Consider the following 57,671-nt stretch of genomic DNA (forward strand, 5'->3'; position numbering starts at 1 on the left):
GAAAAATTATATGAAGAACGATATGCCATTGAGAGAACAAACGCATGGATGGATAGCTATCGATCTCTGCTCAACAGGTTCGATACTACCACAACAAGCTGGAAGGGATTTAATTATCTCGCTTTTATAGCTATTGCACTAAAAAAATTCTATAAACCTAAAAAGTTCAGATGACCTCTAAATTTAATCTGTAGTCATGACCGATTCGCGAATCAGAAATCTAAAGACCGATATACTGTCGGACAACTGGTACACCTTGGAAAAAGCGACTTTCGAATATCTTGGCAGCGATGGAAAATGGCAGCGGCAGCAAAGAGAAGTGTACGATCGCGGTAATGGTGCTGTGATATTACTTTTCAACAGGGAAAAACAGACTATCCTGCTGATTCGGCAATTCCGTATCCCCACCTATATGAATGGCAATTCCGATGGCATGCTTATCGAGGCGTGTGCCGGTCTGCTCGATGAAGACAAACCGGAAGCCTGTATCAAGAGGGAAGTCGAAGAGGAAACCGGATATAAAATAGATAAAGTATGCAAGGTTTTTGAAGCTTATATGTCACCAGGAGCCGTAACCGAAATCATCCATTTTTTCACCGGAGAATATACCGCCGATATGAAAGTCGGCAATGGTGGCGGGCTTGCCAGTGAACACGAAGACATCGAGGTCCTCGAAATTTCTTTTGACGAAGCCCTGCTTATGATTGCCGATGGAAGAATAAAGGATGCAAAAACCATAATGCTTCTCTTATATGCTCAAACACAAGATCTGCTTAATGACCAGGTACTATGAAGCTGAAAGAAATACATATATGCACGGATCAGCCCGAAGAAACCACGTTTTTTTACCGGGAAATACTTGGATTGCCCGTAAAAACGTATCGTGATTCCCTGCATATACAGGCAGGAGATACCTTGCTCGCATTTCACCTTACGAAAAACACGGAACCGGTCTACCATATCGCTTTTGATATCCCCAACAATAAGCTCGAAGAAGCACATTCCTTACTCAAAGGACAATTGGGCATCCTGTTTATCTCGGAGGAGAATACCGACACTATAGCCGATTTTTCACGTTGGAATGCCAGGTCTTTCTATTTTCGGGACAACAACGGAAATATCCTGGAATACATTACCCGTTATGACCGCGGGAAAACCTCGGAAGAAACGTTTGGTGGAAAATCTATTCTTAATATCAGCGAGATCGGTCTGGTAAGCGACGATGTTCCTCAACTGGCTGAAAAACTCCGGAGCACTTATGATGTCCCGATATACGAAAAACAACCACCCCATGAACACTTTACAGCCATGGGAGATGACGAAGGCCTTTTTATCCTGGCTGCTACAGGCCGGGACTGGTATCCGACAAAACAAAAATCCAATAATTTTCCTCTAAAGGTCGTATTCACCGTAGACGGCACCGAGCATACCATAAACAGGGGCAAAATACGATAGATCCACACCTAAAAAAAGAGGCTACCTAAACAGCCTCTTTTTTATTCGGGTAGGTATCCGAGAACAATCTCAAATACGCAAATCTCGGGGGGAGATGAAAAAACTTTTCAGACGCCCTCTCGGTTTTACGATCAGCGCTCCAAAAGCCGGGCCTTTGTATTTTTCATCCGTTACAGAAAATCATCTACGGTCTTATAGGCTTCGATAACAGCAAGTTCTCCTTCGCCGTTAGGCCGGGAGTTTCCGTGTTCCATACCCACTACACCCTGAAAGCCTTTATCGTAAATATATTTAAAGACATTTTTATAGTTGATTTCTCCTGTGGTAGGTTCATTCCTTCCGGGATTGTCCCCTACCTGGAAATAAGCAATCTCATCCCAGCTTGCTTCAATATTGGGTATAAGGTTGCCTTCTGTGATCTGTTGGTGGTAGATATCGTACAATATCTTACAGGACGGCGAATTTACAGCTTTACATATTTCAAAAGCCTGTGCGGACTTCTCGAGGAATAATCCCGGGTGATTCATATAATTCAGGGGTTCCAGCACCATGACAATACCATGAGGTTCCAGGATACCCGCAGCCTGCTTCAGAGATTCAACCACATGGGCGGTCTGATACCCGGGTTCCTTTCGAAAATCCTTATATCCCGGTACTACGGTCACCCATTTGGCATTGACCCGTTTAGCCACATCTACAGACTTCTTTATGTCTGCAAGGAACTCTTCTCTCTTACCCTGGTCACCACTGGTGAGGTTGGGTTCTGTCCAGTAGATTTTATGAGCTACGAAGACCCCCATTTCCATGCCGAGGTCTTGCATGGTTTTTGCAATGGCTTCCTGTACGTTTACAGGACGTCCGCTCATGCCGTTATCTTCGAAAGCAGTAAAGCCCTGATCGGCCATGTATTCCAGCTGCGATATAATATCTCCTCCGGCATTGTGTTTAAACATTCCGTCATGGGGGGCATACTTCAAATTGAATTTATGTTTCCCCGAATTCTTCTTTATCCTGTTCTCTTCGGTAAAACCAAGAGCTCCGGCAGTAGTTACCGAAGCCCCGAGTGTTGCCATTATAGAATTTTGTACAAATGTTCTGCGTTTCACGATAGGTTGGTTTAGTACGCTGTATGTATTTTCTTTTGAGAAATTCAAAAGGAAAACAAGAGCCTTTGATTTAACCGTTACAAAGACCAGAGTTTTCCACCGGTGGCTTCTTCCAGCGAGATACATCCCTGTTGTTTTCCGGGGATCGGATCGTAAGCGAGAACCTCTTCTCCGATGTATTCACTGATTTTGAATCCGTATATGGTTTTTCCGCGAACGTCTTTGACAAAACCAAAAACCAGGGCATCCTGGTTCTCCGGGGCGGCACCATCGTCCGAACCTTTATAGGCCCTCAATTTCCTGTCCAGGTCTCTGCGTTGATCTTCACCGAGACTCAGGGCATCAGCTATAATTTTTTCCACATCTTTATCTTTTACTCCGGGAAGGTCTTTAGGATCTTCCACACCGAGTTTGGCCGTAAAAGCACGCATCCCGTCTTTTGCCAGTTTCTGGTCTTCCGGGCTGTACACTTCCTTGATGTATTTATCGATAAACTGTGGGACATTGAGTTCGGCAGCACCCGGCAAATCATCCGTTTTCGGAAGAATAACATCCACCATTTTAGACAACACGCTACCTTCTTCCTGAGTAAAGAATTCCGGGGTCCAGGTTACTTTCGGATCACTGGTACAACTCTGGAGTATACTCATGAGCGTCGGAGTCGCCGCGACGAACCCAAGGGATAATCCTATATTTTTTATTACTTCTCTTCTTTGCATGGCATTGGTATTATATATTCATTTTTTTAAGCTCATTAACCGCATGTTCCGCTGCCCTGGCCGTAAGTGCCATATAGGTCAGAGACGGGTTAACACAACTCGCCGAAGTCATTGCGGCACCATCGGTAACATATACGTTAGGCACATCATGTATCTGGTTGTTTCCGTTAAGTACGGAAGTCTTCCGATCTCTTCCCATACGCGCGGTTCCCATTTCGTGGATCCCCAGCCCGGGAGCTCCCGGATTGTCATAAGAACTTATATTCTTAAAACCGGCAGACTCGAGCATTTCCATAGCCTGCTGTTTCATATCTTTACGCATGTTAAACTCATTCTCCCTGAATTTGGCATCGAAAGTTACCGTAGGAAGTCCCCATTTGTCTTTCTTGTCGTAATCCAGCGTCATTTTGTTATCGTGATGTGGCAGCATTTCACCGAAAGCCGTCATTCCTATACTCCATTCTCCCGGCTTCAGGATGGCTTCTTTCAGTTCTTTTCCGTAGGTAAGCTCTTTTACCGAAGACGCCCAGTCTCCTCTTCCGCCACCTCCCTGGTAACCGTATCCGCGAACGAAATCTTTTTTGTCGGTATCTCCTCCGAGATTACGGAACCGTGGAATATAAAATCCGTTTGGCCTTCTTCCTTTGAAATACTTGTCTTCGTATCCCTCTACCTTGGCAGATGCTCCTACCTGAAAATGGTGGTCCATCAGATTGTGCCCGAGTTCTCCGGAATCGTTACCCATACCTTCGGGGAAACGCTCCGACTTGGATTGCATCAGAATAGAAGTAGAACCTATAGCCGAAGCACAGACAAAGATAACCTTAGCTTTGTATTCGTATGTTTCATTACTCTCGGCATCAATAACACGTACTCCCGTAGCACGCTTCTTATCCTTATCATACATAATTTCATGTACAATAGAATATGGCCTCAATGTCATATTCCCGGTACGCTCCGCAGCAGGTAGTGTAGAAGAATTACTGCTGAAATACCCGCCAAACGGACATCCGCGCATACATCTGTTACGGAACTGGCAGTGGCTTCTTCCGTCAAACTGTCCGCCTGTAAGGTGCGCTACCCGGCCAATGGTTAATAACCTGCCATCTTTAAACTTGTTGGACATGGCTTTTTTAAGGTCCTCTTCCACACAGTAAAGTTCCATCGGCGGCAAAAACTGTCCGTCAGGCAATTGCGGAAGTCCGAGTTTTTCACCACTTACACCGATATGTTTTTCTACATAATCATACCAGGGTGCAATATCTTTATACCGTATAGGCCAGTCTACGGCTATACCTTCCTTTAAGTTTGCTTCAAAATCGATATCACTATGCCGATAGCTCTGTCTTCCCCACATGATAGAACGCCCGCCTACGTGATACCCACGCATCCAATCAAAACGCTCTACTTCATTATAAGGATGCTCCAGATCATTTACAAAGAAATGCTTACAGTCCTGCCTTACGGTATATCCGGTTCTGGCTTGCTTGGCCTGCTTACGGAGGTCTTCCTGTGTCGGGGCTCCCCCGTTTTCCATATCCCAGGGGTCCAGGTGCATTGTCGGATAGTCTTCGATGTGTCTGACCATTCGACCACGTTCCAGAACCAACGTCTTTAACCCCTTTTCACACAATTCTTTAGCAGCCCATCCGCCACTCACACCGGTGCCTATAACAATAGCATCGTACTCCTCCTGCGGAGGGTTGTAATACATAGTGCCCATTATTTTGTATTTATTTTTATATTAGAGTAAGCTTCAAATATATAAATTTTATATATTTTTCGATAATTTTTTTGTAAGATAAACACATATTACTTTTAAAACTTATTATTTTAGCAATTCTGAAATTTAATACCCTTTACGATGAACAGACGAAATTTTATCGGAAATTCCGGAAAAGCAGGCCTCGCTTTATCGCTGTTAGGACTATATGCCTGTAAGGATCCTAAAAAAGACAGAAATACATCGGCGACTTTACCGGAAGAAACCGTTGTGGAAACAGCAAGTCTCCCGTTTTTCAAATTATCTCTGGCCCAGTGGTCTATACACCGGATGATCATCGAACAAGGTTTTAACCCTTTGAATTTTGCAGAAAAAGCAAGTGCGTGGGGATTTGAAGGTCTTGAATATGTCAGCCAACTCTATACCGGTGAGCTGAAAAAAAACTCCTCTTCCGCCATGGCCATGGATAATCTGGTCCGTGAACTCCAACAACGCAGCGCTGATCACAACATGAAAAATCTTATTATTATGGTAGATGCAGAAGGCGATCTGGCCATTAAGAGCAATAAGGAACGAAATAAGGCTGTAGAGAATCATCACAAGTGGGTAGATGCCGCAGCCGCATTAGGATGCCATTCCATTCGCGTTAATCTGTTCGGGGAAAAACAACCGGATGCCTGGAAAAAATATGCTGCCGAGGGCCTTTCTGCCCTTTCCGAATACGCTGCAAAATCGAATATCAACATCCTGGTGGAAAATCACGGACACTTTTCTTCGGACGCCGTTTTGCTAACGGATGTCATGAAAGCAGTGAATATGAAAAATTGCGGAACACTCCCTGACTTCGGCAACTTCTGTCTGAAAAGGGAAGACGACAAACTCTGGGGTGCTCCCTGTGTGGAAGAGTACGACAAATATAAAGGAGTCAAAGAACTCATGCCGTATGCCAGGTCGGTAAGTGCCAAATCGTACGATTTTGATGAGGCGGGCAACGAGACTACCATAGACTATGTAAAAATGTTACAGATTGTCAAAAATGCCGGATACACCGGATATATCGGTGTGGAATACGAAGGAGACCGACTCAGTGAAGAAGAAGGTATCAAAGCCACAAAGGCCCTGTTGATAAATGCAGCGAAAAAAGTTTCATAACCCGAAAAAAACAAATATATTTCTCACCTGTCAATCCCTAAAAATCCAATAATTTCTTATGAATAAAAAAATCCAGTTCCAGCTCTCTCTGATGATGTTCCTCGAATTTTTCATCTGGGGAGGATGGTTTGTTTCCCTTGGTACTTTCCTCGGGCACAACCTTGATGCCTCTGCCGGGCAATCGGCCCAGGCCTTCTCCACACAGTCATGGGGAGCCATTATCGCTCCTTTTATTATAGGTCTTATCGCAGACCGGTATTTTAATGCCGAACGCATCCTGGGGATCCTTCATCTTGTAGGTGCGGTACTGATGTACCAAATGGCGGGCACAACAGATTTTACAGCTTTTTACCCGTATGTACTCGGCTATATGATCCTGTACATGCCTACCCTGGCCCTGGTAAACTCCGTAGCCTTTAACCAAATGAAAGACCCCGCCAAAGAGTTTTCCTTTGTCCGCGTTTTCGGCACCATAGGATGGATCATTGCCGGAGTACTCATAAGCCGTATCTTCCATTGGGATTCTCCGGAAGGCGTAGAAAACGGTATGCTTAAGAACACCTTTTTAATGACTGCAGTAGCTTCCGGAATACTGGGTATCTTCAGTTTTACACTACCAAAAACACCCCCTAAAGTGGCCAAGGGAGAAAAAGTAACCTTGTCTGATGTACTGGGACTCGAAGCGCTGAAATTACTGAAAGACAAAAATTTCCTGATGTTTTTCATCTCCTCGGTACTCATATGTATACCACTGGCATTCTACTACCAGAATACACACCCGTTCCTCACCGAAGTAGGGTTACAGAACCCTACGGAAAAGATGGCTTTCGGGCAGGCTTCCGAAGTTCTGTTTATGCTTTTACTGCCGTTCTTTTTTAAGAGATTCGGCTTTAAAAAGACTATCCTGGCCGGAATGCTGGCATGGACAGTACGTTACCTCCTGTTCGCTTATGGCGACTCCGGCGAAACTGCCTTTATGCTTATCATAGGTATAGCCTTGCATGGGCTTTGTTATGACTTTTTCTTCGTTTCGGGGCAGATCTATACCGATACCAAAGCCGGTGCCAAGTACAAAAGTGCGGCACAAGGGCTTATTACTCTGGCCACCTATGGAGTAGGAATGCTTATCGGCTTCTGGGTAGCAGGAGAAATAACAGACAAATACCTTCAGGCAGACGGTTCTCACAGCTGGGAGAACATATGGGTTTTCCCTGCAGTTTTCGCCCTGGGTGTAATGATATTCTTCATCATTCTCTTTAAGAATGAAAAAGTAGAATATAAAAACGCATAATGCCCTATAGGCAATAGCCCTGAAGATAAAGATATCTTCATCGGACGTGCAGTACTAACAAACGAAAATCCCGGGTTACCGGGGTTTTCGTTACGTTTTTAACCCTTTCAATTCAAAATCAGTATTACAACAAATAACACACTACTTAAAAATGAGCACTAAAATAAGATTAGGTATTCTCGGAGGCGGTGGCGATTCGTTAATCGGTGTATTACACCGCGTTGCTTCTTCCATGTATGATAGTTATCAATTGGTAGGCGGTGTATTCAACCCCGATCTGGAACAAAACACAGGTTTTGCCGAAAAAATAGGCATTCCTACCGACAGGGTGTACAAGGATTTCGATACGCTTATCGCGGAAGAACTCAAACTCCCGGAAACGGAAAGAATGCAGGTGGTATCCATACTTACGCCCAATTTTCTTCACTTCCCCATGGCCAAAAAACTGTTGGAAAACGGTTTTAACGTCATCTGCGAAAAACCGATGACTACTACGTATGAAGAAGCCGGGATCCTCCGGGATACCCTGGATAAATCAAAAACCATATTTGCTGTAACATATACGTACACGGGGTATCCCATGATACGCCAGATGAAAGAAATGATTGCCTCCGGAGCTATCGGAACCGTGCAAAAAATTGATGTACAGTATTACCAGGGATGGATTAACCCTATTATCCACGACAAGGCCAAACGGTCGACTACCTGGAGACTCGACCCGGAAAAATCGGGGATCAGCTGCTGTATAGGTGATATAGGTACCCACGCATTTGACATGATCGAATATGTAACCGGAATGGAAGTAAAAGAAATCCTGGCCGACCTCAACTATGTGTACAGCGATAACAAAATGGATGTCGACGGTACCGTATTACTGCGCTTTTCCGAATTTGTGAAAGGCCTGATCCGTACCAGCCAGATCGCTACCGGAGAAGAAAACAACTTCACTGTAAGTATATACGGCAATAAAGGAGGACTTAAATGGGAACAGGAAAACCCGAATTACCTGTACCATCTTACCGAAGATGAACCCCTCAAAGTATTGAAACCCGGACATGCCTATAACAGTGCTTTATCGCTCGACGGCAGTAAACTGCCTCCCGGACATCCCGAAGGAATATTCGACTCTATGGGCAATATATACAAAGGTGTAGCAAAGGCTATCCGCAAGGAAAAATACCATCCCGGAGAGTTCCCTACCATAAATGACGGCGTCCGGGGGATGAACTTTATCGAAAAAGTAGTAGAGTCTCATAAGCAGGGGAATACCTGGATAAAAGTGTAAATATTACAACGATCAAAGCTGTAAAGGGAAATAACAACATCCCCTTCCGGTCTCCGGCAGGAACCCGGAGGAGAAAACAAGCGTTAAAAGCCATGCGTTTTCCACATATATTTTGTACTTTTTAGGCATCCCGGAAAATTTTGGCGGGATACAAAAAGCGTAAAAAATATTGACTAACGAGTGGTTAACAATAAACAGTAAAAAATGAGAAAACTCAGAATGGGTATGGTTGGTGGCGGTACCGGGTCTTTTATGGGCGGTGTACATCGCAAAGCATCAGCTATGGACGGTATGATAGAACTGGTGTGCGGTGCTTTCAGCAGCACGCTCGAAAAATCCAGAGAAACCGGAAAATCGCTCTATCTCCCCGAAGACAGGTGTTATGGTAGTTTTGAAGAAATGATACGAAGTGAAAAACAATTACCCGAAGGGGAACGTATGGACTTTGTTACCATTGTAACGCCCAATCATCTGCATTTCGAACCTGCAAAGATAGCCCTGGAAAACGGTTTTCATGTCGTTTGCGACAAGCCTATGACACTGACTGTAGAAGAAGCCGAAACGCTTGAAAAACTGGTTAAAGAAACCGGGCTGTTATTTGCCCTTACACACAATTACACCGGGAATGCCATGGTAAAGCAAGCCCGGAAAATGGTGGAAAACGGTGAGCTTGGCGACATCCGGAAAATTCATGTACAGTATCTCCAGGGATGGATGGCCGCAGAGCTCAGCGAACAGGCTGCTATAAAACCCTGGAGAGCCGACCCTTCAAAATCGGGCGTAGGAGGTTCTCTTGCTGATATAGGCACGCATGCCGATAATCTGGTTTCCTATATCACGGGCACCCGCATCACCGAAATAGCTGCCGACCTTGGCAGAATAGGAGAAGGCAGGGTACTGGACAATGACGGGAACATCCTGTTTCGTATGCAGAACGGAGCCAAGGGTACCATGTCCATCTCCCAGATTGCCGTAGGAGAAGAGAACGACCTGTCCATACGGGTTTACGGCAGTAAAGGCAGTGTGCAATGGAATCAGGAAGACTCGACCCGGCTCTACGTAAAATGGGTGGATAAACCCGAGCAAACGCTCACTCCCGACGGCAATGCGATATATGACGATGTCAGGGCGGTTTCCCGTATTCCCAAGGGGCATCCCGAAGGATATCTCGAAGCCTTTGCCACGATCTATCGCAGTTTCGCAGAACACCTGATGAGTGTCCTGGATGGGCATCCTGTCCGTCAGCCCGACTACCCGTCTGTCCACGACGGCGTACAGGGTGTTCGCTTTATTCATGCCGCCGTGAAAAGCGATGCGGAAAATTCGGCATGGGTCAACCTGTAAAAACGGACTCAAAACTGTAAATCTTAAGTTTAACAAATAACGTCTTAATAATGAAAACGATCAAAGGCCCCGCCGTATTTCTGGCACAATTTGTAGACAATAAAGCGCCTTTCAACACCCTGGACGGCATGTGCAAATGGGCCGCCGGACTGGGATACAAAGGTATTCAGATACCCACACCGGAAACATTCCTTATCGACCTGGACAAAGCAGGAAGTGCAGACGAATCGGAAGGACAGGATTATTGTGACGAACTCAAAGCCAAAGTTGGTTCTTACGGACTCGAGATCACAGAACTCTCTACCCACCTCCAGGGACAATTGGTAGCCGTTCATCCCGCCTACGACGTCATGTTCGATAATTTTGCCCCCGATAAATACAAGAACAATCCCAAAGCCCGTACCGAATGGGCCGTAGACCAGGTGAAAAAAGCTGCGATTGCCAGTCGAAGGCTCGGGCTGAAGGCACATGCCACTTTCTCCGGGTCACTGCTTTGGCATACAGCCCACCCGTGGCCGCAACGTCCGCCCGGATTAGTGGAGATGGGATTTGAAGAACTCGCAAAACGCTGGAAACCCATTCTCGATGTTTACGATGAAAATGATGTGGATGTATGTTACGAGATCCACCCCGGGGAAGACCTTCATGACGGAGATACTTTCGAGAGGTTTCTCAAAGCGACAAACAACCATAAAAGGGTAAATATCCTGTACGACCCCAGTCACTTCGTTCTTCAGCAGCTCGATTATATCACTTACATCGATCACTATCATGAATTTATCAAAGCATTTCACGTCAAAGATTCCGAATTCAATCCTACCGGAAAAAAAGGAGCTTTCGGCGGATTCAACGACTGGAGAGATCGTGCCGGAAGATACCGGTCTCTCGGTGATGGCCAGGTAGACTTTAAAACCATTTTCTCCAAACTTACACAATACGGATGCGATGTCTGGGCTGTTATGGAATGGGAGTGCTGTATAAAATCGCCCGAACAGGGGGCCCGAGAAGGAGCTCCTTTTATACAGAGCCATATCATCGAGGCTACGGAAAAGGCTTTTGACGATTTTGCCGGAGCCGAAATAAACGATGACAAACTAAAAAAAATACTGGGATTGAAATAATAGTCTCCCGGATAAAAAAACTAATAAACACAAACAGATGAAAACAATAAGTTATTTTGCTCTTGCACTCACCCTTATGGCCGGATGCAAAGAGGCAGGCAAAAAAAACACACAGGACGCGGCTTCAAAGGAAGAGAAAACCGTAACAGCCAAAGACGAAAACACAAATAAAAGCGAATGGGTTTCTCTTTTCGACGGTAAGACCTTTGCCGGGTGGCACGGATACAATTCGGACAAGATATCCCCGGAATGGAGTGTTCAGGACGGGGCCATGGTGCTCACCCCGGACAACACCAATAAGACCGGAGGTAAAAACCTCGTCACCGATAAGGATTATACCGATTTTGAACTCTCCCTGGAATGGAAGATTTCCGAAGGCGGTAACAGTGGTGTTTTCTGGGGTGTCAAAGAAGATCCCGAACTCCATGAGCCCTACCAGACCGGACCGGAGATCCAGGTACTCGACAATGAAAGACATCCGGATGCCAAAGCCGGAAAAACACACCAGTCCGGAGCACTTTATGACATGGTCCCCCCTTCCGAGGACGTCGCCAAACCTGCCGGAGAATGGAATACCATGGTCCTGAAAATAGACCACCGTTCCAATGAGGGAAAAGTATGGCTCAACGGTGTGGAGATCGTAAAATTCCCCGTACAGGGAGAAGCCTGGAAAGAAATGGTGAAAAAATCCAAATTTGACGGATGGAAAGGTTTCGGTATTTATGAAACCGGAAAAATCGGGCTGCAGCATCACGGTAACCAGGTCTGGTTTCGCAACATCAAGATCAAAGAACTTTAATCCCTGATGCAGAAAAGATGAAAAAGACACATTTTTTTATGACCATTTGTCTCTTCAGCGCCCTGTACACACAGGCACAGGACAATCACAAAGGAGAAAAAGAACCAACAAAACCTGAGGAAACGGAATTTTATGAGCCCGTTCCGCCTACAGTTACCCCTGCCACAAAAGACAAGGCACCAAGTGATGCGACCGTCCTGTTTGATGGTAAAAATCTCGATGCGTGGGTAAGTACAAAAAGCGGATCCAAAGCTTCATGGACTTTAAACCGCGACGGGAGTATGTCTGTCAAGCCTGGTGCAGGAGACATCCAGACCAAAAAAAGTTTTGGCGACGTTCAGCTACATATAGAGTGGAGATCTCCCGAAAAAATAGAGGGAGACGGACAAAACCGGGGAAACAGCGGTATCTTCCTCCAGGATCGTTACGAGATCCAGGTACTGGACAACAACGATAACGACACCTATGTTAACGGACAGGTAGGGGCGGTATACAAGCAATTTGTTCCCCTGGCCAAAGCTTCCGTAAAAACCGGGGACTGGAATACCTATGATATCATTTATCATGCTCCGGAATTTGACGAAGCCGGTAATAAGACCAAACCTGCCACCGTTACCGTATTACACAATGGTATCCTTGTACAGGATCACGTCCTGATAAAAGGTACGACCGAATACATCGGATGGCCCAAAAACGATCCGCATGGCGAAGGCCCTATCCGCTTACAGGATCACGGTAGCGCCGTAAGTTACAGGAATATCTGGATACGGGAACTCTAAAAGCCACCATACCATACAAAAATACAATGGCCGGAAAAAAATCCCGGCCATTGTATTTTTAGTACTTACACTTCTTCAATGCTGATGTCCATCTTCCGACGGCGGCTCCATAATCAGGGTTAATGTTGTTTCAAAAGTCAGTCCCGTAGAGACGTTGGCCTGTACCCATATCTTATAACACCTTTGTTGCAGCACGTGATTATGAGCTACTTTTACCGCGCCGCTTTCCTTGTCGATACTTATAATCCCATTCTCATTTACGAAAACCTCCCCATCCTTTTCTACACTTAAAATTTCAAAATCATTTTTATATTTTTCAGGGTAAAACACAGGGGGATTACTTTCAAAAGTATTGTAAAGCGCTATGTATAACTGATCGCGTTTTACCGACAAATCATATTCGGAATAGTATGCCCCGTAAAAGAATTTCATAGCCGGTAAAAGAGCTACGCGGAATTGCCTCGATGCTACAGTAAACCCGTCTTTTTTTAACGAAGGTATCAGGAGTGAGACCCCGAAAGAGCACGCATACATAATTTGCGGTAATTTAAATTCATTTTTTTGTTTTACAGAAAGCATACTGTTGAAAACACTATAAACGCAACAAATATGCATTTATAATATTCAGAGCAGTTGTTCTATCTTCCTTGAAAAATTCCGTCCACCTCTGTACCTCAATATTGATCTATATTTCAAACATTTTTCTAAACTTTTTGATTTTACTTACCTTTGTGCAACTTTTCTTTAAACAAACCGGATGATAAAATCTATGACAGGTTTCGGAAAGTCTGTAATTCAGCTTTCCACCAAAAAAATAACCGTAGAGCTCAAATCGCTCAACAGCAAAAACCTGGATGTCAATGCCAGGATACCTTCCCTTTACCGGGAAAAAGAACTGCAAATGCGCAATACTATTGCCAATGAGCTGGTTCGCGGTAAGATAGACTTCAGCCTTTATGTAGAGATCACCGGCGAAGAAACCACCTCACAGGTTAATCCCGTTGTGGTTAAAGAATATATCAGACAACTCCGCAATATCGTTGACGGCGATGAAATCGAGCTGTTAAAAATGGCCGTCAGGATGCCTGATGCCCTCAAAACAGAGCGCAGCGATATCGACGAGACCGAATTTGAAGCCATAAACCAGGCTCTCCGCGAGGCCCTCGTGGAAATCGACACATTCCGTACGGAAGAGGGAAAAGCGCTGGAAAATGACTTTCTGTTACGTATCCGTAATATCTCCTCTCTTCTCGACCAGGTCAAAGAACTCGATCCGGAGCGGATGGAGCAGGTGCGGGAACGTCTCCAGAAAGCCGTGAGTGATGTCCGTGAAAACGTAGACGAAAACCGCTTTGAGCAGGAGCTCATCTATTATCTGGAGAAGTTCGATATCACCGAAGAGAAAGTCCGCCTTTCCAACCACCTGGAATACTTTATGACTACGTTACAATCTGACGATTCAAACGGGAGAAAATTAGGTTTTATAGGCCAGGAAATCGGACGCGAAATCAATACCATCGGCTCCAAAGCCAATTATGCTCCCATGCAAAAGCTCGTGGTACAGATGAAAGACGAACTCGAGAAAATCAAAGAACAGGTTCTTAACGTACTGTAAAGCTAAGCGTACTAAAACCGGATATAATATGGCAAACAACGACTCCATTAAAGGTAAACTCATTGTCTTTTCTGCTCCTTCCGGGAGTGGCAAAACCACTATAGTACGCCACCTGCTGGGGATTGAAAAACTAAATCTCGATTTTTCCATCTCTGCGACTTCCCGGGCTCCCAGGGGCAATGAAGTAGACGGAAAAGATTATTACTTCCTGAGTCTTCACGACTTTAAAAACCATATCAAAAACGGAGATTTCCTGGAATGGGAAGAAGTTTACCGCGACAATTTTTACGGTACCCTGAAGAGCGAGGTAGAGCGCATATGGGCCAAAGGCAAGCATGTCATCTTTGATATCGATGTTGCCGGCGGGCTTCGGATCAAGAAAAAATTCCCGGAGCAGACCCTTGCTGTTTTTGTAAAACCACCCAGTGTCGATGAGCTGAAAATAAGGTTGAAAAAACGAAAAACCGAACCGGAAGACAAGATCAATATGCGAATTGCCAAGGCTTCCGTAGAACTGGCTACCGCGCCACAGTTTGATAAAATCATTAAAAATTACGATCTTGATACTGCGCTGGAAGAAGCGGAAAAACTCGTAGACGAATTTGTGAACAAGCAGTAAGCACAATACGGATCATCACTTTGGAAATACACAAAAAAACCGGACTTTATTTCGGGACCTTCAACCCCGTTCATATCGGGCATATCATTATTGCCAATCATTTTGCCGAGCACAGCGATCTCGATGAAATATGGCTGGTGGTCACTCCACACAATCCGTTCAAGAAAAAAAACACGCTCCTCCCCGATCATCATCGCCTGGAGATGGTTTTCCGTGCTACGGAAGAACTCGAAAAAATAAAACCGTCCGATATTGAGTTCAAACTGCCACAGCCCAACTATACCGTCAATACACTTGCTCATTTACAGGAAAAGTATCCCGGACGAGAATTCTGTCTTATCATGGGAGAAGACAACCTTAAGGGCCTGCACAAATGGAAAAACTATGAAGTGATTCTACAACAGCATGCGGTCTATGTCTATCCGAGGATAAGCCCAACTCCTGATCCTTCCCCATTACAGGATCATCCTCGTGTTCATAAGGTTGAGGCCCCTGTAATCGAAATTTCTTCGACGGCCATACGCCAGGATATCAAAGTCGGGAAAAATGTCACCCCCCTGCTCCATCCCCGCGTGTGGGAATACATCGATCAGATGAACTTTTACCGGCAGGGATAAACCCGGTTATGATCTAATCGAGTTTCTCAGAAAGCTTCCTGAATACCTTTTTAGGGTCTTTAGCTTCATAAAGCACATTGTACACCGCATCCATAATCGGTGTCTTTATCTTTTTATCGTGTTTCTCATTGATGATATGGGCACTTTTTGCCGCATAATATCCTTCGGCTACCATACTCATCTCCATCATTGCCGATTTTACCGTATATCCTTTTCCGATCATGTTACCGAACATTCTGTTCCGGGAAAACACCGAGTATCCGGTAACCAGGAGATCGCCCAGGTAAGCCGAATTATTTATATTACGCTTCATCCGGTGTACACGTTTTATAAAACGCCGCATTTCGCGAATGGCATTGCTCATAAGCACACTCTGAAAATTATCTCCATATCCCAGGCCATGCGCAATCCCTGCTGCGATAGCATATATATTTTTTAAAACGGCCGCGTACTCCGTACCGATGATGTCGTCGGAAATCTTGGTTTTGATATAATCCCCGGCCAGGCTTTTGGCCAGTATTTTGGCTTTTTTGGGATCTGCACATGCAATCGTAAGATAGGACAACCGTTCGAGGGCCACTTCTTCGGCATGACAGGGCCCGGTAATAACCCCGATATTTTCGAGCGGCATCCCGTATTCTTTATGAAAATGCTCCCCTACGATAAGCCCGGTTTCCGGTACGATCCCCTTAATGGCCGAGAAGATGATCTTGTCTTTGAGAGAAACCGTCAGTTTTTCCAGTTCCGAATGCAAAAAAGCAGACGGCACGGCAAAAATTATGATATCTGCATATAGCACGGCTTCATTGATGTCATTGGTAAGGCGCAATTGTTCCGGTTTGAATTCTACCGCACTGAGATAATTAGGGTTATGGCCCTGGTGCAGGATATGCTCTTTCACAAAAGTATTACGCATATACCACCCGATTTCTTTCAGGTTCTCCGATAACATTTTCACAATAGCAGTAGCCCAGCTCCCTCCTCCGATAACAGCAATTTTCATAGCACTCATGAGATCAAATTTCTGTAAGTCTGACAAAATTTATATTCCGTAACCCCATTATTCCGATTATCCGCTTTCTATCCGAAGGCTCAGAACCGGAATTTCATTAACCAAAAGTAACCAAAAAACCCGGCAATTCATTATCTCTTCACTATCAAACAGTTAAATTTCTGGCATAAGAATTGGTAAAGTCTAAAGTAGCAACTTAAAAATGTACAGTATGAAAAAGATAAAATTACTTCTGGGTACGGCACTCGTTCTGTTATTAGCGAGCTCGTGTTCCGTACATGACCATGATGAAGACCAACCTGTCTCCCTCAGCGAACTGATCTCATCATACGAATTGTGGTATGTGGACATTCACAGTACCACAGGAAAAGGGAAGGTTCCTTTTCTCCAAAATGCATTTACCCTGTCCTTTCGCGGGGGAACCTTGTATGCAAACAATAATCTCGCTGGTATCGGCAGTACCGGAAACGGCTTTGGTATCGATGTAGGATATTACGATGCTTTCAACGAGGCCTTAACCATAGACCACGATGTGGACGGCACGTGGGGCTTTGAAGTCTATCAGACTGCTGATAACGAGATAGAACTATACAATCCCTACACCGACACATCCTATTTCCTGGCAGGCTACCAACGAAGCAATTTCGATTACGACAAGGTTTTCTATGACAATATCCATTACTTTCTTCAGGAATACGGTGCCTGGGCAAAAACATATACGGCTCCTCAAGGAGAACCCAACCTTTTTGACGAGGAAAATTTTCTCAGGTTTCTTCCGGACACCGGGGGAGAATTCCTATCCTCCCGAGATCGCCCCGGAACCGCTGTAAACAACATTATATGGGACTTCACAGGAGATTACGAAGTGTTTGATGTAGCCGGGGATCCTTACCTCAAAGTTTTAACATTACATTATGATTCACCGGACAATGAACGTTTTGAACTTAGCGTTATAGATGACAAAACCATCGAATGGTATCACATCGGTTCAGGGCGTATTTACCGCTTTAGCGGAAAGAATTTTATCCGATATCTGAAGGCCGAAAGCAATGCGGCACAAAAACCGGAAACGCCGGTGAGGGAACGAAAAAAGATTGAAAACAAAACAATACACATAGAAAGACAAAGCGAAAGCAGAAAAATAAAGGTTAGTTGATTTTTGGTTGGTTATTTAGTTTAGAAACCGCTCCTGGCTCATTCGGCAAGGAGCGGTTTCTTTTTTAACAGATAAGCCTGTATGTTTCGGGAAAAAAGAATAATTTCATCCTGTAAAATCCGATGTGCATTGTATCCCATATTTCGATTCATAAAGCGGCACCCTTTTAAAGTGACTATCCTTACCCTGATGTTGGTTGCCTACTCCTTCTGTTTGCCAGATCCACTCTTCAGTGATCCTTCATCCACGGTGATAGAGAGCAGGGACGGCGATTTGCTCGGTGCCAGAATAGCAAGGGACGGGCAGTGGCGATTTCCGGAAAACGACAATATCCCGGAAAAGTTCGAACAGTGTATTCTGCATTTCGAGGATGAGTTTTTTTATTACCATCCGGGTTTCAACCCGGTATCCATGGTCAAGGCTACTGTAAAAAACCTGAAAGCCGGAAGAGTCGTACGGGGAGGCAGCACACTTACCCAACAGGTTATACGCCTTTCCCGTAAAGGAAAAAAGAGAACGTATTCCGAAAAACTACTCGAGATTATTCTGGCGACCAGGCTGGAGTTGCGCCATTCCAAGAAAAAAATACTCAGCCTGTACGCTTCCCATGCACCTTACGGCAGCAATGTCGTAGGGCTCGATGTCGCCGCATGGCGTTACTTCGGGGTACAACCTCATCAGCTCTCCTGGGCCGAAAGTGCCACCCTCGCTGTTCTTCCCAATGCTCCCGCCCTTATATACCCGGGTAAAAACCAGGAAACTCTCCGAAAAAAAAGAGACCGGCTTTTACATAAGCTCTTCCGGGAAGATATTATCGACTCCACCACCTATGCTCTGGCCATAGCCGAAGCGCTGCCGCAAAAACCATTTCCGCTGCCACGGACAGCACCTCATCTTTTACAATATGCTTCCAGGCGAAACTCCGGGAAAAGAATCCGTACCACTATAGATCAGGGTATCCAGCATCGGGTAAATACTATCGTAAAACAGCATTACGAAGTACTAAAACAAAACGAAGTGTATAACGCCGCCATTCTGGTCATGGATGTGCATACCAGAGAAGTTCTCGCTTATACGGGCAACACGCCTACGGACCATCGCCATCAGAAGGACGTCGACATCATACACGCTCCGCGAAGCACGGGCAGCATCATGAAGCCCTTGCTCTATGCAGCTATGCTCGATGCCGGAGAAATGCTCCCCAAAACACTTATCCCGGATATTCCCACCCAGATTTCCGGATACAGTCCGGAAAATTTTGACCCCAGATACGACGGTGCGGTAGCAGCAGACCATGCCCTTTCCAGGTCACTTAATATTCCTTTTGTACGGATGTTACAGGAATATGGACTGGAACGTTTCAGGGATAAACTTTCCGGCTTTCACCTGAAAGACATTAACAAACCCGCAGACTATTACGGACTTACCCTTATTCTCGGAGGAGCAGAAAGTAATTTATGGGACCTATGCAAAACCTATGCCTCACTGGCATCTACCGTAAATCATTTCGGCCGGACATCCAGTGAATATTATGCAGGAGAATTTACCGAGCCTGTATGGATTGCGGGGAAAAAGGTGGATTTCGGAAAACGGTCGCGGGAAAAAAACCTCTTCGATGCCGGGAGTATTTACCTCACCTTCGAAGCCATGAAAGAATTAAATCGCCCCGAAGGTAACGAAGCCTGGCAATATTTCGATTCCTCCAGAAAAATTTCATGGAAAACAGGGACGAGTTTCGGCAACAGGGATGCCTGGGCCATCGGGGTGACGAAAGATTATGTAGTAGGGGTCTGGGCCGGAAATGCCGATGGGGAAGGAAGACCCGGGCTCACGGGAGTTACCTCGGCTGCTCCGATGCTCTTCGCCGTCTTCGACGCCTTACCCGCATCGGCTCCGTTTGCACCCCCTCTCGACGAACTGACCGAGGCCGAAGTGTGCACCCACAGCGGTCATCTTGCTACTCCGCTCTGCCCCAAAAAAACAATACGTATTCCTATGGCCGGACAACGAACCGCCCCATGCCCTTATCACCATACCGTTCACCTCGACCCGAAACGGCAATACAGGGTAAACACGTCCTGTGAAACGATAGACCATATCGTTACCGAATCCTGGTTTACACTCCCTCCTATCATGGAATATTACTATAAAAACAATCATACCTCATACAAGACACTCCCTCCTTTTCGGATAGATTGTTTTACGGAGGGGTCTCCTGTTATGGACTTTATTTATCCCGAAGCCGGGCGTACGGTAGTCTTACCCAAAAACTTCGGGGGTAACGTAAACCCGCTGGTCATAAAGATTGCCCATTCCAAACCCGGAGCTACCATCTTCTGGTATATGGACCGCAAATATCTCGGGCAAACGCGTAACTTTCACGAAATGGCAGTCACCCCGGAAGAAGGAGAGCACCTGATTACGGTAATGGATGAATTCGGGAATGAGGTTAAACGCAACATACGTATCCGAAGGTAAGCGCACAAAAAAGATCACAAATATTTAATTAACAGCGCTTAATTTTACATGCTGCACAAGGTTGTCCTGTGATTTTTATTAAATTCTCATAGCTTTTCTGGCTCCTCCCTACTACCTTTAACAATATGCTAACTCACAAATAATCAACATCATGCCTACAATCCATAACCGAAGAGAATGGCTCAGAAGAGGACTACTTTCCGCAGGGGCATTATCTTTTGCGCCTCAACTTATGTGGAGCGAAACCGTTACCCGTTCTTCAGAAGCAAAATGCAAATTTCTGTACAACAACAAGTCTTTTAACGAATATACACCTCCCCTGCTTCCCGATCCCGACAAACTGAAAGCCAGGCTCATGTGGAACGAAAACCCCTATGGTCCTTCCCCAAAGGCTGCGGAAGCCTTCAGCAAGGCAGCGATCAGGGGAAATCACTATTCCTGGAACAGCCTGAATGCCCTTATTGAAAAAATTGCGGACCGCGAAAAGGTACCACCGGAAAATGTTATGATGGGCCCCGGATCATCGGATCTGCTGGAAAAAACAGCCCTGGTCTGTTTCGGGCAGGGAGGCCATATAGTTACCGGAGATCCGTGTTATATGTCTCTTGTACATGTGGCAGAGGCTATGGGAGGAAAGTGGAAAGCTGTAAAACTTACCGAAGACAACCAGCACGATCTGGACGCTATGGAAGCGGCAATAGACGATGAGACCCGGATGGTATATATTACCAATCCCAATAATCCTACGGCCACCACCACCAATGCGAAAAAACTCATGGATTTCTGCAGACGTGTTTCCGAAAAAGTGCCGGTATTTATCGATGAGGCCTACCTGGAACTATCGGCAAATGGCATGAAAGACAGTATGGCACCATTAGTCGCCGAAGGTAAAAATGTTTTCGTCTCACGCACTTTCTCCAAAATTCACGGTATGGCAGGGCTGCGCATCGGATATATGCTCGGCCGTGAAGATATGTTAAAAGACATCAATAAGATCACCAGGGGAGGCATGGGTATTACAGGGCCTTCCGTATTGGCTGCCTCGGCAAGTATGGATGACGACGGATTTCTCTCGGAATGCCGTGAAAAAATCTCAATTGCACGACAGTTTACCTGTAAGGTACTGGATGAGAAAAATATCGTTTACCTTCCGTCACAGACCAATTTTGTCATTTTCCCGATCCCTATGGCGGGAGACGTCTTTCTCGAAAAGGTCTACGAAGACATGGTCGGGGTCAGGGCGTTTAAATTCTGGCAAAAAGACTGGTGCCGGGTAAGTATGGGAACTCCCGAAGAAATGGAATTTTTTGCAGAAACACTACATAAGATAATCCGCTAAAAAACACCGTCCGGCCCTATGGAAATCGCCCTACAGAAAACCATGGCCTTCATCCTGTTTATATGCATCGGGGTGCTGATGAAACAAAAGTTCCGGTCTCCCGACGAAATCAACGGACTGAAGAAAATTATCCTGAACCTGGCCCTGCCCTCCATGATCTTTGCCGCTCTGCTTCGGGTAGATATCGATCCGAAACTCCTGCTGTTGCCCGTGCTGGCCATCACATTCAATGGTATCATATTTTATATCGGCCCGATGCTCCTGAGGCTTTCGGGCCTGCGTAGCGACTCGCAAACAGGAAGGACTGCCAGAATACTGCTCCCCTCCCTTGCCCCGGGACTTTCCTGTTTTCCGTTCATCACGGAATTCCTGGGAGAGACCTTCCTGGCCAAAGCCGCCATGGCCGACCTGGGGAATAAAATATTCGTACTTGTTGTGCTATACATTACGGCTATGCAATGGTACTACCGGCAAAACCCGGGTAACATACGTAAAGGTACAGCCCGTATCAAAGAACTTTTATCCGTGCTTGTCAAAGAACCGGTAAATATGGTAATTCTGGTGGCCGTGTGCTGTATCGGGTTTGGCATATCTCTCCGGGAATTCCCTATGTCTATCCGGGAGGTCATCGAGAGAACCGGTACGATGATGACTCCGCTCGTCCTGCTTTTCATTGGGCTTGCCATAAAAATAAGAAAGGCCCAGTTCCGGATTATTCTTTCCCTGCTGTTTATCCGTGCAGGGGTAAGCCTGCTCCCTGTAGTGCTTGGCTGTATGTTGTTCCGGGTTTCTCCCGAAGACGTGCTGCTCGCCGTTGCCTTTGTACTCAGCTCATGCAGTTTCTGGCCATTCGTTCATATCTCCGGGATAAGTCAGGCAGAAATCCGCGATTCGGGTAGGGAAAAAACCTTTGACAGCGATTTTGCCCTGGCTATACTCGCTTTTTCACTCCCTATATCCACATTGCTGATACTGGGCATCTTATCGTGCGGTCCTTTTTTTTCTTCACCGGTTCACCTGACCGGACTGGCTGTGTTTCTGCTGATAACAGGATGGATTCCCTCGCTGTTCAGACACATTATGTTCCGATTCAAACTTCCTTCTCCCGTATTTCAAAAATTCACGGCACACAAACCGAACAACAATAAATAACTGTATTTCAAACAAATAAAAAAATCGTAATATTCACAGAGCCAGGAGAACCCCGTAAACGGTATTTAACAATAAATTAACTCCTTTTTAGTTCGGTATAAAACGAACTTACCTATATTTGCCCGAAATTTCAATATTGGGATACGTATGAAGTGCGAAGATTTAGAACATGAAAAATGTAATCTGGTAGAAGAACTGGGCGTCTATTTCGAAAAAAACGAGGCATTCTCCCCCTTATCCGCCCGAATTTTTTCTATTATGGTTCTTACGGGTGAAGGCGGAGTAACTTTTGATGAACTTCTGGAAAAGCTTGAGGCGAGTAAAAGTTCGGTTTCTACCAATTTACAATTGCTGCAAACCCAGGGAAAGATAACGTATTTTACCAAAACAGGAGACCGGAAACGCTATTTCAAAATAGCTCCCGACCAGATGCTGGTTCGTCTTGATGAGAAAATAGAACAATGGAAAAAGGAAAAAGCTTTATTACAAAAAGTACACTGCTACAAAACCAGGTTCATGCAAAACAGTGGTCAGGATCCTGATAAAGTCGGGCTGATGTTCAACGAACATTATATAAAATTCACCGAAGAAATGCTAAACAACCTGACCCGATTAAGAGAAAATATTTCAAACACCATAAACCAATAATAATTAGTAACTGACATGAGAACAAAAACTATTCTGAAATACATGGTGGCGATTGCCGGAACTCTATCTCTCCTTACGGGGTGTAATGGGGGAGAACAGTCACAAGGACAACAAAATCAGCAATCTCTTCCTTTTCCTGTAGTAAAAATACAAAACAAGGAAGTTACCGGATATCAGGTTTTTCCTGCAAGTATAGAAGGTATCGTAAATAGCAGTGTACGCGCAAAAGTCTCTGGGTATATCAAGGAAGTCCTCGTCGATGAAGGACAAAAGGTTAGAAAAGGACAATCTCTATTCAAACTGGAAACAGAGTCTTTATCCCAGGATGCAGAAGCAGCTAAAGCAAGTATTAATGTTGCGGAGGTCGAAGTAAACAAATTAAAACCTCTTGTAGAGAAAGGAATTGTTAGCGAAGTTCAACTCGAAACAGCCAAGGCCAATCTTGCCCAGGCAAAAAGCAGTTATAACAGTGTCACAGCCAACATCGGTTATGCTACCGTAAAAAGCCCAGTGGACGGATATGTAGGTGCTATTCCTTTCCGCTTAGGAAGTCTCGTAAGTCCTGCCGACCAGATGGCCATGACCACAGTTTCTGATATTAGTAAAGTATATGCATATTTTTCCTTTAATGAGAAAGACTATCTGAACTTTTTAGAAAACACGGAAGGAAAAAGTCTTCAGGAAAAAATCAAGAACTTCCCCGAAGTCATTCTGCAACTCGCCAACGGAACTCTATACAAGCATAAGGGAAAGATACAAACCATCACCGGGCAAATAAATCAGGCTACAGGTACAGTCAGTGTCCGTGCAGTATTTGACAATCCGGACCAATTACTCACTAACGGGAACAGTGGTAAAATAATGATTCCCAGTACATATAAAGACAATCCTGTAATTCCCCAGGCTGCAACCTTTGAAAGACAAGGTCAGATTCTTGCCTTTAAAGTGGATGATCAAGGTAAAATAAGTACTGTTGTACTTCAGATAAAAGACAATATAGACAATCTGTATGTTGTAGAATCTGGTTTGAAGGCAGGTGATCGTATCGTGTCCAGTGGCGTAGGAAAGTTGAAGGAGGACATGGAGATTACTCCTCAGGAGGTTTCATACGACAGTGTGACCAAGCCTATAAAAGTATCATTCAGAAACTAAAAGAAGAAGTTTAAAAAATACGATATGTTAAGAAGATTTATAGAGCGCCCCGTTTTATCTACGGTGATCTCAATCCTGATAGTAATCCTTGGGGTGCTGGGTATCCTCACCCTCCCCATGGAGCAATATCCTGATATTGCTCCCCCTACCGTTCAGGTAACAGCAACTTATCCCGGAGCCAATGCCGAAACCATTATGGAAAGTGTGGTTATTCCTATAGAGGAACAGGTAAACGGTGTGGAAGGCATGACTTATATTACCTCAGAAGCTACCAACTCGGGAACTGCCACAATTACTGTTTATTTCGATCAGGAAATGGACGCTGATATCGCTGCGGTAAACGTTCAGAACAGGGTGGCCAGAGCCAACCCCTTATTGCCTCAGGAAGTTGTACAGACCGGAGTAATCACACAAAAGCAACAAACAAGTGCTTTGATGTTTATGTCCTTTTATTCCACCAATGAAGAGTACGATGCAACATTTCTTCAAAACTACCTGAGTATAAATGTTGTACCTGAATTCAAAAGGGTAACAGGTGTCGGGGACGTTAATGTTTTTTCCAGTAACGATTATGCCATGAGGATATGGCTTAAACCGGACAAACTTGCAGCATATAACCTCATTCCTTCAGACGTTGCAGCGGCACTTAGGGAGCAGAGCTTAGAAGCTGCTGCCGGATCCTTAGGAGAAAATAACGGAGAAGCCTTTTCTTATGTGATAAAATACAGCGGACGATTCAAAACCGAGAAGCAATACGAAGATATTGTAATTAAAGCTTTAGGTAACGGGGAATACCTCCGTCTAAAAGATGTTGCTGATGTTGAGCTGAGCGGACAAATGTATTCGGTAAATTCCAATACCAAAGGTTATCCTGCGGTAAATATGGCCATATACCAAACCAAAGGATCTAATGCACAGGAAATCATTGAAACCATACTAAACCGGCTTGATGAACTTGAAGCAGATTTTCCCGAAGGTATAGAACCTTATGTTCCGTATAACACCAATGACTTTCTCGAAGCATCTATAGACAAGGTTATTCATACACTGGTAGAAGCATTTATACTTGTATTTATCGTGGTATTTCTCTTTCTGCAGGATGTACGATCTACATTGATACCGGCTATTGCTGTTCCGGTGGCCATTATCGGAACCTTCTTTTTTCTTAATGTCTTTGGCTATTCGATTAACCTACTGACCTTATTTGCACTTGTTCTTGCCATAGGTATTGTGGTGGATGATGCTATCGTAGTAGTAGAGGCTGTACATGCCAAAATAGAAGAAGGTAAAGCACATAGTGCAAAAGAAGCCACTATCGGTGCCATGGATGAAATTTCTGGTGCCATCATCTCAATTACCCTCGTAATGTGTGCAGTGTTTGTTCCGGTAACATTTATACAAGGACCTACAGGAGTATTCTACGAACAGTTCGGTATAACACTGGTTGTATCCATATTGATTTCTGCGGTAAACGCTTTGACCTTAAGTCCGGCGCTCTGTGCACTTTTTCTGAAAACGCACACAGAAGAAGAGAAAAAGAACACTACTTTTTTACAGCGATTTTATGACGCTTTCAATAAAGGATTTAATGCAACCACAGAACGCTACGGAAGATCTCTCGGATTCCTGTTTAAACATAAATGGATTACACCGGTTATTATCATAGCTTCCGTTGTCGGAATACTTTGGTCCAGTGCCACCACTCCTTCAGGGTTTATCCCTAATGAAGACCGTGGAATTGTATTTGTAAATGCCGAATTACCTCCTGGATCATCTTTGGACCGCACGACTGAAGTTACCAATCAGCTATCAGAAAAAGCCAAGGACATACCAGGAGTAGAAGGCGTCTCCATGATTAACGGTTTTGGTATGCTCAGTGGGCAAGGAAGTAATAACGCATTAGGTTTTATCAAACTTAAAAACTGGGAAGAGAGAACATCGGATGAACTTTCTTCGGATGCGATCACCGCCAAACTTTTCGGAATAGCCGCCACTATTCCAGGAGCCAATATCATCTTTTTTGCCCCGCCTAGTGTACCAGGTTTTGGTAACTCTGCCGGCGTAGAAATAAATTTATTGGATAGATCGGGAGGGAGCTTTAAAGATCTTGACAAGGCTACTCAGGAATATATCATGGGGATGATGTCACATCCGGAAATACAGTACGGGCAAACGGCCTTCAGTACCAATTATCCACAGTATGAAATGGAAGTGAATGTACCGTTAGCCAAAGACAAAGGAGTTGCAATTAGTGATATATTCTCAACATTACAAGGATATATAGGAGGGATTTACTCCGCAGACTTCGCCCGTTTCGGTAAACAATACAGGGTATATATCCAATCATTACCGGATGACAGGGCCAATAAAGATGCACTCAATCAACTTTATGTAAGAACAAGTGACGGAATGGCTCCTATTACAGAATTTGTCAATCTGCAAAGAGTGTATGGCCCTCAGTCTGTTACCCGTTTTAATCTTTTCAACTCTACGAAAATAAATGCTGCCATTAATCCCGGGTTCAGTACCGGTGACGGTATCAGAATTTCAGGAGAAGAAGCCTCTAAGCTGGATTCTAATTACAGCATTGCTTATTCCGGTCTGACCCGTGAAGAAGTAGGAGCAGGCAGCCAGACCATATTGATCTTTATTTTGAGTATTGTCTTTGTTTACTTTCTACTCTCTGCACAATACGAAAGTTACCTCTTACCTTTCTCTGTTCTTCTTTCACTTCCTCTGGGAGTGTTCGGGGCTTATTTTACGACAAAAATGGTAGGTCTGGAAAACAATATCTACTTTCAGATTGCACTGATCATGCTCCTCGGGCTGCTGGCTAAAAACGCTATTCTTATCGTTGAATTTGCATTACAAAGAAGGAGAAGAGGTGAATCTCTCGTGGATGCAGCTATTCATGGTGCTAAAGCCCGTTTACGCCCTATCCTGATGACATCTTTTGCCTTTATTCTCGGATTGATGCCTTTGGCACTTGCAGGGGGGGTAGGAGCTGTCGGAAACAACTCTATTGGTACCGGGGCTGCAGGAGGAATGCTTATCGGAACCATTCTTGGGGTCTTTGTAATCCCCATACTCTTTATAGCATTCCAATGGTTACAGGAAAAAGTGAGCAAGAAACCGGTAGTGACTACTACAACAGAAGAATCAAAAGAAAGCTAACAAACTCCACACCATAAAATATGAACTCTAAAAGAATATTCAAAATAACTGCGATAGCAGGACTTGCATTTCTCATGCAGGCCTGCTTCGTGGCCAAGACTTACGAACGACCGGAAGTCCAGGAGGCCGAAGGCCGGTACCGCACAGACGAACTACCTCAGGACAGCCTGTCTATGGCAGATGTTTCCTGGGAAGAGCTCTTTACCGACCCCTATTTACAGGGGTATATCAGGACGGGACTGGAAAACAACCTTGATGTCCGTATAGCCATACAGCAGATCGTAGCTGCCGAAGCTTATATGAAACAGGGTAAAGCAGGCTATCTCCCGACCCTCAGCGTTGGCGTGGATGCAAGTCGCCAGTTTATATCCAAAAACAGCCAGTTCGGGGGCTTTTTCAGCGGCCATATCGATCAGTTTCAGCTGACCGGAAATCTCTCATGGGAAGCTGATATCTGGGGAAAAATACGAAGTAACCGGAGGGCATTCCTGGCCTCATACCTGCAAACAGTTGCTGCACACCAGGCCGTCAAGACCGAGCTCATAGCTTCTATAGCCTCTACATATTATCAGTTGCTGGCCCTTGACGAGCAATTGAAAATCACTGAAGAAACTATCGCAAACAGAGCGTCCAGCCTGGAAACCACCAAAGCACTGAAGGAAGCCGGTAATGTTACCGAGGTTGGTGTGAAACAAACCGAAGCCCAGCTTCATACGGCCGAAGCATTGCTCGTCGACCTCAAAGCCAGTATCAAAATCATGGAGAATACCATGAGTATACTTCTGGCTGAAAACCCGGGACCTATCGAAAGAGGCTCCCTGGAAGGACAACGTATCGATACGGAACTCAAAGTCGGAGTTCCGGCACAATTGCTTCAAAACCGTCCGGACGTTGTTGCCGCCGAATATGGTCTTGTCAATGCATTTGAACTCACCAATGTGGCGCGAAGCAACTTCTACCCCTCCCTTACGCTTACCGCAACAGGAGGGTTCCAGAGTGTCGAATTCGACAAATGGCTCGATTCCGGATCACTGTTTGCCACAATAGCCGGAGGACTTGTACAACCTATCTTTAACAGAAGACAGATCAAGTCTGAATACGAAGCTTCAAAGGCCATGCAGGAGTCCTCCTTGCTGGAATTTAAAAAGACGCTTCTGAATGCGGGAAAAGAAGTTTCGGATGCTCTATACACCTATGAAGCGGAAACCGAAAAAATAGATATCCGTAAGAAAGAACTCGATGCCTATTCACTGGCCACCGAGTATTCCGAAGAGCTGCTCAACAACGGTATGATCAATTACCTGGAGGTCCTTACGGCCAAAGAGCAAATGCTCAATTCGGAACTGAATTATATCAACTCCAGATACGAACAACTCAATGCCGTAATATCGCTGTACAAGGCACTTGGGGGCGGATGGAAATAATATCGGAAAGATGATAACTAAAGAAGATTTTTTAAAGTTATCGATTACCAACTTTACCCGGTTCGGCAGCCATAATTACACTATGGATCAACTGGCTGCCGAGCTCGGTATTTCCAAAAAAACGATCTATCAGCATTTCAAAAACAAACAAGAACTGGTTTTTGCCAGTTTTCAGTACTTACTGGAAAGGTTCAAACAGGAGTTAAACGACATCGAAGAAAGGGAAAAAGACACCCCCCTACGCTGTATTGTAAGCTTTTACCGTATGGGAATGGGCAAATTACAGGCATTCAACCCCACGTTTTTACACGGTTTACAAAAATATTATCCCGAGACCTATACCTGTTACCAGGTCTTTAAACAAAATACCATATTTGGCAAAGTGCTCCCACTTTTAAAAAGTGCACAGCAACAAGGTATTTTGCGTAAGGATGTAAATCCGGAATTATTTTGTAAACTCCATCTCTTTCGTATGGAAAATGTTTTGTTTTCCGGAAACTTCCTGAACGAATATGACCGGGAAATGCTTTTGGAACACTTTATCACCAATAACCTCCGGGGATTAATGACCGGGAATTATATCAGGAAACACGGATTCTCCCTTTGAAGAAGGGGGAGCTATCCGGTATACCCGAAGTATAGAATTTTGTTTTTCGTTTTTAATAAATGGTTAATTGTAGAAAACCGTCAGGCTGCATTTCAAATGTCTGACGGTTTTTTTCGTGTGCGGAGTTACCAGGACGTGTAAGGTTTTTTACTGAGTTGCGAATTGTAATACCGGGAATCCCCGGTCACTTCGTCCCCGAGCCAGCCTGGTCTTTCAAACACATCTTCTTCCGTAAGCAGTTCGATCTCCGCTACGATCAACCCCTTGTTCTCACCTTCGAATTCATCCACCTCAAAAACATGTCTTCCGCAGACGATCTCATACCTTGTTTTTTCGATCACCCCCTTTTCGCAAAGCCGTAAAAGTTCTTCGGCCTCGGTTACGGAAATTTCCTTTTCCCATTCATAACGGGACATTCCTGTACTGTCCGACTTTCCCTTAACCGTAAGATAGCCTTTTTCACCTTTTATACGCACCCTCACGGTACGTTCCGGGGCCGTATTTAAAAAACCCTGCACGATACGTGTTGCAGATGCCGCCTCTTCCTTGAACCGGTTAGAGTGCACCAAAAATTTCCGTTCTGTCTCTATCATGACTATTTATTAACCAAAGTTTCGGAACTTTGTCAAAGTTAGCTAATAAATGAGCGATAGCCCTACATACCGAAAAATTATCCACATCGATATGGATGCTTTTTATGCCTCAGTAGAGCAGATGGACACCCCCGAACTTCGTGGAAAACCCGTAGCTGTAGGAGGTGGAAGCAAACGTGGGGTTGTTGCTGCAGCAAGTTATGAGGCCAGGACTTACGGAGTACGTAGTGCGATGAGTGGTGCTCTGGCTGCAAAAATGTGCCCCGAACTGATTTTTGTAAAACCACGTTTCGATCGTTACCGGGAGATTTCCGGAAAGATCAGGGATATTTTTTACGAATACACTGATCTCGTCGAACCTTTATCGCTGGATGAAGCCTACCTGGACGTTACCCGGAATAAAAAAGGGCTGCCCTCGGCTACCCTAATAGCTTCCGGAATAAGGCAGCGTATCTATGAGGAAACAGGACTCACCGCATCGGCAGGGATATCCGTCAACAAATTCATCGCCAAGATCGCTTCCGATTATCACAAACCCAACGGACAGAAAACCGTAAATCCGGAAGAAGTTATTCCTTTCCTGGAAGAGCTCGACATCAAAAAGTTTTACGGTGTAGGAAAGGTTACGGCAGAAAAAATGTACGGGCTGGGCATTTTTACAGGAAAGGATCTGAAGGAGAAACCTGCAGAATTCCTCGAGGAACACTTCGGTAAGGCCGGTATGCATTACTACCATATTGTCAGAGGTATCCACAACAGCCCCGTAAAGCCGGACCGTATTCCGAAATCGGTAGGTGCCGAACGGACGTTCTTCGAAAACCTGTCTTCCGAGATCTTTATGCTCGAAAAGTTGAAACACATCGCTGACGAACTGGAACAACGCCTCTCGCGCAACCGCATATCGGGCAAGACGATTACCCTCAAAATAAAATACAGCGACTTTACCCTCCAAACCCGGAGCAAAACACTCTCTTATTTTATTGCAGATAAAAGTCTCATCCTCGAAACCGCAAAAGAATTGCTCTATCAGGAAAAGCTTCAGAATTCCGTAAGATTACTGGGCATATCCCTGTCCAACCTCAATACACATAAAGCAGAACAGGTAGCAGTACAGCTCCGCTTTGATTTCTGAAAACACATAAAAAAGCGCAACCTGATATACTTCAACAAGTATTCCGGCTGCGCTTTTACGACACAGTCTTTATATTTTATACATACCTTTTTTACAGGTAAAATCCAATGCCTATTTAGTGAACTTCCGTTACCCGGAGTGTATTCACCATTCCTTTTTCCTGAATAGGCATGGCAGCAAGGCTGATCATCATATCCCCGCTTTCTACAAAGCCTTTTTCCTTGGCAATTCCGTTAACATCCTCTATGGTCTCATCCGTAGTAACATAACGGTCGTAATAAAAGGCTTTCACTCCCCAGAGCAGGTTGAGTTGCGTGAGGATTCTTCTGTTAGAAGTAAACACGAGGATATAGGCCTGGGGTCTCCATGCCGATATCTGGAAAGCCGTATAACCGCTATTGGTCAGTGTAGTAATTACCTTGGCTTTGATCTCGTTTGCCATAAGCGATGCATGATAACAAACAGATTTAGTGATATAACGCTTGGTACGTACATGTGGCGGTTCCTGCGGAACTTTGATCAGCGGAGAATGTTCGACACTGTTGATGATGCTCGCCATTTTTTCTATGACCTGAACAGGATAGCTTCCTACCGAAGTTTCTCCCGAAAGCATCACGGCATCCGCACCATCCATCACCGAGTTGGCCACATCGTTAACTTCGGCACGGGTGGGTGTAAGACTTGTAATCATGCTTTCCATCATCTGGGTAGCAATGATAACGGGTATCCTGGCCTTTTTGGCTCGCAATACGAGTTGTTTCTGTATCAGGGGAACCTCCTGGGCAGGGACTTCCACACCGAGATCTCCACGCGCCACCATAAGTCCGTCACAATGCGCTACGATCTTATCGATGTTGTCTACACCTTCGGGCTTTTCGATTTTGGCAATGATCGGTATTTTCTCGTCGGAATGCTTTTTGATGAGTTCCTGAAGATCGAGCAGGTCCTGGCTGTCTCTCACAAAGGAAAGTGCTATCCAGTCTACGTCGTTCTTAATAGCGAAGATGGCATCTTCGATATCTTTTTTTGTCAATGCAGGTAAAGAAACCTTAGTATTCGGCAGGTTAACCCCTTTTTTGGACTTTAGCGCTCCTCCCTGGATCACCTGAGCCTTAACTGTGGTTTTCTTGTCGGTACTCACGACCTCGAAGATCAGTTTACCGTCATCGAGAAGAATGCGTTCACCGGGCTTTACATCCTTAGGGAAAGCTTTGTAATTCATATACACTTTCTCCTTGGTACCTTTAAAATCCTCTCCGGTTACAAAAGTTATTTCATCTCCTTTGCTGACCACAACGTCTTCCGCCATGACACCAACCCTGAGTTTGGGCCCCTGAAGGTCTGCCAGGATCGAGGTACTGGTTCCCATTTCTTCATTGAGCTCGCGTATCATCCGGATTCGCTCCGCCACGTCTTCATAATTGGCATGGGAAAAGTTAATACGGAAAACATCTACTCCCGCCTCTATCATCTCTTTCAGTACTTCCTTACGGCTTGTAGCGGGGCCTAATGTGGCAACAATTTTTGTTTTCTTTCTGTTTGGCATTATAAAAAAATTAAATTGTGTTTCGATTTTAGTTGGTTCACATCCACCTCATAAGCGGTAGTAACCCGAGGTATTTCATTTATTTTTTGTACTATTTGTTTTTCTGTATCATAACCTTCCCCGTTTTCGATCTTCAGAAAATAATCTACCTTTTTCATCTCCGGAATGAGGTAATTGGTTACCGTAAATTCGTCTGACGGAAACAAATCGTTCCCCGCCGACAGCGCCTGTGTTCTTGTAGCGTTGACTATAAGAGCCCAGACAGTCTCTTCCATTTGATTCTCCCATTCGTAATATTCGGACAGCACATCACACTCGCTCGATGCTCTTCCGGCAATTCTCCGCAATCTTATCTGGAGATGTAAATTTAAAAAATAGGCCAGCCGATATGCTTCCAACGGGCAATGAACCGCTACCAAAGAGCAGGTAGGTTCATAAAAGTCATCTGACAGTTTTAGTGTAGCCATATAATATTTACATGGAAGTGTAAATATAGGATACTACAGAAGATTAGGCAACAATAACAAAAGGTTTAATTATAATTTAAAATACGAAAACGATTTAGTTTAACTCATTTTATCCTGAAGGGCATAAAAGGCTCTTTTCGAAGCCTGTTCTTCCGCTTTTTTCTTGGACGTAGCCCTTCCTTTCGCTATTACTTTGTCATCGATAAACAGCTTTACCGAAAAGTGTTTTACCGATTCGTTACCGCTGTCTTCATAGACTTCGAACCGGAATGCCTTCTTCTCTTTCTGGCACCATTCGATGACAAAGCTCTTATAACTTATTATTTTCCCTTCCAGGCGTTCGATATCCACATAAGGCTCGATCACTTTCCTGAAAACGAATCTCTCGCAATACTTGTACCCTCTATCGAGGTATATAGCTCCCAGAAGGGCCTCAAACAGGTTTCCGTGAACGTTTTCACCAAAACTGTCCTTCGATATTTTAGAATCTATATAAGTAATCAGGTTCAGGTCTTTTCCCAGTTCGTTCAGGTGTTCCCGGCTCACCACCTTCGATCTCATTTTGGTAAGATAACCTTCATCTCCCGAGGGCACCTGCCGGTACAGGTGATAGGAGATAATGGTACTCAGCATGGTATCGCCGAGAAACTCCAGGCGCTCGTAGTTCATCGGGTTGCCTTCCTTATCCCGCTTATTCGCGGAACGATGTGTAAAAGCTTTCCTGTAAATGTCCAGATCTTTAGGGTTAAACCCAAGCATTTTTTTGAGCATTAAAAAAAAATTCCCGTCTTTGTCTGAGCGGGAATTTAATATGTTCTGAACAATTTTCATTCAATGTGTATACTAATCTAACCTTTTGAAAACTACACAGGCATTATGTCCGCCAAAACCAAAGGTATTACTCATAGCTACCCTGATGTCTCTTTCCTGTGCCTTATTCAGGGTAAGGTTCAGTTCGGAGGAGATATTCTCATCGGGAGTACTGTGATTTATCGTTGGCGGCACCAGTTTGTGCTGTATGGCCAGTATGGAGGCAATAGCTTCTATCGCTCCTGCTGCACCCAGCAAATGCCCGGTCATAGATTTCGTTGAGTTGATATTAATATTTTTGGCGTGCGCTCCGAAAACTTCGGTAATCGCTTTTAATTCGGCCACATCTCCGAGAGGTGTTGAAGTACCGTGTGTATTGATAGCATCCACATCTTCCGGTTTCAGCCCGGCATTTTCCAGACAGTTTTTCATTACGGATTTTACACCTGTTCCTTCCGGGTGTGGTGCAGTCATGTGATAAGCATCGGCAGACAGTCCGCCTCCTATCAGTTCTGCATAAATTTTTGCTCCCCGTGCTTTGGCATGCTCGTATTCTTCAAGGATCAATGCACCGGCACCTTCTCCGAGAACAAATCCGTCACGGTTTTTATCAAAAGGCCTGGAGGCTGTCTTCGGATCATCGTTGCGGGTAGAAAGGGCATGCATAGCATTAAATCCTCCCATTCCCGCCGCCGTAACAGCAGCTTCCGATCCTCCGGAAACAATAACATCCGCATAACCGAGCCTGATGTAATTTAGCGCATCGATCATGGCGTTGGCCGAAGAGGCACATGCTGATACGGTTGTATAATTAGGCCCCATAAAACCGTGTTTAATGGAAATGAGACCCGGTGCCATATCGGCAATCATTTTCGGAATAAAGAAAGGATTAAACCTCGGCGTCCCGTCTCCTTTTCCGTAATTGAGTACTTCTTCCTGAAAAGTCTCCAGTCCGCCTATACCGGCTCCCCAGACTACACCAACTCGCTCTTTGTTGATCTTGTCGAGTTCCATTCCGGAGTCGGCAATAGCCTCATCCGAAGCAACCATAGCATATTGCGAAAACTTGTCGAGCCTTCTGGCTTCTTTCCGGTCTATAAAATCGGTAACGTTGAAATTTTTAACCTCACAAGCAAATTGCGTTTTGAACTTAGAAGCGTCAAAATGAGTTATGGGAGCAGCACCGCTCGCGCCGTTTTTCAAGCCTTCCCAATATTCCTGCACAGTATTACCTATTGGGGTCAAAGCTCCTAATCCTGTGACAACAACTCGCTTTAGTTTCATTCGAATAAATTTAGTCCAAACTATTTTTAATAAGTACGCTGCAATGCCGCTTCCTGCTCGGAAGCTTTTTTCGGTAGTCTCTCAAACTACCTGTTTTGACAGCGCCTGCGCTATACGTGTCCCTACGCTCATCACTCCTTACTACAAATCCATATCGGTTAAGTATACTGGAAAGGGAATGATTTGGGAATTCAGATTTTCAACCTTGCAAAATTTTACCCGAACATCCAAGGACAACGAAGGAGATACGCTTCATACCTCCTCCAAACCTTGTCTTTTTCTTAGGTTCGGGTCCATCAGACATAGCCCGAATACGTGTAGATAATTTAATACAATCTGCCGGTACAGTATAGAATGCTTAAACCATTAAGCATTCTATCTGCACGCATTGCATATAATATTCTTCCTTATTTTGCTTCTTCGATGTATTTTATTGCCTGCTCTACCGTAGCGATATTTTCTGCCTGGTCATCAGGAATCTGGATATCGAATTCTTTTTCAAACTCCATGATTAATTCCACAGTGTCTAAGGAGTCTGCGCCGAGATCGTTTGTGAAGCTTGCTTCCGGCACAACTTCATTTTCATCAACACCTAATTTGTCTACGATAATCGCTTTTACTCTTGATGCAATGTCTGACATAATCTTTAGTTTTTAAATTTAAATTGTTGGCAAAAATAAAAAACTTTGGTTGAAAACAACATTTAAGTTCCAAAATGTGGCTGTAATTTACTAAAAAATAAAATACCGATTTTACTTTTAATTTCTAATTCTTAATTATTATTCTTTCTTTTGCTCCGATAAACAGGGACATAGAAGGCCTTTACATCCGATCGTTAAAACACAAAAAACAATTTTTGTCACCGGCCGGAAAAGCCTTTATTTGTCTTGTAAAAAACAGATATTCGGTGAAAAAAATCGTCATATTTGCTTCGGGTTCCGGCACCAATGCGGAAAATATCATCCGTTTCTTTGCCGAAAGTGAAGACACCCGTGTTGTTTTGGTACTTTCCAACAAAAGGAATGCAGGTGTACTCGACAGGGCAGACCAACAGGATGTCGATGCATTGTACTTCAACCGAAAGGCTCTTTACCGTTCGGATCTTATCGTCAACATGCTTCGGGATATCGATCCCGACCTGATTGTCCTTGCTGGTTTTTTATGGAAATTCCCCGAAAATATTCTCCGGGCCTTTCCCGGTAAAGTGATCAACATACATCCCGCCCTGCTCCCCAAATACGGCGGTAAGGGCATGTACGGAATGCACGTACATCGCGCGATCATCGAAAACCGGGAAAACGAAAGCGGGATCACTATACACTATGTCAACGAAAACTACGACGAGGGTGCCGTAATCTTTCAGGCTTCCGTACCCGTTCTTCCGGAAGACAGTCCCGAAAACGTGGCCGAAAAAATACACACCCTGGAATACGAACACTTCCCACAGGTCATAAAAAAGCTGCTGGCAGCACGGTAAATACCCTGCCACTATAACCCTGCACTAAAAAAAAACAAATTCCCATGAGCACTTTTGACGTACACATATATACCGACGGCGCTGCCCGTGGAAACCCCGGGCCCGGCGGGTACGGTATTGTCATGGAATGGGTCGGAAAAAAATATGTCAAAGAATTTTCCCAGGGCTTTCGCCACACCACCAACAACCGCATGGAACTCCTCGCGGTCATCGTGGCCCTGAAGAAGCTGAAACACTCCAACACCAATGTCAAGGTTTTTACGGACTCCAAATACGTGGCAGATGCGGTAGAAAAAAGATGGGTATTCAACTGGGAACGCACTAATTTCAAAGGAAAGAAAAACTCGGACCTCTGGACCGAATTCCTCAAAGAGTACCGAAGACACCATGTACGTTTTCACTGGATTAAAGGGCATAACAATCATCCGCAAAACGAACGCTGCGACGTTCTCGCAGTAGCGGCATCAAAAGAGAGCAAACTCGCTATCGACCACGGATTTACCGAGAACTAAACTTTACACCTCCTGTATTTCCCACCGTTACTTCTTCCCTCTTTTTTGAGGAGGCAAGAAAAAAGTATGGCGTTTTCTGAAAGCAATAAAATTACGTAAGTTTGCAAAAAATTTCAGCATGGGCAAACTGTTAGCGGTGGGCAGCATGGCATTTGATGCTATTGAAACACCCTTTGGAAAAACAGATAAAATTCTAGGTGGTGCAGCCCCGTACATCGGTTTGGCAGCCTCCCAGTTCGACATTGATATTGCAGTGGTTTCCGTTGTCGGAGAGGATTTTCCGGAAAAATACCTTTCCATGTTACGCGACAGGAACATAGACCTCTCTGCCGTAGAGATTGTCAAAGGCGGGAAAACCTTTTTCTGGAGCGGTAAATATCACAACGACCTCAACTCGAGAGATACTATAGAAACACAGCTCAATGTGCTTGGCGATTTTACCCCTGTAGTTCCGGAGCACTATAAAGATGCAGATGTGGTTATGCTCGGGAACCTTCACCCGAATACCCAGCTCAGCGTGATAGAACAGATGGAGAAAAAACCAAAACTCATCGTGCTGGACACTATGAATTTCTGGATGAACAACACCTGGGACGAGCTCATGACCGTGATATCCAGGGTAGATGTCATTACCATCAATGACGAAGAGGCCCGCCAGCTCACCAATGAGTACTCTCTTGTGAAAGCCGCACAAAAGATCAGGCAGATGGGACCCGAATATATCGTTATTAAAAAAGGAGAACACGGAGCCCTGTTGTTCCACGAGGACAATGTTTTCTTCGCCCCTGCGCTCCCGCTCGAAGAGGTATTCGACCCTACCGGAGCCGGAGATACGTTTGCCGGAGCATTTTCCGGGTATATAGCCGCTACAAGAGACGTCTCTTTTCACAACATGAAAAACGCCGTGATCTACGGGTCTAACCTCGCGTCTTTCTGTGTGGAAAAATTCGGAACGGAACGAATGCAGAAACTATCGAAAGACGAAATACAGAAACGGCTCCTGCAGTTTAAAGAATTAACACAGTTCGAAATAGAATTAACATAAGATCGCGCCCTGAACATTCAGGGCCTTTTTAGTTCATACAAACACAACAACACCTATGAGCGACGCTATTAAACACGAATGCGGTATTGCCGTAATAAGACTCTTGAAACCCCTGGAATACTACAAGGAAAAATACGGTAGTGCATTCTATGGCGTAAACAAGATGTACCTGATGATGGAAAAGCAGCACAACCGCGGACAGGACGGTGCGGGCTTCGCCAGCATCAAACTGGATGTCAACCCCGGTGAGCGATATATCAGCAGAGTTCGCTCCAACCAGTCGCAACCCATACAGGATATCTTTTCGCAGATCAATGCCAGGATCAATAACACCCTGAAAGAACATCCGGAATACGAAGATGACGTTCCGTTGCAAAAAAAGAACATTCCCTATCTCGGCGAATTGTTCTTAGGCCATGTGCGCTACGGTACCTACGGAAAAAACAGTATTGAGAACGTACAGCCCCTGCTGCGACAGAACAACTGGAAACACCGTAATCTTATCGTTGCCGGAAACTTCAACATGACCAATGTCAACGAACTTTTCGACAATCTTATCCGCCTCGGACAACATCCCAAAGAAAAAGCGGACACCATTACGGTGATGGAAAAAATAGGTCACTTCATAGACGACGCAGTAGCCAAGCTCTACAAAGAAATAAAGAACGAAGGATACAGTAAAATGGAAGCTTCTCCGCTTATTGAGGAGCGAATGAATGTGGCCAAAATACTGAAGAAATCTGCCAAAAACTGGGACGGCGGATATGCCATGGCAGGATTACTCGGACACGGAGATGCCTTTGTCCTTAGAGATCCGGCAGGGATACGCCCTGCATATTACTATCACGATGATGAAGTTGTCGTTGTAGCTTCCGAGCGCCCCGTAATACAGACCGTGTTTAACGTTCCTTTCGAGAAGGTAGAGGAGATCACTCCGGGACACGCAGTAATTATAAAGGCTAACGGAAAGGTCTCTCACAAAAAGATCCTCAATCCGCTGGAAAGAAAGGCCTGTTCTTTTGAAAGGATATACTTCTCCAGAGGTAGCGATGCCGAGATATACAAAGAACGAAAAGACCTCGGAAGACTCCTCATGCCCAAAGTACTGGAAGCCATAGATAAGGACACGACAAATACCGTTTTTTCCTATATCCCCAACACTGCGGAAACCTCTTTTTACGGGCTTGTGGAAGCTGCACAGGACGAACTGAACAAGGAGAAGAACCGACAGATCCTGGATGAAAAAGACGCCCTCACCGACGAACGTCTTACGGAAATTTTATCCAGAAGGCTCCGGACAGAAAAAATAGCCATCAAAGACGTAAAACTCCGTACATTTATTACCGAAGACAGCAGCAGGGATGACCTGGTTGCCCACGTTTACGATGTTACATACGGCGTTATCAAACCTCAGGACAACCTTGTCATCATCGACGACAGTATCGTTAGAGGAACTACCCTCAAGAAGAGTATCATACGAATGATGGATCGTCTGCATCCGAAATCTATCGTAGTCGTATCATCCGCACCACAGATCCGGTACCCGGATTGTTATGGGATAGATATGGCCAGGCTTGAAGACCTGGTGGCCTTCCGCGCTGCACTGGAACTCCATAAAGAAAGAGGAACCTACGACATCGTAAAAAAGATATATGACGAATGTCAAGGCCAGGTAGGTTATCTGGACACCGATGTGAAAAACGCGGTACAACAGCTTTATGATGCGTTTACAGATGAAGAAATATCCGAAAAAATATCCGAACTCCTTTGTACGGATGATATAGAAGCCGAAGTAAAGATCATCTTCCAGTCTGTGGAAAACCTCCACAAGGCATGTCCCAAAAACCTGGGAGACTGGTATTTTACAGGAAACTACCCCACACCGGGCGGTAACCGGGTCGTAAACCGGGCATTTATCAATTTTTACGAAGGAAATAACGAACGGGCCTACTAAAACCGCATGCAACACAAAGAGCCCCTACAACAGTGCTCGCTTTATCGGATTTATGCGTCATTCATCGATTTAATTTCGCCGGTGAAATTTCCGGACATACATTTGAATCACCATAGCATAAGTAGGTTAAGTTCATGGTAAGATTTGGGGCAAAAAGGTGGAGTTCTACTCCGCCTTTTTTTTATGCTTTCTTACAGGCAACCGCTTTCTTGCATCTTCCGGAGTTCCTTTTTCAAAACTCAAAAAAGACATACAAACGCTTTTTGCTTGTACCATAGTTAGTATTGCAGTAAACGGAGACGGGCCTGGACAGTGCATAAAAAAAGCGGGAACATGCCCCGCTTTCTGATTATTTTGTTATACCGGAATTATTTATTTGCAGCATACAGTTCTGCTACTTTATCCCAGTTGATCACATTAAAAAATGCAGAGATATAGTCCGGTCTTCTGTTCTGATAGTTCAGATAATATGCATGCTCCCATACATCAAGGCCAAGGATAGGGGTTCCGCCACATCCGATGCCGGGCATTAACGGGTTGTCCTGATTGGCGGAAGAACAAACTTCTACTTTACCTCCTTTATGCACACAAAGCCACGCCCATCCGGAACCAAATCGTGTAGCTGCCGCCTTTGCAAATGCATCTTTAAAAGCATCAAAAGAACCAAAAGCAGCATCTATTGCCGATGCCAGTTCTCCTTTGGGGGCTCCTCCTCCGTTGGGAGACATCACCTGCCAGAAAAGACTGTGGTTATAAAATCCGCCCCCGTTATTTCTAACAGCAGCATTGTCCATATCCAGTCCTTTGAGGATTTCTTCAATAGTTTTTCCTTCCAGCTTGGTACCCTCTATAGCTTTATTGAGGTTAGCCGTGTAACCATTGTGGTGTTTTGTATGATGTATCTCCATTGTACGTGCGTCAATATGAGGCTCCAGAGCATCATAAGCATACGGTAATTTCGGTAATTCAAAAGCCATGATATCAAATTTTAGATTATTAGTTAATACTTGTTGCGTAACAAATTTAGGTATAAACTTAAACAATCCATAATAATAAATAGTAAAGAACTCATAAAGTTTGTTTATTTTGGCATAAAATTCCCGTATCGGAAAAACCCGGGATTTCCGGATGGTTTCAAGAGACAAAAAGCAGCCCGGTCTACCTCTTTACCAAAAGATCCCGCTACTTTATTATCTTTTGTTTCCTGCTCGGGTTCTGAAAATTATAACTACAATTATTACATTTTGTCGGACACAACATTTCAAATATACAACGCCTCCGCCGGATCGGGAAAAACCTTCACCCTAGTGCGGGAGTATCTCAAATTACTGCTCAGGTCGGACTATCCGGACACTTACAAGCAGATCCTCGCCATAACATTTACCAACAAGGCCGTTAATGAGATGAAGGAACGGGTGATCCGGAGCCTGCGGGAAATGGCGTCGGAGGATATTCTTTCTTCTCCTACGGATATGTTCCTGCAACTCGGAAAAGACCTGAATACCGATAGCATCACCTTGCACAACAGGTCCAGCAACGTACTCAAGAGGATATTACACAATTATGCGTTTTTCGATATTGCCACCATAGATAAGTTCAATCACCGCCTGCTTCGCGCATTCGCCCATGACCTTCATCTACCGGTGAATTTTGAAGTGGCCATAGACACGGTCTCTCTCCTCAATGAAGCCGTAGACCGGCTCGTCTACCAGGCCGGGGAAGATCAATTACTTACCAGGGTGCTGGTCGATTTTGCGCTCGAAAAAGCCGATGATGACAAAAGCTGGGACATCAGCCTGGATCTGAAAAAAATCGCGAGACTACTTCTCGAAGAGAACCATTACGAACACATCCGGGACATCGAAAACAAAAGTCTTTCCGATCTGAGGGAATTAGCCAACATCCTGCAAAAACAGATCTCGGAAGACGAAGATAAAATGTCGGAAACTGCCGCGACCTTTTTCAGTATTATCACGTCCAATGACCTGGCTCCGGAGGACTTCACAAGAAGTTCCATTCCCAATTTTTTTCAGAAAGCCAGGGAAAACATCTTAAAAAGTATAGATTTTCAAAAGAAAAAATGGCAGGACGAGATCCACTCCGCAGCCTTATACACCAAAACCACGGAAAAGAAATCGCCGGAAAAAACAGTAATCATAGATGAGATGCAGCCCCGCATTGCTACGCTGTTCGAACAGTGCAAGCGCTTATTTTTTCACATTCAGTTTCTTCGGAATTTCAGAAGTAAGCTTATCCCGCTGTCCCTATTGAGTGCTATTAACCGCGAGTTGAACCACATCAAGGAGGCGGAGAACCTCATGCCTATATCCGAGTTCAACCGTATCCTGGCCGGGGTCATTACCGACCAGCCCGCCCCTTTTATTTACGAAAGGCTCGGAGAAAAATACAGGCACTACTTTATAGATGAGTTTCAGGACACCTCCGAAATGCAATGGAAAAACCTCCAGCCTCTTATAGGCAATGCGCTCGAAGGAGAGACCATAACCGGGAAAAGAGGTTCCCTGATGCTGGTGGGAGACGCCAAGCAAGCCATCTACCGCTGGCGTGGAGGTAAGGCCGAACAATTCATTAGTCTGTACAACAGGGAGGATGTCCCGTTCCAGATAGATCCCCGGGTGGAACAGTTACCGGTCAATTACCGGAGTTATGACGAAATCATTGCGTTTAACAATCGTTTCTTCAAACACGCGGCTGCACATTTGTCACACCCGGAATATCGCGACCTTTACGAAAATAAAAGCTATCAGGAAACCAATCCGAAAAAAGGCGGGGTAGTCAGTATCACTTTTCTCGAGAAGGACAGCCAGGACATACGGCAGGATTACTGCGACACGACCCTGCAAAAGATCGAAGCACTTCGGGATCAGGGTTACACCCTGAGCGCTATCTGTATTCTTACCCGCAAAAGGGACCAGGGGGCCTTACTGGCAGAACACTTACAGGAAAACGGCATTCCGGTGATCTCATCGGAATCCTTGTTACTGAAGAGTCACCCCAAGATCGTGTTTCTCATTCACCTGATGTCCTACTTCCTGCAAACAGACAACCGGGAAATATGCCTGAAACTATTGGAATTCCTTGCAGAAAGCGAAAATACAGAAGACAAACACTTATTTTTTACATCGGGCCTGGCCGACATGGCTACGGTTTGGGAAACCCACAATTTTTCACCGGACATCTTTCTGGAACGTCCCCTGTTCGATGCGGTTCAATATGCGATCTCGTGCTTTTCCCTTAACGATCCTTCCGATGCCTACCTGCAATCTTTCCTCGACGAAATACTGGAGCAAGTAAACCGCAACCACACGGGCCCGGCGGAGTTCCTGAGCTATTGGGAGAAAAAGAAAGACACCCTGGGTATTGCTGCCCCCGAAGGTATCAATGCGGTGCAGATCATGACCATACACAAGTCGAAAGGACTACAGTTTCCGATAGTTCTTTTCCCGTTTGCAGACACCAACATTTACGAAGACCGGGAACCCCTGATCTGGTTTCCCGTAGACCGGCAAACGTTTGGTATCCCTTATGCCCTGATCTCTAAAAATAAAGATCTTGAATATCTCAGCGAATACGGAGCCGAAATGGTACAGGCCTACGATGCAAAACTGGAACTGGACAGTTTTAACATACTATATGTCGCACTCACCCGTGCAGTAGAGCAACTCCATATTATCGGAAAAAAAGATACCGACCGGAACGGCAATGAAAACACCAGGTCTTTTTCAGGCCTCTTTATTAATTTTCTGAAAGCCGAAGGATACTGGATCGAAGACCAGGCCACATATCAGTTACCTCGCGGAGAACACCCGGATTCCATACCCGGTAAATCTACAACAACAAAGCGCTCCGACAATCCGAAAATTCCGTACACATCAAACGTTTCCGCCAATCGTAAATTCCGGATTATCACAAGGGCGGGCTCTCTGTGGAGTGCCGGACTGGACAAAGCTATCGAAACCGGGAACATCTATCACATGTTACTGGCACGCATCCGGTATGCGACCGATGTGGATCATGTGGTTCGTGAAGCCATACTGCAGGGACATATCACACATACCGAAGAAGACCGGTTTATCGAAAGACTCCGGACCCTGACCACCCATACGGAAATCGGCAGGTACTACACTCCCGATTATACGATCTATAATGAGCGGGATATTTTTACGGAAAAAGGAGAAATATTACGTCCCGACCGGATCGCAACCGACAATACCGGAAATGCCTTTCTACTCGACTACAAAACAGGCAGCTACGACACAAAATATGAAAGCCAGGTGCGACAATATATGCAGGTACTCACCGATATGGGATACAAGGCCACAAGGGGATATCTCGTATTCATCGATAACGACATCCGCATCTATCCGGTTTAGCATTTTTTTCAGCACCAAAAAAACATAAAACACTCATTTAAAACACCTTAACTCCATCTATATTTTTTTCTTCAAAAAAAATAACAAAATACGAGGGACTCTTACAGACTTCATGTGTATAATAAGTAGTTCCCCACGGAAGATTTCCGGGATTGGTTTACACAAGGGGGAACTAAAACGGCCTTTAAGCAAGGCCATACTGTAGTTTAGTTTGGGGTAATTCGGTTTAGATCATAAGCCGGTTAATAAACACAGTGCTCGTGAGGGTCGTCCGGATATTTTCGGGCGGCCTTCTTTTTTAAAAATATGTTTTTTTTAATATTTAAAATCTTACGTTATACAATAAAAGCCCAATTTCTGCCGTTTTCGAAAACAAAATGTGTACCAACATTTATTTACCTTTGTTGCAAAACACAAAAAGATAGTATATGTACGGAAAAATAAAACAACATCTGCAACAGGAATTACAAGACATTAAAGACAGTGGTCTTTACAAGAAGGAAAGAATCATAACCTCACCTCAGGACGCCGTCATAAAAATCGACACCGGTGAGGAGGTTATTAATTTCTGTGCCAATAACTACCTGGGGCTATCATCTCACCCGGACGTTATACAGGCAGCCAAAGACACCCTGGACACTCACGGATTCGGGATGTCCTCCGTGAGGTTTATTTGTGGTACACAAGACATTCACAAGCAACTGGAAAAAAAGATCGCCGATTTTTACGGCACTGAGGACACTATTTTATACGCTGCGGCATTTGACGCCAATGGTGGTGTCTTTGAGCCGCTTTTATCGGCAGAAGATGCGATTATATCCGATTCGCTCAACCACGCTTCCATTATAGACGGGGTTCGTCTCTGCAAAGCCAAGCGCTACAGGTACGAAAACAGCAATATGGAAGATCTTGAAGCCAAGCTAAAACAGGCTAACGAAGACGGTGCAAGGTTTAAAGTAGTTGTCACCGACGGGGTTTTCTCTATGGACGGGCTTGTTGCGCCACTGGACAAAATCAGTGTCCTGGCCGAAAAATATGATGCCATGGTGATGATCGACGAATGTCATGCTGCCGGATTTATCGGGGAAACCGGGCGCGGCACCCTCGAAGAAAAAGGGGTTATGGGCAAAATAGATATTATTACCGGAACCCTCGGGAAGGCGCTCGGAGGTGCTATGGGCGGTTATACGACCGGAAAAAAAGAGGTGATCGAGATTCTCCGGCAAAGATCAAGGCCTTATCTTTTTTCCAATTCCCTCGCACCCGCTATCGTAGGAGCTTCAATTAAGGTTTTCGAGATGCTTTCCGAAAACACAGCGTTAAGAGATACCCTCGAAGAAAATACGAAATACTTCAAAAAAGGTATGAAAGAAGCCGGTTTTGACATTATAGACGGAGACTCCGCCATTGTTCCGGTTATGCTTTACGACGCCAAATTATCTCAGGTTATGGCAGACAAACTCCTCGAAAAGGGCATTTATGTTATCGGGTTCTTTTACCCCGTGGTTCCTAAAGGAAAAGCGAGGATAAGAGTACAGTTATCCGCTGCACATACCAGGGAACATCTGGACAAAGCCATTCAGACCTTTACGGAAATCGGTAAAGAATTAGCCGTCATTTAAAAACGAAGTATTTTCTTAATAAAACCAAAAAAATTACTATATTTATCTTTGTTTATCTGCCGTAACGGCTTACATTTGTTCTTAATTAATACTTAAAATTTAAATAATTGAACATGAAACATCTTAGCAAATTATTTGTTGCTGCGCTCTTACTGATAGGGTTCAGCAATGTTCAGGCGCAAGATTCCAACAACCCGTGGCAAGTGAGTTTTGGAGCAAACGCCGTTGATGTTTACCCCACCAATCAACCCGGAATGGGACAGTGGCTCGACGAGTATTTTAATGTCAGCGATCACTGGAATATACTCCCTTCCGTTTCTACTATAGCGGTTTCCCGTTATGTAGGTAGTGGTTTCTCTGTCGGCGCACGGGGATCCCTTAACAAAATCGACAAATGGGGCGATACAGATGTAGATGATCTATCATACTATGGTGTGGACGGTACCATCAAGTACAGTTTCTCTGAAGGAACTGTTATCGAACCGTTCATCGAAGTGGGTGGAGGTTATACCTGGATTGATGAAATCGGTGCAGGTACACTCAACGGGGGTATAGGTTTTAACCTTTGGTTTACAGACAACATCGGCCTTACCTTACAATCCAGCTACAAACACGCATTCGAGGACTACCTTGCTCCTCACTTCCAGCACGTTGCCGGTATTGCCATTAAATTCGGCGGAACAGATACCGATGGTGACGGCATCTACGACAAGGATGACGAATGTCCTGAAGTAGCCGGGCTTCCCGAATTTAACGGATGTCCTGACTCTGACGGAGACGGGATTCCTGATAAAGATGACGCCTGTCCGAACGAAGCTGGTCCTGCCGAACTCAACGGATGTCCCGACAGAGACGGAGATGGTGTGCCGGATAAAGACGACGCTTGCCCCGATACTCCCGGACCGGTAGAACTTAACGGATGTCCTGACTCTGACGGAGACGGAATTCCGGATAAAGATGATGCTTGTCCGAACGAAGCCGGTCCTGCTTCCCTCAACGGATGTCCTGACAGAGACGGGGACGGTGTTCCGGATAAAGATGATGCTTGTCCTGATGTAGCCGGTACCGTAGCTAACAACGGATGCCCGGAGGTAACAGAAGAAGTTCAGAAAAAACTCAACGAGTTTGCTAAAACTATTCTGTTCGACACCGGTAAAGCAACTATCAAACCGGAATCTGCAGACGTATTAGACCAGATTATAAGTGTACTTAACGAGTATCCTAACTCCAAATTTACCGTAGAGGGACACACCGACAGTACAGGTAGTGCTGCATTAAACCAGAAATTGTCTGAGCAAAGAGCTGAGTCCGTAAGAAAATATCTGGCCGAAAAAGGAATCAATCCTTCCAGGCTGTCTTCTATCGGATTTGGAAAAGACAAACCGATAGCTACCAACGCTACTGCAGCTGGTAGAAAAGAAAACAGAAGGGTTGAAATCAACCTCGTTAAAGAGTAGATAAACAATCGAGATAAATAAAAGGTCCCGCTCTGAAAATTCAGAGCGGGATTTTTTTATTTTTAAACTTTAAAAAATATTCCGGCTGCTCTATGCCGCATTCATCAGTAACCACAAATTGCAACCATTGTGAAAACCTTTCTGGCCGAAGTTGTCGAAAATATACTGTCGCGCGACAAAAACATCAGTGATATTACCTTTATCGTACCCGGAAAGCGAGCCGGTGTATTCCTGAAGCGTGAGCTGCAAAACCGGATGACACGCACCGTCTTTGCCCCGAGAATATACAGTGTCGAAGAATTTGTACAGGAATTATCCGGCCTTACCCTCGTTTCCAATATTCAGCTTATTTTCGAATTTTATGCGGTGTATCGCAATATCACCCCGGAAGAACAACGGGAAGATTTTTACAACTTCTCCAAATGGGCACAGGTAATGCTCCAGGATTTTAACGAGATCGACCGGTATCTCATCCCACCCGAAGCCATCTTTTCGCACCTGTCCTCGGTCAAAGAGCTGGACCACTGGTATCTTTCCGATCAAAAGACCCCTCTACAGGAGCAATACATAGCTTTCTGGAAGACCCTGGAACACTATTATACCGCTCTTCGCGACGAGCTGCTCGGCAAACAATGCGGCTACCAGGGATTGATTTACCGGGAAGCCATAGAAAACATCGAACACTACCTGGATCAAAACCATCAGAAACACATTTTTATAGGATTCAATGCACTGAATAATGCCGAGGCAGCAATACTTCAGGATTTCCTCGCCTCAGGTGCCGAAGTCTTCTGGGACACGGACAAAGCTTTCATGGAAGATCCGGAACACGATGCCGGACTGTTTATGAGACAATATAAAACGAGGTGGAAACACTACGAAAAACATCCTTTCCACACCATAAGCGACCATTTCTCTAACGCTAAGGATATAGACATTACAGGTATTCCCGGCAAAACGGGACAAGCCATGTATGTCCACACTATTCTTTCCAAACTGAAGAACGAAGGAAAACTGGAAAACACTGCCGTTGTCCTGGGCAATGAAGAACTCCTGAACCCCATGCTCAACGCTATTCCGGAAGAGCTCGAGGGCATTAATATTACCGGGGGATTCCCTTTGGCCTTTAGCCCCGTGGCCTCCTGGTTTCATGCCTTTTTTCAAACCCTGGAAAGCGAGAAGCACGGAACATGGCATTACCAGAATGTAATCAACCTGATTACGCATCCCGTTTCCAAACCGCTTTTAACCCTTCATGGAAACGACCTTGCCGAAAAATTTGTCCGCCATATCCAGGACAATAATATGGTTTTTATCACACAGGAACATCTCAAAGAAGCTTTCACCGGGCTGACAGCCGCCTCCGCAGACGACAACACCCCGCTTACCGGGTTGCTGTTTTTTTCTAAAAACGGCATTACCGCCGGCGATGTTATCCGCAAATGCATAGCACTGACCATGCATATGAAAGACATATATGCCAGGCAGGACAACCCTGTATTTCTGGAATACCTGTACCGGTTTTATGAAATTTTTAACCAGATCGATCTGTTCGACGAAAAGTACCGGGCACTTTCCGTTCATGCTCTTACGGGAATTTACCGGGAACTGCTGCTTCAGCAAACTGTCGACTTCCAGGGAGAGCCCCTGGAGGGCCTACAGGTTATGGGGGTACTGGAAAGCCGGAACCTCGATTACGAAACAGTCATTCTCACGTCGGTAAATGAGGGAGATCTTCCATCGGGAAAATCAGGGAATTCCTTTATTCCCTTTGATATTAAAATCGCTTACGGTCTGCCCACATACAAAGAAAAAGATGCTATCTACGCCTATCACTTTTACCGGTTATTACAGCGGGCCAAAAAAGTCTACCTGCTTTACAATTCCGATTCCGGGTCTTTTGACGGTGGAGAGAAAAGCCGTTTTATCCAGCAATTAACCACATTCCCACAGGAAAAACATCGTATCCGGGAACAAATGGCTGTACCCGATGCCGCTCCGCTACCGCCAACTGCTACTCCCGTAACCAAAACACCTTCGTTGATGGAGGCCATACGTATTATGGCAGAAAAAGGCTTCTCTCCGACCTCATTGTCCAATTATATCCGCAACCCTATGGATTTTTACAAACAGGCCATCCTCAAAATCAGTGATGAATATGAAGTCGAGGAAACCATAGCCGCCAATACATTAGGGACCATCATTCACGACACACTCGAAGATCTCTACAAACCACTTACCGGGCAGGTACTCACCGCAGCACACCTCGAGGATATGAAGAAAAGGGCAAGCGGTATTATCGCTGTTAAATTTGGTGAAGTATATAAAGGGGGCGATTTCAGTCGTGGAAAAAACCTGCTTAGCTATGAAGTCGCAAAGCAGTATCTCAGGAATTTTCTGCAGGCCGAAGAAAAGAGGATTGAAGAAGGAAATACCATAAAGATTATCGAGATCGAAAGTAACCTGAAAGTAAAACTCGATGTTCCCGGCATTTCCCATCCTGTTTTCCTGAAAGGAAAAGTAGACCGTGTAGAGACTATCAACGGCACACTTTGTTTTATCGATTACAAAACAGGAAAGGTAGAGCCTTCCGATGTGGAAATCACAGCATGGGAAGACCTGATCAGCGATTATAAATACAGTAAAGCATTCCAGCTTCTGTGCTACTCTTATATGCTTATCCAAAGTAGTTCTTACGGGCTTCCGGTCGAAGCTGCTATTATCTCCTTTAAAAACCTGCGCAAAGGGTTTATGAAATTTGCCAAAAAAGAAGGACCGAGATCAGAAAGGGACTACGCCATAACCCCGGAAACATTCGAACATTTTACCGGACAGCTTTACGACCTCATCGGCGAGATATGCGACCCTTCCGTTCCTTTTGCCGAGAAGGAAATCGTATAGATCCATAAAAAAGCATCCTTCCCGTTATATGGAAAGGATGCTTATACATGCCGAACTGCTACAGCCCTTAATAATTAGGGTTCTGTGTTAATGTAGGCTGTCCGGTCTCATCCACACTCAAGTCGATCTGAGCCTGAGGAATAGGAAAATACTCATTTTTATTCGAAATAAATTTACCCCCGCGAATATCTGTGGTCAAACCTCCCTGATACCGGAAATATGCATTAAGCGTTTCTTCAGCAATACCCCAGCGTACCAGATCGAAAAACCGGTGTCCTTCCAACGCTAACTCCAGCTTTCTTTCGAAATAAATAGCTTTTAATGCGTCCTCTTTGGAACTGAACTGCGCAGTAGTATATTCCTCTATATTATAATTTGCAGCATTGGTATTTTCATCAAATCCTGCCATAGGCTTTTCCTCATCTATATATTCTTTCAGGAAACCATTGGGATTTGCAGCCCTTCTTCTTACCCGGTTAACATACTCCATGGCAACGGGCAGACTTCCGGCCTGTGCCTCGGCTTCTGCAGCCATCAACAAAACATCGGCAAACCGGATAACATGAACGTTAATAGCTGTCCCGGGAGCCCAGGAACTCTGATCCGCATATAAATCCTGAGTGGCCTGCCAGTATATATTCTTTTTAGGAGCGTACGGGCCTCCGTAGACCTGATCTCTTACCCATTCCGATCCCGGATGATACCCCCAGTCATGAAAAGGAACTCCACGACGCCCTACGGTCCAATCGAGCCTGGGATCCAAAGAGCCGGTATAAGGAGTAAAGGAGGCATCGGCAGATACTCCCATATCGTTCTTTACAGGGTTCTCATTATAGTTATCCAGATAAGGAAGTCCCGTATTTTCGTCCGTTTTATAAGAGTTCACCAGGTCTTGTGTAGGCTGAAAAAAACCGCAACACCTGAAAGGGCTGTTGTAAGGAAAATTCAGCTTCCCACCCTGGTTGGCATTACTGATACTTCCGGTTCCGTCACCGGCCACCATCTGAATATCGAATACCGTTTCGGCATTATTCTCCGTTGCAGCGTCGAAATTGTCTTTGAAAAATGTCACCAGATCATACTTTACACCCGCTGAGTTCACCCCCGAAGTAATGGTTTCGGTAAAAATAACCTGGGCCTCCGAAAATTTCTTCTGATAGAGATATGTTTTGCCGAGGTACGCAGCTGCCGCCCATTTATTAGCCCTACCGAACTCTTCCTGTGTAGCCGGGAGGTTCTCATAAGCAAATTCAAAATCAGCCTCTATCATAGGCCAGATATCCTGGTCGTTAGGTGTCTTCGGGTTCTCTGTAGTCTCATCGATCCACGGCACCATATTGAACATCTTTTTCAATTCAAAATAATAGTGTCCACGTAAAAAACGTGCCTGTCCTGCAATGTTATTCTTGTTCTCATCCGATATATCTTCCAGTCTTTCCAGGAGTTTAAGGGTATTGTTACATCGTACAACACCCTCATACGCTGCTTTCCACTTCGTATTGAAAAAACCGTTGGAAGGGTCCGAAGAGAATTTTGCAATAGGGTCAATGGCAGGCTGGTCACCACCAAAACTACCTTTACTTGCCAACCCTCCAGTAACTGCTCCGTAGATCCAGTTATCCGGGGCAGCTTCCCAGGGATTTCCTCCGCCAAGCGCTTCATCATCTCCTTGCCCATCCAAAGCTGCATAAGCTCCTATCAGCATTTTTTCCACGCCTGCTTCATCGGCTACCACGTCATCGCTTAAAGCCCCCAATGCTGGCTGATCTAAAAAACTATCTGCACACGAAAACAGTATGGAGAACATGATAACAGGAAAACAAAATCGTCCTATTTGTTTAGTAAGTTTCATATGTTTTATTTTTGAGTTCATTAATTAAAAAATCACGTTTAGTCCGAAAAGCAACTGCCGCTGATTCGGATAAGCCCCTTCATCGATACCGAAATTCACACTCTCTCCGGATATTTCGGGGTCCAGACCGGAATACGAAGTAATGGTAAACGGATTAACCATTTGCGCATACAACCTGAGCTTGGTTAGCTTTATCTTTTCGAGCAAGCCCGAAGGTAATGTGTATCCCAGTTGTATCTGACGGCATCTCAGGTAAGAACCATCCTCAACAAAATAAGAGTTGGGAACGTTTGCCACACTAAAAGAACCTGTAGTTTCCTGTATCGGAGCCTTGGCATTCATATTTTGTGGGGTCCATGAATTATAGAGGGCCGTATGACTTTTAGCTCCCTGGAAAGAACTGTAAAAATCGGTCCACCAGCGCACGTTATTCCAGATATCATTCCCTTGAGACCCATATATAAACGCGCTGAAATCCCAGCTTTTATAGAGCAATTCTATATTAAGTCCGTAGGTAAAATCGGGGTTAGGATCTCCCAAAAAGGTCCGGTCCTTATCATCTATTACATGATCACCGTTAATATCCTTATACCGGAATCGTCCGACGGCCACATCGTTCTGATAGATTGCATTCGGGTTGTCGGTTGCGGCGACTGCTGCAGCGTTAGCCTCATCGATTTCCGCTGCACTGTTCCAGAAACCTTCGATCTGATAGCCGAAAAATTCGCTGACCGAATGCCCAACCGCATTCCTGATTATAGAACTACCGTTAAAACGCCGGCCTTCCAGGTCGAAGTACTGAATACCTTCAGAGATTTTCTTGATCTCATTATTGTACGTCGTAAAGGTTACCGATGTGTTCAACCGCAGATCCTCGGTGAGCCTGAAATAGGTAGATAAATCGACATCGATACCTCCGTTGGTCATCTGGGCAACATTGACGTAAGGAACGGTTGCTGCTCCGACCGTACCCGGTAAGTTAGGATTATAAAGCAAATCCTTCACATCTTTGCGGTAATAATCCACAGTGAGCTGAACAGTATTATTAAACATTGAAACATCTATTCCGATATTGGAGTTGATATTCTTTTCCCAGACTGCATCCGGGTTTCCGATACGGTTCTGTTCAAAACCTTCGGACAATGCGGAGTTCCCCCCTCCTATAGCATAGAAAGAGGTTCTGTTATTCCCTCCGAAGGTAGTAAATGAGTTTGCCGGGTCTACGTTTAGCTGGTTTCCCATTACACCATATCCTCCCCTTATCTTCAGGTCATTTATCCAGCCATGATCGGGAAAGAAGTCTTCATTAGACATATTCCAACCGACACTAAAAGCAGGAAACCATCCGTATTGATTGTTCAGGAATCGCGACGATCCGTCTCTCCGAACCGTTGCACTCAGCAGGTACCTGTCATCAAAGTTATAATCCAGCCTCCCGAAATACGAGGCCAGGGCATCGGCATATTTAAAGGAATAATTTGTTTGTGTCCCGGAACCGGTATCCAGAGTTACATAATCCGGATCAAAAGAAAAATAGCCCTGCCTGGTTCCGCCGACTTCACGTCCTTTATTCTGATAAGCTTCCGTACCCAACAGAATGGTAAGATTGTGAACATCGTTAAAAGAGTTTTGATATTTCACGGTATTCGTCCAGGTCCAGTTAAAATTGGTTGCCGCAGCTTCCGAATATTGATTTACGGAAAGATTTTCGGAATTTTCATATTCCGGAAATTGAAAAGAATTAAAGCTGTTCGTAAAATACTGTCCCCCGAAACTCGTTCTGAAAGTAAAATGTTTTAAAAAATCTGCTTCTGCAAAAATATTACCAAAAATACGTGTTGAGACTCCTCTGTTATGTCTTGTACGATCCATAATAGCTACAGGGTTTTTGGCATTTCCGAGACCATTACCGAAAGACCCTGCGTAGTTTCCCATAATATCGCGAACCGGTATTATAGGTTGTTGCCGGAAGGCCATTCCTATGGCACTACCTTCGGTCAGGGCATCAATCTGCGGATTATCCCGAATGGTAAAACTTAAATTTTCTCCGATCCGGATGTTTTCGCCTACATTATACATCGCATTTGCCCTGATCGTGTAGCGCTTCAGATAGGTATTTTGCAAAGTTCCTTCCTGATCAAAATAGTTTAGAGAAAAGAGATAGCTTCCCTGTTCATTACCACTGCTTACCGACAGGTTATGACTCTGAATACTCGCAGGATTGAATATTTCCTGGAACCAGTTGGTCCCCTTTTTATTGGCCCGTACAATTCGGTAGAAACTATCAAGGTCATCGGAACTGGTATAATTTGGGTTTACATAATACAGGGCTTCGTTGACAGTGTTAGCTCCGACCGGCGCTATATAATTCGGCAATACCGGGTTTGCCCCGTTACCATACAGCTGGCTACTCGGAGCTATGTCGGGATTGGTATTGCGCTGAGCTATAAAATTGAGATCGGCCATTTCCTGGGAATTCAATATATTCCATGGATTCCCTTTCCGAACCATTTGAACACCATAAAAGGAATCGTAAGTAACTTTCATCCTTCCTTTCCCTCTCTTGGTTGTTATAATAATAACCCCGTTTGCCGCCCTCGAACCATAAATCGACGCAGAAGAAGCATCTTTTAAGACCTGCATGGTCTCTATATCATTAGGGTTAATATCGCCTATCCCGTCCGTAGGTATTCCGTCAACAACGTAAAGCGGGGTATTGTTCCCAAAGGTATTAGCCCCTCTTATTTTTACCTGAGGAGCTTCTCCGGGTTGTCCTCCCCCGGTTACCGTGACCCCGGAAACCCGTCCCTGAAGCTGGTTGGTAACCTGCGGGGAAGGTTGTTGCAACATTTCGTCCGTCTTCACTACGGAAACAGCTCCTGTGAGATCCTGTTTACGCTGTGTACCGTATCCCACTACAACAACTTCGTCCAATTGTGCAAGATCCTCCTGCAGCGCCACATCGATAACCTCACGGCCATCGACCGGAATCTCCACAGATTTAAAACCTACGTAAGAAACCACAAGTACAGCGTCATCACTACTTACATCTATAGTATAGTTTCCATCAAAATCTGCCACTACACCATTAGTGGTTCCCTTTTCGAGAACACTGGCACCCGCAAGGGGCATTCCGTCATCGGAAGTTATTTTACCACTAATCTGCAAAAATGTCAAGGTTGCTGCTTCTCCAGACACAGGTAATGTGGCGAATACCCGTCCGGAAACCAGAAAAAAGCAACAAAAAAGCAAAACACAAATCGCATTTTGCAGCACAGCACGAATCCTCGTAAAAGTCTTTTTTCTCATAAAATAAAGTTTGTTAGTTGTTTAAATAAGATTTGTCCATGTATAAAAACACAGCAAACAAAGAGGCAGGATCTTTTGTCGTTCTAAAACGGTATCATCAATATCATTTTAATTTGAGTTTAGTTGAGTTAAAAAAATAATACTACCTCAATTTGCGCTTAAACACATAAGTTATTTCTTCTAAAAAAGTAAGACCCATAAAAAGGACAATCTCTTAGAAGAAGATTGGTTCTATATTAAAAATTCAAAATAGGATTATTAAATTTTTCTTAAAAATTTTTTATACCAGTAACATCATTTCTTTTCCAAACAGCTTGTTTTCGCAAACAAAAAGCATAAAATGCTAATATAATCACAAAAAAATTAACATTTAAAATATTAATAGCATTATTATTGACATATATAAAAATAAAGCACAGTAACAGCAATAAAAACATACAACAACACAGACTACAAAATAAATGTGTAAAAATACAGGACAAAGCCAATGCCATATATAAAAATTAACACATAAAAATAACAACAGACGTAAGATACAATATGGGAATATGCACATAATACATCATTAAAGAGCTCCCGTTTTCGCCCCTTACCTGCCTGCTTCCATTTTCTGCTCATTTTTATGATGCTCTACAAAAAACGAGTATGGCCCTTTCTCAATAGTCTTTAACCTCATCCTCTCTTAACACCCATAAAAAACACTTGTGATAAAAAAATAACTATTTTTTTATATATTCGCTAATCGTTAACGTTAACGAACCCCGATTCATAACCAAAACTTTACCCATGAAAAGAGAAACTGAAAGACCATTGGTCGTCTTTCCGGTAAACGCCTGTTTGTGCAGAAAATTCATAATACTCCTCCTGATCGGAGGATGCTTCGTCGGAAACGCACTATCCGGAAGAAGCCACGCAACAGCTATTCAACAGTCCGTAACAGGCACAGTTAAAGACAGTAACGGAACACCCCTGCCGGGAGTGAGTGTACAATTGACAGGAACCACCAAAGGTGTTGTAACCGATTTTGACGGTCATTTCGAGATCGAAGCGAGCCATGGCGACATCCTTGAACTTTCGTACATCGGGATGCGTACCCAGCGTATCACCGTAGCCGGCAATACCTCACTTCAGGTTACTATGGAGGAGGATTACGAATCGCTGGATGAAGTCATTATAACCGGATACGGGAGTCAGAAAAAAGGAGAGATTACCGCTGCAATTTCATCGGTTAGCGCCAGCTCCATCGAAAAAATAGCTACCTCCAATGGTATAGATGCCATTAAAGGACAGGTGGCCGGTGTAGACATTGTTCCTCAGGGAGGAAGACCGGGAGAAAATGCCACGGTCCGGATACGGGGACGCCGCTCCATAGGTGCTTCCAACGATCCGCTGTATGTTATAGACGGTATCCCCCAGATCAGCGGAACAAACGCTATTACCGATATCAATCCGCAGGACATAGAGACCATGCAGGTCTTAAAAGATGCGGCCGCTACGGCTATATACGGTTCCAGGGGAGCTAACGGTGTCGTACTGATCACCACCAAAC

At 44.7% G+C, this 57,671-nt stretch carries 45 protein-coding genes and 1 pseudogene (1 of these 46 running past the window's edge); 32 read left to right on the forward strand and 14 right to left on the reverse strand.

What is annotated here, in order from left to right; translation table 11 throughout:
- The 3 genes and pseudogenes from BT112_RS07455 to BT112_RS07465 form a co-directional block, all read left to right on the forward strand.
- Positions 1-174 (forward strand): annotated as a pseudogene (locus BT112_RS07455) (IS5/IS1182 family transposase); the annotation flags it as partial.
- A gap of 22 nt (positions 175-196) precedes the next feature.
- A complete protein-coding gene (nudK, locus tag BT112_RS07460) occupies positions 197-793 on the forward strand; it encodes a GDP-mannose pyrophosphatase NudK (RefSeq protein WP_072316744.1) in 597 nt (198 codons plus the stop codon).
- Positions 790-1,455 carry a VOC family protein gene (locus BT112_RS07465; RefSeq protein ID WP_072316745.1) on the forward strand — a complete coding sequence of 222 codons (666 nt, stop codon included), beginning with the start codon at positions 790-792 and terminating at the stop codon, positions 1,453-1,455. Before nudK ends, BT112_RS07465 begins: the two co-directional genes overlap by 4 nt.
- 170 nt (positions 1,456-1,625) lie before the next feature.
- On the opposite strand, the gene BT112_RS07470 is transcribed toward BT112_RS07465, so the two are convergent.
- The 3 genes from BT112_RS07470 to BT112_RS07480 all read right to left on the reverse strand — a co-directional run bounded on the left by BT112_RS07470 (position 1,626) and on the right by BT112_RS07480 (position 5,003).
- Positions 1,626-2,561 carry a hydroxypyruvate isomerase family protein gene (locus BT112_RS07470; RefSeq protein WP_072316746.1) on the reverse strand — a complete coding sequence of 312 codons (936 nt, stop codon included), beginning with the start codon at positions 2,559-2,561 and terminating at the stop codon, positions 1,626-1,628.
- A 77-nt stretch (positions 2,562-2,638) separates the two neighbouring features.
- Positions 2,639-3,280 carry a gluconate 2-dehydrogenase subunit 3 family protein gene (locus BT112_RS07475; protein ID WP_072316747.1) on the reverse strand — a complete coding sequence of 214 codons (642 nt, stop codon included), beginning with the start codon at positions 3,278-3,280 and terminating at the stop codon, positions 2,639-2,641.
- 10 nt (positions 3,281-3,290) lie between these two features.
- On the reverse strand, positions 3,291-5,003 hold the full coding sequence (locus tag BT112_RS07480; protein WP_072316748.1) for a GMC oxidoreductase: 1,713 nt from the start codon (positions 5,001-5,003) through the stop codon (positions 3,291-3,293).
- A gap of 141 nt (positions 5,004-5,144) precedes the next feature.
- On the opposite strand from BT112_RS07480, the gene BT112_RS07485 reads away from it, so the two are divergent.
- The 7 genes from BT112_RS07485 (at position 5,145) to BT112_RS07515 (ending at position 12,774) form a co-directional block, all read left to right on the forward strand.
- Complete coding sequence (locus BT112_RS07485; RefSeq protein ID WP_072316749.1) at positions 5,145-6,155, forward strand: sugar phosphate isomerase/epimerase family protein; 1,011 nt, start codon at positions 5,145-5,147, stop codon at positions 6,153-6,155.
- Positions 6,156-6,213: 58 nt separating this feature from the next.
- Positions 6,214-7,446, forward strand: a complete 1,233-nt coding sequence (locus BT112_RS07490; protein ID WP_072316750.1) for an MFS transporter — start codon at positions 6,214-6,216, stop codon at positions 7,444-7,446.
- 151 nt (positions 7,447-7,597) lie between these two features.
- The gene (locus BT112_RS07495; protein ID WP_072316751.1) at positions 7,598-8,731 is read left to right on the forward strand and encodes a Gfo/Idh/MocA family protein; all 1,134 of its coding nucleotides are present in this window, start codon (positions 7,598-7,600) and stop codon (positions 8,729-8,731) included.
- Between the two features lie 204 nt (positions 8,732-8,935).
- Positions 8,936-10,075: a Gfo/Idh/MocA family protein gene (locus BT112_RS07500; RefSeq protein ID WP_072316752.1), complete on the forward strand. Its 1,140-nt coding sequence runs from the start codon at positions 8,936-8,938 to the stop codon at positions 10,073-10,075.
- Between the two features lie 50 nt (positions 10,076-10,125).
- Positions 10,126-11,196 carry a sugar phosphate isomerase/epimerase family protein gene (locus tag BT112_RS07505; RefSeq protein WP_072316753.1) on the forward strand — a complete coding sequence of 357 codons (1,071 nt, stop codon included), beginning with the start codon at positions 10,126-10,128 and terminating at the stop codon, positions 11,194-11,196.
- Positions 11,197-11,233: 37 nt separating this feature from the next.
- Positions 11,234-11,995 (forward strand): 3-keto-disaccharide hydrolase, encoded by a 762-nt coding sequence (locus BT112_RS07510; RefSeq protein ID WP_072316754.1) that lies wholly within the window; start codon positions 11,234-11,236, stop codon positions 11,993-11,995.
- A gap of 17 nt (positions 11,996-12,012) precedes the next feature.
- Complete coding sequence (locus tag BT112_RS07515; protein WP_072316755.1) at positions 12,013-12,774, forward strand: 3-keto-disaccharide hydrolase; 762 nt, start codon at positions 12,013-12,015, stop codon at positions 12,772-12,774.
- 75 nt (positions 12,775-12,849) lie between these two features.
- Here BT112_RS07515 and BT112_RS07520 read toward each other — a convergent pair whose 3' ends face one another.
- Positions 12,850-13,308, reverse strand: coding sequence for a hypothetical protein (locus BT112_RS07520; protein ID WP_139276061.1), 459 nt, complete (start codon positions 13,306-13,308; stop codon positions 12,850-12,852).
- 223 nt (positions 13,309-13,531) lie between these two features.
- Here BT112_RS07520 and BT112_RS07525 point away from each other — a divergent pair, with 223 nt between their 5' ends.
- Genes BT112_RS07525 through nadD form a run of 3 tightly spaced genes read left to right on the forward strand, consistent with a single transcriptional unit; the run spans position 13,532 to position 15,625 of the window.
- Positions 13,532-14,389, forward strand: coding sequence for a YicC/YloC family endoribonuclease (locus tag BT112_RS07525; protein WP_072316757.1), 858 nt, complete (start codon positions 13,532-13,534; stop codon positions 14,387-14,389).
- 28 nt (positions 14,390-14,417) lie between these two features.
- Positions 14,418-15,008: a guanylate kinase gene (gene gmk, locus BT112_RS07530; RefSeq protein WP_072316758.1), complete on the forward strand. Its 591-nt coding sequence runs from the start codon at positions 14,418-14,420 to the stop codon at positions 15,006-15,008.
- Between the two features lie 26 nt (positions 15,009-15,034).
- Positions 15,035-15,625 carry a nicotinate (nicotinamide) nucleotide adenylyltransferase gene (gene nadD, locus BT112_RS07535; RefSeq protein WP_072316911.1) on the forward strand — a complete coding sequence of 197 codons (591 nt, stop codon included), beginning with the start codon at positions 15,035-15,037 and terminating at the stop codon, positions 15,623-15,625.
- Positions 15,626-15,638: 13 nt separating this feature from the next.
- On the opposite strand, the gene BT112_RS07540 is transcribed toward nadD, so the two are convergent.
- Complete coding sequence (locus BT112_RS07540; protein WP_072316759.1) at positions 15,639-16,637, reverse strand: NAD(P)H-dependent glycerol-3-phosphate dehydrogenase; 999 nt, start codon at positions 16,635-16,637, stop codon at positions 15,639-15,641.
- Between the two features lie 211 nt (positions 16,638-16,848).
- Here BT112_RS07540 and BT112_RS07545 point away from each other — a divergent pair, with 211 nt between their 5' ends.
- The 9 genes from BT112_RS07545 to BT112_RS07585 all read left to right on the forward strand — a co-directional run bounded on the left by BT112_RS07545 (position 16,849) and on the right by BT112_RS07585 (position 29,767).
- Entirely contained in the window at positions 16,849-17,793 is a 945-nt protein-coding gene (locus BT112_RS07545) for a nicotinic acid mononucleotide adenyltransferase (protein WP_072316760.1), read from the forward strand.
- An 81-nt stretch (positions 17,794-17,874) separates the two neighbouring features.
- Positions 17,875-20,271: a penicillin-binding protein 1C gene (pbpC, locus tag BT112_RS07550; RefSeq protein ID WP_072316761.1), complete on the forward strand. Its 2,397-nt coding sequence runs from the start codon at positions 17,875-17,877 to the stop codon at positions 20,269-20,271.
- A gap of 151 nt (positions 20,272-20,422) precedes the next feature.
- Positions 20,423-21,610: a pyridoxal phosphate-dependent aminotransferase gene (locus BT112_RS07555; RefSeq protein WP_072316762.1), complete on the forward strand. Its 1,188-nt coding sequence runs from the start codon at positions 20,423-20,425 to the stop codon at positions 21,608-21,610.
- Between the two features lie 18 nt (positions 21,611-21,628).
- Positions 21,629-22,762 carry an AEC family transporter gene (locus BT112_RS07560; RefSeq protein WP_072316763.1) on the forward strand — a complete coding sequence of 378 codons (1,134 nt, stop codon included), beginning with the start codon at positions 21,629-21,631 and terminating at the stop codon, positions 22,760-22,762.
- A gap of 147 nt (positions 22,763-22,909) precedes the next feature.
- Positions 22,910-23,410 carry a GbsR/MarR family transcriptional regulator gene (locus BT112_RS07565; protein ID WP_072316764.1) on the forward strand — a complete coding sequence of 167 codons (501 nt, stop codon included), beginning with the start codon at positions 22,910-22,912 and terminating at the stop codon, positions 23,408-23,410.
- A gap of 15 nt (positions 23,411-23,425) precedes the next feature.
- Positions 23,426-24,562, forward strand: coding sequence for an efflux RND transporter periplasmic adaptor subunit (locus tag BT112_RS07570; RefSeq protein ID WP_072316765.1), 1,137 nt, complete (start codon positions 23,426-23,428; stop codon positions 24,560-24,562).
- Positions 24,563-24,586: 24 nt separating this feature from the next.
- Positions 24,587-27,736 carry an efflux RND transporter permease subunit gene (locus tag BT112_RS07575; RefSeq protein ID WP_072316766.1) on the forward strand — a complete coding sequence of 1,050 codons (3,150 nt, stop codon included), beginning with the start codon at positions 24,587-24,589 and terminating at the stop codon, positions 27,734-27,736.
- Between the two features lie 20 nt (positions 27,737-27,756).
- Entirely contained in the window at positions 27,757-29,160 is a 1,404-nt protein-coding gene (locus BT112_RS07580; protein ID WP_072316767.1) for an efflux transporter outer membrane subunit, read from the forward strand.
- Between the two features lie 10 nt (positions 29,161-29,170).
- Complete coding sequence (locus tag BT112_RS07585; protein ID WP_072316912.1) at positions 29,171-29,767, forward strand: TetR/AcrR family transcriptional regulator; 597 nt, start codon at positions 29,171-29,173, stop codon at positions 29,765-29,767.
- A gap of 125 nt (positions 29,768-29,892) precedes the next feature.
- Here the strand turns inward: BT112_RS07585 and BT112_RS07590 are convergent, their stop codons facing one another.
- A complete protein-coding gene (locus BT112_RS07590) occupies positions 29,893-30,360 on the reverse strand; it encodes a CYTH domain-containing protein (RefSeq protein ID WP_072316768.1) in 468 nt (155 codons plus the stop codon).
- A 49-nt stretch (positions 30,361-30,409) separates the two neighbouring features.
- Between BT112_RS07590 and dinB the strand changes: the two genes are divergently transcribed.
- On the forward strand, positions 30,410-31,492 hold the full coding sequence (gene dinB, locus BT112_RS07595) for a DNA polymerase IV (RefSeq protein ID WP_072316769.1): 1,083 nt from the start codon (positions 30,410-30,412) through the stop codon (positions 31,490-31,492).
- Between the two features lie 115 nt (positions 31,493-31,607).
- On the opposite strand, the gene pyk is transcribed toward dinB, so the two are convergent.
- The 5 genes from pyk to BT112_RS07620 all read right to left on the reverse strand — a co-directional run bounded on the left by pyk (position 31,608) and on the right by BT112_RS07620 (position 36,240).
- Positions 31,608-33,038: a pyruvate kinase gene (gene pyk / locus BT112_RS07600; protein WP_072316770.1), complete on the reverse strand. Its 1,431-nt coding sequence runs from the start codon at positions 33,036-33,038 to the stop codon at positions 31,608-31,610.
- Positions 33,038-33,505: an IPExxxVDY family protein gene (locus BT112_RS07605; RefSeq protein ID WP_072316771.1), complete on the reverse strand. Its 468-nt coding sequence runs from the start codon at positions 33,503-33,505 to the stop codon at positions 33,038-33,040. Before BT112_RS07605 ends, pyk begins: the two co-directional genes overlap by 1 nt.
- Before the next feature lie 99 nt (positions 33,506-33,604).
- Entirely contained in the window at positions 33,605-34,336 is a 732-nt protein-coding gene (gene rnc / locus BT112_RS07610; protein ID WP_072316772.1) for a ribonuclease III, read from the reverse strand.
- 12 nt (positions 34,337-34,348) lie between these two features.
- Positions 34,349-35,599 (reverse strand): beta-ketoacyl-ACP synthase II, encoded by a 1,251-nt coding sequence (gene fabF / locus BT112_RS07615; protein ID WP_072316773.1) that lies wholly within the window; start codon positions 35,597-35,599, stop codon positions 34,349-34,351.
- A gap of 407 nt (positions 35,600-36,006) precedes the next feature.
- On the reverse strand, positions 36,007-36,240 hold the full coding sequence (locus tag BT112_RS07620; protein ID WP_072316774.1) for an acyl carrier protein: 234 nt from the start codon (positions 36,238-36,240) through the stop codon (positions 36,007-36,009).
- 266 nt (positions 36,241-36,506) lie between these two features.
- Between BT112_RS07620 and purN the strand changes: the two genes are divergently transcribed.
- The 4 genes from purN to BT112_RS07640 all read left to right on the forward strand — a co-directional run bounded on the left by purN (position 36,507) and on the right by BT112_RS07640 (position 40,587).
- Positions 36,507-37,076, forward strand: a complete 570-nt coding sequence (gene purN, locus BT112_RS07625) for a phosphoribosylglycinamide formyltransferase (RefSeq protein WP_072316913.1) — start codon at positions 36,507-36,509, stop codon at positions 37,074-37,076.
- 44 nt (positions 37,077-37,120) lie between these two features.
- Positions 37,121-37,588, forward strand: a complete 468-nt coding sequence (gene rnhA, locus BT112_RS07630; protein ID WP_072316775.1) for a ribonuclease HI — start codon at positions 37,121-37,123, stop codon at positions 37,586-37,588.
- Between the two features lie 118 nt (positions 37,589-37,706).
- Positions 37,707-38,633: a PfkB family carbohydrate kinase gene (locus BT112_RS07635; protein WP_072316776.1), complete on the forward strand. Its 927-nt coding sequence runs from the start codon at positions 37,707-37,709 to the stop codon at positions 38,631-38,633.
- A gap of 55 nt (positions 38,634-38,688) precedes the next feature.
- Positions 38,689-40,587, forward strand: coding sequence for an amidophosphoribosyltransferase (locus tag BT112_RS07640; RefSeq protein ID WP_072316777.1), 1,899 nt, complete (start codon positions 38,689-38,691; stop codon positions 40,585-40,587).
- 368 nt (positions 40,588-40,955) lie between these two features.
- Here BT112_RS07640 and BT112_RS07645 read toward each other — a convergent pair whose 3' ends face one another.
- Positions 40,956-41,564: a superoxide dismutase gene (locus tag BT112_RS07645; RefSeq protein ID WP_072316778.1), complete on the reverse strand. Its 609-nt coding sequence runs from the start codon at positions 41,562-41,564 to the stop codon at positions 40,956-40,958.
- A gap of 267 nt (positions 41,565-41,831) precedes the next feature.
- On the opposite strand from BT112_RS07645, the gene BT112_RS07650 reads away from it, so the two are divergent.
- From BT112_RS07650 to BT112_RS07665, 4 genes are all read left to right on the forward strand, one after another.
- Entirely contained in the window at positions 41,832-44,981 is a 3,150-nt protein-coding gene (locus tag BT112_RS07650; protein ID WP_072316914.1) for a UvrD-helicase domain-containing protein, read from the forward strand.
- 428 nt (positions 44,982-45,409) lie between these two features.
- Positions 45,410-46,603, forward strand: a complete 1,194-nt coding sequence (gene kbl / locus BT112_RS07655; RefSeq protein ID WP_072316779.1) for a glycine C-acetyltransferase — start codon at positions 45,410-45,412, stop codon at positions 46,601-46,603.
- Between the two features lie 113 nt (positions 46,604-46,716).
- Positions 46,717-48,060 (forward strand): OmpA family protein, encoded by a 1,344-nt coding sequence (locus tag BT112_RS07660; protein WP_072316780.1) that lies wholly within the window; start codon positions 46,717-46,719, stop codon positions 48,058-48,060.
- 129 nt (positions 48,061-48,189) lie between these two features.
- Positions 48,190-50,961 (forward strand): PD-(D/E)XK nuclease family protein, encoded by a 2,772-nt coding sequence (locus BT112_RS07665; RefSeq protein ID WP_072316781.1) that lies wholly within the window; start codon positions 48,190-48,192, stop codon positions 50,959-50,961.
- Positions 50,962-51,028: 67 nt separating this feature from the next.
- On the opposite strand, the gene BT112_RS07670 is transcribed toward BT112_RS07665, so the two are convergent.
- Positions 51,029-52,813, reverse strand: a complete 1,785-nt coding sequence (locus BT112_RS07670) for a RagB/SusD family nutrient uptake outer membrane protein (RefSeq protein WP_072316782.1) — start codon at positions 52,811-52,813, stop codon at positions 51,029-51,031.
- A gap of 24 nt (positions 52,814-52,837) precedes the next feature.
- Entirely contained in the window at positions 52,838-56,122 is a 3,285-nt protein-coding gene (locus tag BT112_RS07675) for a SusC/RagA family TonB-linked outer membrane protein (RefSeq protein ID WP_083564834.1), read from the reverse strand.
- A gap of 786 nt (positions 56,123-56,908) precedes the next feature.
- Between BT112_RS07675 and BT112_RS07680 the strand changes: the two genes are divergently transcribed.
- A protein-coding gene (locus tag BT112_RS07680) for a SusC/RagA family TonB-linked outer membrane protein (RefSeq protein ID WP_083564835.1) crosses the window boundary here: on the forward strand, positions 56,909-57,671 show its start. 2,303 nt of this gene lie beyond the right edge of the window; 763 of the gene's 3,066 nt are visible here — the first part of the coding sequence; its start codon is at positions 56,909-56,911; its stop codon lies beyond the right edge, outside the window.

The sequence above is a fragment of the Sinomicrobium oceani genome, assembly GCF_900119185.1.
GTDB lineage: Bacteria > Bacteroidota > Bacteroidia > Flavobacteriales > Flavobacteriaceae > Sinomicrobium > Sinomicrobium oceani.

Excerpts from the sequence above, each read along its gene's own strand:
- nudK (WP_072316744.1), top strand. The coding sequence starts at position 197 with ATGACCGATTCGCGAATCAGAAATCTAAAGACCGATATACTGTCGGAC.
- BT112_RS07465 (WP_072316745.1), top strand. The coding sequence starts at position 790 with ATGAAGCTGAAAGAAATACATATATGCACGGATCAGCCCGAAGAAACC.
- BT112_RS07475 (WP_072316747.1), bottom strand. The coding sequence starts at position 3,280 with ATGCAAAGAAGAGAAGTAATAAAAAATATAGGATTATCCCTTGGGTTC.
- BT112_RS07480 (WP_072316748.1), bottom strand. The coding sequence starts at position 5,003 with ATGGGCACTATGTATTACAACCCTCCGCAGGAGGAGTACGATGCTATT.
- BT112_RS07485 (WP_072316749.1), top strand. The coding sequence starts at position 5,145 with ATGAACAGACGAAATTTTATCGGAAATTCCGGAAAAGCAGGCCTCGCT.
- BT112_RS07490 (WP_072316750.1), top strand. The coding sequence starts at position 6,214 with ATGAATAAAAAAATCCAGTTCCAGCTCTCTCTGATGATGTTCCTCGAA.
- BT112_RS07495 (WP_072316751.1), top strand. The coding sequence starts at position 7,598 with ATGAGCACTAAAATAAGATTAGGTATTCTCGGAGGCGGTGGCGATTCG.
- BT112_RS07500 (WP_072316752.1), top strand. The coding sequence starts at position 8,936 with ATGAGAAAACTCAGAATGGGTATGGTTGGTGGCGGTACCGGGTCTTTT.
- BT112_RS07505 (WP_072316753.1), top strand. The coding sequence starts at position 10,126 with ATGAAAACGATCAAAGGCCCCGCCGTATTTCTGGCACAATTTGTAGAC.
- BT112_RS07510 (WP_072316754.1), top strand. The coding sequence starts at position 11,234 with ATGAAAACAATAAGTTATTTTGCTCTTGCACTCACCCTTATGGCCGGA.
- BT112_RS07515 (WP_072316755.1), top strand. The coding sequence starts at position 12,013 with ATGAAAAAGACACATTTTTTTATGACCATTTGTCTCTTCAGCGCCCTG.
- BT112_RS07520 (WP_139276061.1), bottom strand. The coding sequence starts at position 13,308 with ATGTATGCGTGCTCTTTCGGGGTCTCACTCCTGATACCTTCGTTAAAA.
- BT112_RS07525 (WP_072316757.1), top strand. The coding sequence starts at position 13,532 with ATGATAAAATCTATGACAGGTTTCGGAAAGTCTGTAATTCAGCTTTCC.
- gmk (WP_072316758.1), top strand. The coding sequence starts at position 14,418 with ATGGCAAACAACGACTCCATTAAAGGTAAACTCATTGTCTTTTCTGCT.
- BT112_RS07540 (WP_072316759.1), bottom strand. The coding sequence starts at position 16,637 with ATGAGTGCTATGAAAATTGCTGTTATCGGAGGAGGGAGCTGGGCTACT.
- BT112_RS07545 (WP_072316760.1), top strand. The coding sequence starts at position 16,849 with ATGAAAAAGATAAAATTACTTCTGGGTACGGCACTCGTTCTGTTATTA.
- pbpC (WP_072316761.1), top strand. The coding sequence starts at position 17,875 with ATGTTTCGGGAAAAAAGAATAATTTCATCCTGTAAAATCCGATGTGCA.
- BT112_RS07555 (WP_072316762.1), top strand. The coding sequence starts at position 20,423 with ATGCCTACAATCCATAACCGAAGAGAATGGCTCAGAAGAGGACTACTT.
- BT112_RS07560 (WP_072316763.1), top strand. The coding sequence starts at position 21,629 with ATGGAAATCGCCCTACAGAAAACCATGGCCTTCATCCTGTTTATATGC.
- BT112_RS07565 (WP_072316764.1), top strand. The coding sequence starts at position 22,910 with ATGAAGTGCGAAGATTTAGAACATGAAAAATGTAATCTGGTAGAAGAA.
- BT112_RS07570 (WP_072316765.1), top strand. The coding sequence starts at position 23,426 with ATGAGAACAAAAACTATTCTGAAATACATGGTGGCGATTGCCGGAACT.
- BT112_RS07575 (WP_072316766.1), top strand. The coding sequence starts at position 24,587 with ATGTTAAGAAGATTTATAGAGCGCCCCGTTTTATCTACGGTGATCTCA.
- BT112_RS07580 (WP_072316767.1), top strand. The coding sequence starts at position 27,757 with ATGAACTCTAAAAGAATATTCAAAATAACTGCGATAGCAGGACTTGCA.
- BT112_RS07585 (WP_072316912.1), top strand. The coding sequence starts at position 29,171 with ATGATAACTAAAGAAGATTTTTTAAAGTTATCGATTACCAACTTTACC.
- BT112_RS07590 (WP_072316768.1), bottom strand. The coding sequence starts at position 30,360 with ATGATAGAGACAGAACGGAAATTTTTGGTGCACTCTAACCGGTTCAAG.
- dinB (WP_072316769.1), top strand. The coding sequence starts at position 30,410 with ATGAGCGATAGCCCTACATACCGAAAAATTATCCACATCGATATGGAT.
- pyk (WP_072316770.1), bottom strand. The coding sequence starts at position 33,038 with ATGCCAAACAGAAAGAAAACAAAAATTGTTGCCACATTAGGCCCCGCT.
- BT112_RS07605 (WP_072316771.1), bottom strand. The coding sequence starts at position 33,505 with ATGGCTACACTAAAACTGTCAGATGACTTTTATGAACCTACCTGCTCT.
- rnc (WP_072316772.1), bottom strand. The coding sequence starts at position 34,336 with ATGAAAATTGTTCAGAACATATTAAATTCCCGCTCAGACAAAGACGGG.
- fabF (WP_072316773.1), bottom strand. The coding sequence starts at position 35,599 with ATGAAACTAAAGCGAGTTGTTGTCACAGGATTAGGAGCTTTGACCCCA.
- BT112_RS07620 (WP_072316774.1), bottom strand. The coding sequence starts at position 36,240 with ATGTCAGACATTGCATCAAGAGTAAAAGCGATTATCGTAGACAAATTA.
- rnhA (WP_072316775.1), top strand. The coding sequence starts at position 37,121 with ATGAGCACTTTTGACGTACACATATATACCGACGGCGCTGCCCGTGGA.
- BT112_RS07635 (WP_072316776.1), top strand. The coding sequence starts at position 37,707 with ATGGGCAAACTGTTAGCGGTGGGCAGCATGGCATTTGATGCTATTGAA.
- BT112_RS07640 (WP_072316777.1), top strand. The coding sequence starts at position 38,689 with ATGAGCGACGCTATTAAACACGAATGCGGTATTGCCGTAATAAGACTC.
- BT112_RS07645 (WP_072316778.1), bottom strand. The coding sequence starts at position 41,564 with ATGGCTTTTGAATTACCGAAATTACCGTATGCTTATGATGCTCTGGAG.
- kbl (WP_072316779.1), top strand. The coding sequence starts at position 45,410 with ATGTACGGAAAAATAAAACAACATCTGCAACAGGAATTACAAGACATT.
- BT112_RS07660 (WP_072316780.1), top strand. The coding sequence starts at position 46,717 with ATGAAACATCTTAGCAAATTATTTGTTGCTGCGCTCTTACTGATAGGG.
- BT112_RS07670 (WP_072316782.1), bottom strand. The coding sequence starts at position 52,813 with ATGAAACTTACTAAACAAATAGGACGATTTTGTTTTCCTGTTATCATG.
- BT112_RS07675 (WP_083564834.1), bottom strand. The coding sequence starts at position 56,122 with ATGAGAAAAAAGACTTTTACGAGGATTCGTGCTGTGCTGCAAAATGCG.